Consider the following 57,228-nt stretch of genomic DNA (forward strand, 5'->3'; position numbering starts at 1 on the left):
AAGTCTATGTGTATAGTTATATTATATCAGACTATATACGTGTGCAGTTATTTTTTTATGTATAAATTTTTTTATTATTTTATTTAGTCTATGTGTACATTTAATTTTTGTTTAATTTATTTATAATTTTAAATTTCACTTAAGTTATTTTCTGTTATTTCTTAATTCATGATTTTTAATATTTAAAAAATAAGTGATTAAAAAGGACTAGGTAGCCATTTAATGGCATTAATGGGAGGGAAATTGAAGTTTTTAGGTAGAGGTAAAAATTTAAATATGGCTATTAACCATCAAAAATATACCTGTTTTTCATTTGAGGATTACAAAAATAAAAATAATTATATCAATAACTTAAAATTTAGTATAAAACCAGTTTTTGTTAACTATACACTGTTTTATGGATATTATAAGTATATACAATAAAGATATTTTAAAAATTTATTATATAAAGTCATTTTATTTTTATTGAGGTAAATTTAAAAATTGAAATGTAAAATTTACTAATAAATCGAAATTTAGAAATTCATTACAGAGATAGAATTAAAATTAAAATGTTATTTAAAGTAACTTTTTTATCAAAATATGCCAGAATTCATTAACAAAAATTAAGTTTACCTAAGAAGGTAAAATTTATTTCTTGTTCTCATATTTTCTCACTTGTCTTCATGCTTGTACAATCACTTATCTCATAGGTTAAATATGTTTACCTGTGCGTTTTTGAGGGTGTAATTTCCATTATTTTTACTGTACACGAGTTTCGCACCAATAAAAAAACGCTCTATTTTTAAGTTTAATTCAGCATAATATGTAAATAGATAAAACCTTATAAATTAAATATAACTTATTGTAAATTAAGTGAATTTATGCATTTCAGTAACTTGCAGATTAATCATTACTTTTAAGCCATTTCTAGAATTTTATAGGCCTGTGCGAAACTCGTGCTGTAGTATTGATGATGTGCTAAACGTATTACGAGCACAAAAAAACCACTTAAACACGTTTGAAGTTTTGCGAACAGATAACGTGTAACAAGTGGCTCTATTGTACCCGTTGGAAAACGGGGATTAAATAATTTTGACTTCTAGGTTTTGGCGAACCTGTAGTTAATAGAATACGTAATTTACGAATTTTGATCAAGATTTTATAGCTGTCTATAGATGACTATAGCTGTCTATAGTCATATTTCGTAAGTTTATAGTGTTTTATTCAACTACTCGTTTGATTCCTAGAAGTCACTTAAAATAAGGTGATTTCAATGAAATCTATCGATAAAGATACTCCTCAATTTACCCTACCTTCAATGATCCCTACTGATGTAGCTATTACACTTTCAGGAAAATCAAAAGCATTGTTCTATTACGCAAAAAGATTTGACCCTCACTTTCCGCAAGGCGTGTTGATGCAACACAACGGACGAAGCAGAGTAATGTATCCGACTGCTGAAATATGCCAATACTTCAAAGTGGAGGCGTAAGAGATGGATCTCACTACACAATCAGAAGTTATAAAATCAATCGAAGAAAACGGAGCGACATTAGATAACACATCTAACATTATTAAATTGGAAAAGGAGAAATCAAAACCAAGAAAAAACAAAGAAAAAACAAAGAAAAATCAAAAGAAAAACCGTTTAGAGCCATTGGCTATAATGCTGGATCACTCTATCTCATATCTAAAGAACAACTACAAGTATTAATGTTTAAAGCGAGAGATTTAAAAGAGTCAAATCTGCTGTTACTCGCCCCTTTATCGTGGTGGCGAAATAATTACCCTCAATACAACGATAATGGAGATGCAAAAAAAACGCCTGACTGGTCAAAGGCTGCCGATGACATCATAAGAGAATGCAGTAAGGCAGGTGTTTATTCATCAGATTCTATACGTGGCTTAGGCTTCTGGCGAGATGGCGATAGAACCATACAACATCTAGGCAACGTGCTTTACGATGTAACAAATGACAAAAAAGTATCAATGTTAGATCCATCACTGAAAGGTATTTATCAGCGTGAATCAGCACAGCCTAAGCGAACGACGAAATTAGCTGGCGAAGAACTCGTAGACCTGTTCATCAAGGCAATCAATAGTATTTACTGGAAAGATCCCACTCACGCTCAATTATTCTTAGGCTGGATAGTCTTAGCGAGGTTTTGTGGTTTGCTAGATTGGCGATCTCACATATGGGTTACAGGTGAGCATGGAGCAGGTAAATCTGACACCGTTCTAGACGCTTTTCGTATCGCATTAGGATCAGGAAATTATATTAGTGCAAAAGGGAGTACTACCGAAGCTGGAGCAAGGCAACGTCTTGCTTTTAATGCGATTCCCTTGTATGACTGCCCAGGCGCATAACAGCCCCCACAAAAAACACAGAAAATAAAATCCGATTGTCAGCATTAGTATAAAAGGGGCATTAATTTGCCCCTCTCCTTGTTACGCACCCCGTACCATACGTAAAACCCACTTAACACCCGCCATGCCTGCATAAACGGCAATAAGACCGCCTGCAACGGCTAAAATACCCGTCATGACAGAATTAAAATTAAGGGAGTTCGTTAATTGCGTGTAATCAATAGCCGTACTTGTCCCTGTTGCTGCTTCGGCAAATGACATTGCAGAACTAAAAGCACCGAATAAACCAATACCTACACTTAAATATAAAGTGCGGAGATTAAGTTTGTTAAAAAACGTATTTAAACCTAATTTAATCAACATAATTAAACACCTTTAAACATATTAATTACTGCACCAAGACCTTTGGAAAATAACCAAAGTCCGATTACCGAGGTAAAAGGAATCCCCCAAAATTGTGCCGCGACTGAATAATCAATATTAAGGAGTTCCTGATATGGCAACTCTTTTATCGTCAATGCCATTGTCTGGCAGTCATTTGTGACTTTCGAACAAATCTCACCGACAATATTATTTTCCTGAGTAGCCATAGCGATCACCTATTCCACTAAATCAAGAAACATTTCAACGTTATGCCCCGTTAAGGGTTGCCCTGTCTGCTTATCGTGATATCTAAACGAACGTTCAAACCCGGAAATTCGGCAAACCAGTTCATTCACTTCTGAATCAATCGCACCCACACGTCGTTTAGACCGAATTTTAACTATAGGCGGTTTAGAATAAGGGTCAGGCGCGGGTAAAATAACAGTGGTATAAACATGTCCATCATTAGACGTACTGACACGGGTCACTTTTTCACTAATCACCGTTTGATATAAGGGCAATACAGCCATAATGGTTCACCTTTGTTGATTTAAGCGTTTGCAACTTGTTTAAATGGATAAATATTATCTTGACGTTCAAAAACACTCACTGGCTCGACATACCAGTTAGGCCGTTGTTGAGAAAAATCGATATGGATAACTTTATAAAAAGGAATGACGTTAGATTTGTCGCCAGTGAGATTTTGTAATTGTGATTTGCTGAGGCCAATATTCGTTAATAAAGTTAAATTATCATAAAATGTTCTTCTTGCCAGAGAATTAAAAACATTTAAATAACCTTCATTAACTAAACGACGATAAAAACCAAATATCCGTTGCGCTTTAGCATAGGAGATATTACCTTTTGGCGTAGTAGAATAATAATGAGATTTTAATTGTTCAAAAATATGTTCGTCATCATAAATATTCATTTCCATTCCCCTCAGTGCCGTCAGCAAATCATCAAAACTTTTCATCCACAGATCGTAAATTAAATTAGCCCCATCACGTTCATAGTGTTGTTGATAAAGACAAAGCGCCGAAAAATTAACCGGAATCTGATTATCTTTTAAAAACCGTTTTTTCAATCGCCCTTCTAACCTCAACAGGTTATTGGCAAAATCCGTCAGGCGTTTATCATTTAAAATGGCAAACTGATTAAGCAACACCTCATCATTGGGATTAACGCGTAATTTTCTTTGTATTTCACCCAAACGTTTTGCCAGTTCAAGCGCTTTGTAATAAATGCACAGTTCCCTGAGTTTAGAGCCACGGTTAAAATAAACGGTGGATTCATGATCGTTTGATTTCGTGGCTTTGGTTTGTCCATGACTGATATTCTTAAAATAAGCAATGACCTGTTTACAAATACTTTCCGTCGGTAATCTCACTGATAACGTTGTATGAAGTTCAGAAACTTCAGTATTTGCCACATCTAACAAATTAAAAAGATGTGGCATGGAAACCGCTAAATTAGTCATTAACTCCAAGCCACATAATGCAATATTGGTTGAACCAAATACATTATGCCCCTGTAAGAGCTTGGCAGGTGAAGCCTTAAGATTGACACGGGGGAAGATCAAATGGGTTCCCTGATAAATCTTCATTCCCAGACTGGCAAAATGGGTTGGTAATGATTCAAAAGGATGGGTTAATCCCTGAACAGATAAATCCCCTTTTATCTCAAATTCCACATCACGAGCAGACAACCGAACCCCACTTAATTTAGCAATCTGCATAAAATCGATAGAGCCTCCTCCATGCTCCCTATCACGAGATGTTCTCATCACATACTCATCTTTAAATGGAATCTGAAGCTCAAGAAGATCAATCATAATAACCACTCTATGAATACTAATAGTGATTATATATAGTCAAATATCTTTAAATAGTCAACTTACTATTCATAAATAAGTTATTATTTCTATAAATGACTCCCAAGAGAGAATTTTTATGGCTATAGGTGATAATATACGAACAAGGAGAGAAGCTTTAGGAATGACTAGAGAAGAGTTAGCCGAAAAAACACAAATATCATTCTCTCAATTATCAAAGATAGAAAGAAATGAACAAAAAAATCCAACTATTCAGTCAATTATCGCAATCAGCACCGCTTTAAATTGTTCAGTTGATGAGCTTATCTATAATAAAAAATCAACTGACACTAATTATTTAATAAAAGTAATAAATAACTTGCCATTAGAAGATCAAGAAGTAATCAAAAAAATAAGTAAAGGTATGAGTCTGATAAATCAAGCTGAAGAAATGTTAAATAAAAGTCAATAAAAATAATAAAATATGTAAAATAATGCGGGTTCCGCATAAGAGTACATAATTAGTACATAATTAAGAGTCATGTACTCTTGATTATGTAACATTTAATTAACAATGAAAAACAGTAAGGTAGGAAATAAAAAATGAGAATATCAATAAACATACCCAGACAATCACATCAACATAACGACGTTGCACATTATAGGAAATTTTAAGACGCAAACTAACAAAAGTTATAACCATACTCAAAATACTTCAAGATACAGTCACGTATTCTGCTGATAGAACAAGCAGTAAGGTCATTGGTCTTACTGCCCTACATTTTCAAGTTAATTCTGCATCTACTGGAATACTGGATTGGTTGTTTTTAGTAAATTGATAAAACGGTCTCTTTTCTTTGACCATCAATTACTGTTTGGTCTATTGAACTCTGCAAGGGATAACTATAGCTAGTCCCATCCATATAAAAACAACGATACGTACCCGTTGTAACTTTATAGTCATAGTCGATGATTATAGATAAAATTTCATCTCCATTTTTGTCCTTAATATAGAAACTATTATCCTCAAAATATTTCACTCTGTTCAGAAAATTACCTTCCCATTTGGGATGGGCTAATTCACTAAGCCTTTTAAAAATATTTTCTACATCATCCGGTGTTGTTCCGATTGGAGGATGGCAAAGTTTATAAATGCATTCTTGTGCTTCAGCCTGATGTGTTGAACAAAAAAATCCTTTATTTTCTCCCATAAACTCATGTGAGGAGGCGTATTTTTCTCTAACACGAGTTTCGCAATCTCCAAAAAAGAAGTATAAATTTAAAAACAAGAAAAAATCAGGGTGTTCATATTTTGTCGGGTTATCCATGTATTAAAGATATCTATAAAACATTCTTACAAGTAAGCAGTTTAAGATACTCTGGTTTAGCGTTATCAGAAGTAAGCCCATCGCCTTTATCTCATGACACTGTTAGCCGATGGCTAAAAAGTAGATGTTTTAGACCTAAAGACCTATGGCGATTAGTTGAACCTTCTATAGACAAAAAAAGCCCTTGCGTACTAATTGCCGATGATACATTGATTGCCAAAACACGTAGTAAAAAAATAGAGATGGTCCATTATCAATATTCAGGTAATGAACATGAGGTTATTGCTGGCATAGGTTTAGTTAATTTGCTTTGGCATGATCTGACGAAGGTTGAATCAATTCCTATCAATTATCGTATTTATGATAAAGATTCTGATGGAAAAACAAAAAACACGCACTTTTCCGAAATGCTCACTCTTGCTAAAAAAAGAGGGATCATGCCAGAAGCGGTAGTGATGGATGCTTGGTATTCTAGCCTGGATAACCTGAAATCAATTCGCTCTCATGGTTGGATCTGGGTAACCACGCTGAGGAAAAATAGGATTGTTAACCATAACAAACAACTGAACAAGTTAGACATCTCAGAAGAAGGAACGTCAATACACTTGCGAGGATATGGTTGGGTAACCGTTTTCAAATTTACAACCAAAAACGGCCGTATTGATTACATAGTAACAAACAAAGAGAATCCCACCCGTCAATACCTCAAATCTATCATGGATGCCCGTTGGTCTGTTGAAGTTTATCATCGAGAAGTTAAACAAAACTGTGGTATTGAACGCTGTCAGGCTCGCACGAGCCGAGCGCAAAGAAATCATATTTTTCTCGCTATTTCTGCGTGGTTTGAACAACATAAACGTCGTATATCTGAAAAAATAACCCTTTATCAACAAAATTGGGACGTAATCAAAAGTGCTATTACTGAGCAAATCCGTGTTTTATTAGCTTACCCAAATTAGTTTTGTGCGAAACTCGTGGAACCGTCACGATCGCGCGGAGTGCGTAGTTCCAGAGGACCATCGCCGGTGGTAACGGTCTTTGTGGAATAGCTGTTGCGGGAGTTGGCACCCGGTTTGGGCTGATTTTTATCGTAGCCCAGATGGTGGGACATTTCGGCGTTGAGAGTCGCCTCAACGCTGATTTTCTTCAGCAGACGATCGAACTGGCTGAGATCGTCAGGGGTTTTGAGATTTTTGGCCAATTTATTAGCCAGAGCCTGCAATTGTTTTTCGTCCATAAATTAACCTTCATTTGATGCTGGATTGAACATATCAAAATCAGGCAATTACACAAATTTATGTACAGGCTCTTGTGCGAACCTTAATGGTATATTATGGAATATTAATCTAGGAATAATCATTTTATTGATTTGGTGTGAAATTAAAAAACAAACAAAATATCGCTAAACGATTCGCTTTTCTTCGACCCTCAAACTACTCAGTCGCTTTATTTATCGTAAAAAGATGGCTTAGCAGGAGCGCTAACGCGGGGGTTCCTTGCTACCCGATAAGTCCCCCCTGGCTTCGGCGGTTTTGCAGTCGGTTATCTTTGCGATTTCAATCTGCCGCCTTCCATGTCCTGACGGACATTTTAAAAATATTTGTTACTAAGAAAACTAAATTACTAAACAATCGAGCTAGCAATACGTGCCTGTAACATCCCTGTCTCACTTATGTTTTTACTAGCGCCTTCCAAACTATCGGCTTGCTTATCTACAAGATTTTTAAGCGTTTTTTGTTGCTGTTCTTTCATTTTATCATACCAGTCAAAACAAAATTCAAAGAAATTCTGCTCAAGCATTAACTCTTCAATCTCTTTTTGAAGTCCAGCTTTATCTAAATAAATACTCCCTTTAGCAATAGCTAGACCACCATTAGTCACGTCATTCAAAATGGTAGCACCTGCTTCTATAGCGTTTTTAGGTGATTTAAGTTTTGTAATATAAGGCATTATTTCACGAACAAACATCTCATAAAATTTCTCAGCGAGTGCCTTCATTGCTTTAAAACCTTCCTTTATTGAGTTCTTTAAAACTGCTTGAGTTAATTGGGGGATCATCTCTGTTAAAATAATTTGTGTTCCTTTCATGATCCCTCTACCCAACGTTACTAATGCTCCAGCTTTGCAAACATCTAAAATAACTGCACCAACTTCAAGTACTGTTTGCACGTAAAATGCTGCATCAGCAACTTTTTGCCACATTTCTTTATCACCTATACCAAAATATATTGCTGTTTCAGCAATAGCTTTGACTATACCTGCCACACCAGCGGCGATATAAACTGGACCTGCGGGTTGTCCAAGAAAAGTCAACACCGCGCCATAAGCTATTTCAGCCACACCAACTACCCAATCGAAAAGAACTAACCATTTATTTTTTTCGGATTGCTCAATTTTTTTTACCAATTCTTCTTGAAACGCCTTAACGTTTTGATCACGTAAAAACGCTTGAGTATCCGTCATCAATTTACTGGCCTTAGCGACTGAATTTGCCGTATCACCGAATATCTCTAAACTAAGGGTTGATGAGAGTAAAAATAAATCGTTAATTGACACTTTCTCGATATTTTTTAGAGTCAGATTCTCTGTGTTGTGGAAAACAGTTAACACCCTTCCTAAAGCCTCGTCTGCCTGCTGATAGGTGATTTTCCCGGTTTTTTTCTCACCTACCATATTTAATAATATTTCATGCGGTATAGGAGATTGCGGTAACGGTGATTTAATAACAGGAGCATTATTAATAATATTGAGATCTTGTCTTTCTGATGAGGGAATAGGTGAAAAAACATTTATATTATTCATGAAATAATATTCCTATTAATTTAAGTTAATTTTTATTTTAATTGTACTTATTGATATTTAATATCAGGTATTATACTCAAAACTTACGATCGGTATAATCACAACCCCCGATTTACGTACTGCAACACCATTGTATATATACCAACTGATAATAACCTATACCTGTTCTGGGATTTTTTAATTGTGGGGAAGCAGAAATAAAAAAATCCCGCCATGAAGAAGCGGGTTTCCCTGATGTTGGTGTGATGCGACTCAAAATCAGAAGTGGCGGTATTTCATAATTGATTTTAGAAGTTATGACCTAATACCGCATTGATATTATCTCATCGAATAAAATACCCTAGGTGCGTTTAACGCACCTATATTGACCGCCTTTTTTATGTCTTCCGAATACCTTGCTGGCAATCATACAAAGCAAATAACATCAATCAAACATGAAATACCGTTAATAATCCGGTTAATGACGCTGGCTCAAATTTCATTCTGGCTTCCGTTATCGTCTGTCTCACCACTTTATAAGCTACTGAACGCAATACGGAGATTTCCTTTTGCGGAATACCAAAAGCAAATAACAATGCCATTTCAAACTGCACTGGGGTTAATTCAGGAAAAAGATTGCGTAATTCCGGATATTGAGTAGGATCGAACACAGTCATATAGACCTCCAAGTTAGGTTTATGTGATAGCTGTATAGTCAGATCGGAATTCTGGCTATACAGCGCTAAAAAACAACTTAACGCTTAACAAACAACATGTAATACACCAAAACCGACATTTTATTCTCTTATCGGCTACGTCGGTTCGCCTCTTCAGACAGACCGCGTTCCTTGCTAACGCTGTGGTACGATATCGGTTTTATTATTTTCTGCCGACGCCCCCGTAAACCAGCCCTTCGGCAAAAATGAAAATCCGGTATCGGCTTCGGTCACTTTATTTTCAGCCAAACCACCTAATAAGATAATATCACCATCAGCAACGCTCACTTGCGTATTGACCTGACGTTTAATCAAGGTTGGACTGTTATTCACGCCCGTCTCAGTTTTGACAAAATTTGATAATTGCTGGTCAATGGTTAAATCAACACCCTGTTGCCGGATTTGCGGACTTACATTTAAGATAACCCCACTGGAACGATATTCTATCGACTGAACAGGCTTATTATCGGCATAACTTACCTTACCTAACACAGGTACATCAGAGCCGACAGAAAATGATGCTTGCGCCCCATTTTTCACCCGTAGTCTGGGCGAACTCACCACATGAAAACGGCTATCAGTCCGGAACAATTCATATAACGCATCTAATGAACCTAAATTAAAGCGAATAAAATTATCAAATCCTGTCTCTTTACCGATACCAACATTAAATTTACCGGAAACCAATTTGGCAGCCAATGCCAAACCTGACCCATTACGTTCAGCGGTTTGCACTTCAAAAACATAGGCAGGAACGACAACCTCATCCGTCACGGTATCGATTTTAGGTAACAATACTTTTAATCAGGCAATATCGGCTTTAGTACCATAATAAACCAGTACATCGCCTGTCCGGTTCAGGAAATCCGAAGCCGTCCCCGCCACGGCTTTTTCTGGTGCGGTTTGCCCCACTGAAATACCACTACGAGGCGAATTAAAATTACCGTCAAACTGGCTGCGTAATAAATCCGATAAATACTCTACTGAGCGATAACGGGGCTGATAGACATAGGTTTCCCTGAGTACTATGGGTGTTTTTGGCGTAAAAGAAACTAAATAATCAATCCCATTACGTTCATGAATGGCAATCTGTAAATTATTCAAATAACGCTTAATGAAAGCCCGTTCATCAATTTCTGGCGTAATACGAAAAGTCACTTTACGAGGGTCATTGATTAATTCTGGCGATAACATAAACGGACGTTCAAAAACCTGTCGATAAATCACATTCAACGCTTGCGGTAAGGGCACATTATCCAGTTCCATCATCACGCCTTTAGCCATTAACAAGGGACTTACCGTTAACAACACCCCTATCCATGCCCTTTTCATTTCATGCCTCCCGAATAGGTTGTGACAACGTCACCGTCAATGTTGCCCGTCATCCGCAAACCATAAAAACGAAACTGCGATAACGGCTCAAGCCGAATTTGCCCCTGCTGATTAAGTAACACCACCCATGCTTGCCCTCGCTGACTAATCTTGCCAGCAATACGCCATTGAGCCGATAAATTTTGTGGCGACGGATTTTGATGTGATTTTTGGGTAGTCTTTGATTTATCAACTGATTCAGAGACAGGCTGATTTTTGGGCGTTATCCCGTTACCACCAAAAAATTGATAAAGAAAATAAACGGAGGCTATGACCAGCAACAACAGTCCTAATGTTAATAACCAGAATTTAGATTGATTAAAAATACTCTGGCGCTTATCCACCACCTGCTCTTGTCCTTGCCCCCCTTCATAAGAATGATAAAGTGGAAAAATCGCCTTGTCATAACTTCACTGATAAGATGAAGTACGGTTGTTTTTAAACAGTTTAATTCCTGAATAAACATCGACCCGATAGCGATTTCGTAACCCTAACGCCACCAGTTTGGTCATTCTGTAAGTCGTCTCAATCCTATCTTTGATAAAACGCGGTAAATTGGCCACCGATTGATTTAATACCACTAAATCACAGGTAATACCTTCTTCATTCACAAAATGACCATGCTCAGCTATAAATGAGCGGTGTTGTTGCGGTATCCTGTCGTTTTCCCAAATGCGCCACGCTTCATCAATGCAAATCAAATCGCCAGCCTGACAAAAAGGGTCTTCTGCTATACCTGTTTCTGTTTTAAATGGACACGAGTTTCGCAATCTCCAAAAAAGAAGTATAAATCACGAGTTTCGCACCAATAAAAAAACGCTCTATTTTTAAGTTTAATTCAGCATAATATATAAATAGAAAAAAGCTCATAAATTAAAAATAACTTATTGTAATTTAAGTAAATTTATACGTCTTAGCAAGTTACAGATTAATTATTGTTCTGAAGCCATTTCTAGAATTTTATATGCCCGTGCGAAACTCGTGTAAATTTAAAAACAAGAAAAAATCAGGGTGTTCATATTTTGTCGGGTTATCCATGTATTAAAGATATCTATAAAACATTCTTACAAGTAAGCAGTTTAAGATACTCTGGTTTAGCGTTATCAGAAGTAAGCCCATCGCCTTTATCTCATGACACTGTTAGCCGATGGCTAAAAAGTAGATGTTTTAGACCTAAAGACCTATGGCGATTAGTTGAACCTTCTATAGACAAAAAAAGCCCTTGCGTACTAATTGCCGATGATACATTGATTGCCAAAACACGTAGTAAAAAAATAGTGATGGTCCATTATCAATATTCAGGTAATGAACATGAGGTTATTGCTGGCATAGGTTTAGTTAATTTGCTTTGGCATGATCTGACGAAGGTTGAATCAATTCCTATCAATTATCGGATTTATGATAAAGATTCTGATGGAAAAACAAAAAACACGCACTTTTCCGAAATGCTCACTCTTGCTAAAAAAAGAGGGATCATGCCAGAAGCCGTAGTGATGGATGCTTGGTATTCTAGCCTGGATAACCTGAAATCAATTCGCTCTCATGGTTGGATCTGGGTAACCACGCTGAGGAAAAATAGGATTGTTAACCATAACAAACAACTGAACAAGTTAGACATCTCAGAAGAAGGAACGTCAATACACTTGCGAGGATATGGTTGGGTAACCGTTTTCAAATTTACAGCCAAAAACGGCCGTATTGATTACATAGTAACAAACAAAGAGAATCCCACCCGTCAATACGTCCAATCTATCATGGATGCCCGTTGGTCTGTTGAAGTTTATCATCGAGAAGTTAAACAAAACTGTGGTATTAAACGCTGTCAGGCTCGCACGAGCCGAGCGCAAAGAAATCATATTTTTCTCGCTATTTCTGCGTGGTTTGAACAACATAAACGTCGTATATCTGAAAAAATAACCCTTTATCAACAAAATTGGGACGTAATCAAAAGTGCTATTACTGAGCAAATCCGTGTTTTATTAGCGTACCCAAATTAGTTTTGTGCGAAACTCGTGATGGAAAAAAATTAGCCTCTTTAACCTGTTCATTATCAACGCAGATAATCTCACCGAATTGATACTCATCGGCTTTCTTTTTATCAAGACAATAAACCCTGATTTTTTCTGCTGAAATGCCATAGATATTCGTGACAATCCGGCGACCTTTCATAAAAGCCGGAATAATAACATGGCAACCCACTTCATAGGATTTACCGCTTCTTGGGATACCTACATAAGCTGAAATTGCCATACATCACCCTATCACCGGAATACGTCGCACAATAAAACGGGTCAGATAAGCCGAAATCACAATCTTCATCCCCGTTATCACCGCAAACAGATTCATGAAATACCAGACACTATCAGGAAGTTGACCAATCAACTCCGGTAAATTGGTTGACGTGGGTAGTAAAGCTAATAAAACAGGGACAAATTCGGTGACCACTAAAAACAGCGCTGAAAACACAATAAATTTAATCGTCAGTGTTCTAAAGACAAACCCCTAATAAAAAATTAAATGCGGACACAATCAAGGCATACATCACTTAATCCCCTTAAGAAGACAATACAATCCGTAATCCCATAAATGACCAAATAATCATTGAAAACAGGGTTAACAAACCACGAATGCTTTCAAACAAGGTACAATGAGCGTCAATGACAAAACGCTGCTCAAACACCTCAAAAATCGCTACTGGACATGACGCTGCCCGTTCCGGCAAATTGAAATTTTCCAAAAATGGAAAAAGATGCTGTAATGGCGATAATATTGATTCTACCGTCGGTGAATCTAAATCCGGCTCATTATTATCAGGATGCGATAAATCGGTTCCTTGCCCGTTACCTGTTGAGCCAGAAGATTGCCCAAAATTTGAAGCAGCGCCCGAATATGAACTGACACCCGATTGACGGGTTCCTGATGAAGGAAAAATATTAGCAGCACTGCCTAAACTACTGGCGCTAGATTTACTATTAGCGTTGCCTTCATTAGAAGGAATTGCATCATTTATACCCGTACTACCCGAAGATTTAATTGAATCTGTCTGTATTTTTGGACGTTCCCCACGATAAGAACAATTATGAACCTCCATAAAACCACTTTTCCAAGTACAGTCATTTAATTTACCTGTATCAAAAGCCTCATAAACTGCACGAGATGTACTCGACTTATATTCCTCTGATGTGCGTACATATAAACAGCCATATTTTTGAAGATAATTATTCCCCATAAAATTAAAGGTATTATAATATTTGGTTGGCTCTTTACGAACAACAGGATTGCCCGAATCATCATAACTCGTCACATTTTCATACGTCGGATAGACAATATCAGCGCATTCTCTTTCACTGGGTGAAATAAAATCAGATTGACCCGAAACCGGATTATAAACGCGCTGAATAGGTGGAAAATTTGAAGATGATTCTAAAACCTTATTGACACTTGGCAATTGACCTGAAATTTTATTATCACTTTTTTGTTTTTCATCATCTTCGCCATTTCCATCTTCTACCGTTTTTCCTGTTGGATTCCATTTAGCATGACAAGTGCCCTCCTTTTCACTACAAAGCAATAAATCATCATCAGCAATATATTCACAACCATCAACATTAGCATAATAATTACTACCCACTTTTTTTGTATGAAACGAACCCGATAGCGAACTTTTATTCATACAAACTTCTTCCAGCGTTTGTAAGTCCTTATTATTATTTTCAGTACCAGAAACAGTCCTTTTAATCTCACCGATAACCGATGCTTTTAACCAAAAACTATCACCGTAAGAATTAACAATTTTCTCAGTCGGAGAACCATCATAAAAACACTCGCTAACCTCAAATTTAAATTGTGAAGCAGGGTAAATTTCAGCATAAGTAGATTTCATAGTATCAAAAAGATTATGAGCAGATTGTTTAGCTTCACTACAAGCCTGCTGCTGCATAGTTGAATCAATATAATCAACACGTTTAAATGTTCCGTCTTCACCCTTAACATCTTTTGATTTAGAAATAACAGAGTGATCAAACGTACCTTTATACTCAGTTTTCCACGTTTCAGCATAAGAATAAGACGCTAAAAACAACAATATCAATCCAACCCTTGTATGACTGCCCAGGCGCATAACAGCCCCCACAAAAAACACAGAAAATAAAATCCGATTGTCAGCATTAGTATAAAAGGGGCATTAATTTGCCCCTCTCCTTGTTACGCACCCCGTACCATACGTAAAACCCACTTAACACCCGCCATGCCTGCATAAACGGCAATAAGACCGCCTGCAACGGCTAAAATACCCGTCATGACAGAATTAAAATTAAGGGAGTTCGTTAATTGCGTGTAATCAATAGCCGTACTTGTCCCTGTTGCTGCTTCGGCAAATGACATTGCAGAACTAAAAGCACCGAATAAACCAATACCTACACTTAAATATAAAGTGCGGAGATTAAGTTTGTTAAAAAACGTATTTAAACCTAATTTAATCAACATAATTAAACACCTTTAAACATATTAATTACTGCACCAAGACCTTTGGAAAATAACCAAAGTCCGATTACCGAGGTAAAAGGAATCCCCCAAAATTGTGCCGCGACTGAATAATCAATATTAAGGAGTTCCTGATATGGCAACTCTTTTATCGTCAATGCCATTGTCTGGCAGTCATTTGTGACTTTCGAACAAATCTCACCGACAATATTATTTTCCTGAGTAGCCATAGCGATCACCTATTCCACTAAATCAAGAAACATTTCAACGTTATGCCCCGTTAAGGGTTGCCCTGTCTGCTTATCGTGATATCTAAACGAACGTTCAAACCCGGAAATTCGGCAAACCAGTTCATTCACTTCTGAATCAATCGCACCCACACGTCGTTTAGACCGAATTTTAACTATAGGCGGTTTAGAATAAGGGTCAGGCGCGGGTAAAATAACAGTGGTATAAACATGTCCATCATTAGACGTACTGACACGGGTCACTTTTTCACTAATCACCGTTTGATATAAGGGCAATACAGCCATAATGGTTCACCTTTGTTGATTTAAGCGTTTGCAACTTGTTTAAATGGATAAATATTATCTTGACGTTCAAAAACACTCACTGGCTCGACATACCAGTTAGGCCGTTGTTGAGAAAAATCGATATGGATAACTTTATAAAAAGGAATGACGTTAGATTTGTCGCCAGTGAGATTTTGTAATTGTGATTTGCTGAGGCCAATATTCGTTAATAAAGTTAAATTATCATAAAATGTTCTTCTTGCCAGAGAATTAAAAACATTTAAATAACCTTCATTAACTAAACGACGATAAAAACCAAATATCCGTTGCGCTTTAGCATAGGAGATATTACCTTTTGGCGTAGTAGAATAATACACGAGTTTCGCAATCTCCAAAAAAGAAGTATAAATTTAAAAACAAGAAAAAATCAGGGTGTTCATATTTTGTCGGGTTATCCATGTATTAAAGATATCTATAAAACATTCTTACAAGTAAGCAGTTTAAGATACTCTGGTTTAGCATTATCAGAAGTAAGCCCATCGCCTTTATCTCATGACACTGTTAGCCGATGGCTAAAAAGTAGATGTTTTAGACCTAAAGACCTATGGCGATTAGTTGAACCTTCTATAGACAAAAAAAGCCCTTGCGTACTAATTGCCGATGATACATTGATTGCCAAAACACGTAGTCACGAGTTTCGCACAGGCATATAAAGTTCTAGAAATGGCTTAAAAGCAATGGTTAATCTGTAAGTTACTAAAACACATAAATTTTATTAAATTACAATAATTTGTATTTAATTTATAAGGTTTTGTCTATTTATATATCATGCTGAATTAAACTTAAAAATAGCGCGTTTTTTTATTGGTGCGAAACTCGTGGTAGTAAAAAAATAGAGATGGTCCATTATCAATATTCAGGTAATGAACATGAGGTTATTGCTGGCATAGGTTTAGTTAATTTGCTTTGGCATGATCTGACGAAGGTTGAATCAATTCCTATCAATTATCGGATTTATGATAAAGATTCTGATGGAAAAACAAAAAACACGCACTTTTCCGAAATGCTCACTCTTGCTAAAAAAAGAGGGATCATGCCAGAAGCCGTAGTGATGGATGCTTGGTATTCTAGCCTGGATAACCTGAAATCAATTCGCTCTCATGGTTGGATCTGGGTAACCACGCTGAGGAAAAATAGGATTGTTAACCATAACAAACAACTGAACAAGTTAGACATCTCAGAAGAAGGAACGTCAATACACTTGCGAGGATATGGTTGGGTAACCGTTTTCAAATTTACAGCCAAAAACGGCCGTATTGATTACATAGTAACAAACAAAGAGAATCACACCCGTCAATACCTCAAATCTATCATGGATGCCCGTTGGTCTGTTGAAGTTTATCATCGAGAAGTTAAACAAAACTGTGGTATTGAACGCTGTCAGGCTCGCACGAGCCGAGCGCAAAGAAATCATATTTTTCTCGCTATTTCTGCGTGGTTTGAACAACATAAACGTCGTATATCTGAAAAAATAACCCTTTATCAACAAAATTGGGACGTAATCAAAAGTGCTATTACTGAGCAAATCCGTGTTTTATTAGCGTACCCAAATTAGTTTTGTGCGAAACTCGTGTAATAATGAGATTTTAATTGTTCAAAAATATGTTCGTCATCATAAATATTCATTTCCATTCCCCTCAGTGCCGTCAGCAAATCATCAAAACTTTTCATCCACAGATCGTAAATTAAATTAGCCCCATCACGTTCATAGTGTTGTTGATAAAGACAAAGCGCCGAAAAATTAACCGGAATCTGATTATCTTTTAAAAACCGTTTTTTCAATCGCCCTTCTAACCTCAACAGGTTATTGGCAAAATCCGTCAGGCGTTTATCATTTAAAATGGCAAACTGATTAAGCAACACCTCATCATTGGGATTAACGCGTAATTTTCTTTGTATTTCACCCAAACGTTTTGCCAGTTCAAGCGCTTTGTAATAAATGCACAGTTCCCTGAGTTTAGAGCCACGGTTAAAATAAACGGTGGATTCATGATCGTTTGATTTCGTGGCTTTGGTTTGTCCATGACTGATATTCTTAAAATAAGCAATGACCTGTTTACAAATACTTTCCGTCGGTAATCTCACTGATAACGTTGTATGAAGTTCAGAAACTTCAGTATTTGCCACATCTAACAAATTAAAAAGATGTGGCATGGAAACCGCTAAATTAGTCATTAACTCCAAGCCACATAATGCAATATTGGTTGAACCAAATACATTATGCCCCTGTAAGAGCTTGGCAGGTGAAGCCTTAAGATTGACACGGGGGAAGATCAAATGGGTTCCCTGATAAATCTTCATTCCCAGACTGGCAAAATGGGTTGGTAATGATTCAAAAGGATGGGTTAATCCCTGAACAGATAAATCCCCTTTTATCTCAAATTCCACATCACGAGCAGACAACCGAACCCCACTTAATTTAGCAATCTGCATAAAATCGATAGAGCCTCCTCCATGCTCCCTATCACGAGATGTTCTCATCACATACTCATCTTTAAATGGAATCTGAAGCTCAAGAAGATCAATCATAATAACCACTCTATGAATACTAATAGTGATTATATATAGTCAAATATCTTTAAATAGTCAACTTACTATTCATAAATAAGTTATTATTTCTATAAATGACTCCCAAGAGAGAATTTTTATGGCTATAGGTGATAATATACGAACAAGGAGAGAAGCTTTAGGAATGACTAGAGAAGAGTTAGCCGAAAAAACACAAATATCATTCTCTCAATTATCAAAGATAGAAAGAAATGAACAAAAAAATCCAACTATTCAGTCAATTATCGCAATCAGCACCGCTTTAAATTGTTCAGTTGATGAGCTTATCTATAATAAAAAATCAACTGACACTAATTATTTAATAAAAGTAATAAATAACTTGCCATTAGAAGATCAAGAAGTAATCAAAAAAATAAGTAAAGGTATGAGTCTGATAAATCAAGCTGAAGAAATGTTAAATAAAAATAATAAAATATGTAAAATAATGCGGGTTCCGCATAAGAGTACATAATTAGTACATAATTAAGAGTCATGTACTCTTGATTATGTAACATTTAATTAACAAATAGCTGATGTAAATGGAAAAGAAAAAAACAACTAAAAGAACTAGAAATTGAATTTAGAAAAAATAACCCTGACGTCATCGGTTATACCCTGTTTAATACCGTTAATCGAAAATCCCTTATTTGGGCTTACCGTCAAGTCAGGCTATCTAGATTAATAAAGAATGTTTACAACAAACAACTCCAGTATTTAACTGATTGATCGCTTTTGAATATTGGAAGATAAAGGAGTTTAGGTTAACCATGTATACGCAAAATTATCCTATATTTTGCTTCAATGCTTCTTATGAAAAAGGAAAAAATGATGAATGATATTCAATCAACTTTACCGGCTACAAATTCAGTAACTCAATATAATACATCATCATATAGTGATGGTATGGAGAGCATTTCTCAAATCAACGAACTGATGATGATGCTAACTGAAATGCTAAAAAAACTCCGTAATACCTTGCAAGAATTTAACCAGAAACAACAAGAACTCGGATGGAATATCCAGGTTGCTTCAATGGATAAAAAACGTGAAGGCATAGATAACGCAAATTCTGCGGCAAAATGGGCAGCATGGGGACAAATAGCTGCAGGCGGGATTGGCCTAGCTGGAACAGGGGCTGGAGCATTATATGGTCGTTCCACCGCGGTAGCTGCAAATACAGTTGATAAAGCCAATCAGGCAATGCAAACAAGTTTAACAGTCGGAGGACAGATTGGAACAGGTTTAGGTCACGGCACACAAGGCATTACTCAAATACAATCGGCTAACGACACAAAATTAGCAGAACTAGATAAATTGACAGGAGAACTTCAAACAACTAATTCGCAAAATTACGCAAAAAATACTAATGATTTAGCAGACAAAATTCGGCAAGTTTCTGAGCAAATGAGAGCTTTTACGAAAGATTTAGTTGAGTTACATAGTCGAATAAATTCGGCCATTCGCCATTAAAATTCGTTTTAACAATTAAAGTTAATAAACTCACTGTATGTATTTTTTAAGATATGAAAAAAACAAAAGAACCATCATAAATTTAAGAGGATAAATTATGATTACTTCATCAGTGGATTCATTCAGCAGTAATGCTATTTCAGGATCCTATAGTGTTACACGTGGCTATAAAGAAGATCCTATATTATCTCAAGGTATAGAAATATTATATATTTTCATGAACTTACTCTCAGATTTAGCCAATGCAAAATATCTTGAAATGAGAAAAAGAGTCGATTTTTCAAGAGATTCTCAAGAAATGGCTAATCGAGTTGATGAAATCATCGCTAAGGTAGCGAAGGAAGGCGATAAAGCAAAAGCAGAAATTCCTGACGATGTCAGAATATTTATGGAAAAAAATAATATCACTGTTGACGGAAAAAACATCAACGATTACGCGCCAAAAGGTCAAGCTTTAGATCAAGGTCAATTACAGGCAGTAAAAGCCGCAATCAAAACCGTATCAGACAGAGCTTCTGATTTTGTTTCTCAATCACAATTACAAATTCAAAAAGTCATGCAAACTTACAATGTTACCGTTAGTTTACTCAATAGTATGCAAACTATGTTAGGAGAAATGAACAAATCAATCGCGCAAAATATCCGCTAAAAATGAGAATGATATCAAATACAAAAGGTAAATAACCGCAGGTTCGCACAATGGCGTTATGTGTAAATGACCGCCGTCTGCGAGGAGCTATTTTCGCAGACGGCTATTCAACATAACGGCGTTGTATATTGTGCGAACCTTAATGGTAAATGAGTGATTTCAAATTCGAATCGTCTATATTGGTACGGAAGCTAAACGTTCTTTGAGGAATTGTGATAGAGAAGTGAATAGCATAAAGAAATAAATTATACTTAAATTTTAAGCTATCAACCTACAGAAATACTCAAAATATAAGGAGCCTACCTATGTCTATCAAAATAAATGATGCAACCAACATATTCATCAATAATAACGTTATTAATTTAAAAGAAAATGATAAAAATAGTAAGTTACTCTATATAAAAAACTTTTTCTATCAAATAATAACCCTTGGATTAAAAAGGTCTTTGTTTGAAGTAAGAGCAGAAGAAAAAAAAGAATTATTTAATATGGCCTTTTCTATATTTAAAGCGATGCACCTTTCTTTTAGTGATATAAAAAAAGATTATCAGAGAGACATGTATTTTTCTCCTTGTAGAAAATATAAGATATATCAATGTGAGTATAATATATATATTAGTAAGTTAGACAGAAACGGTGATGAAATTATTGATTCACGTATCGAACTGGCTAACCTTAGTAAAAGAGAATATTTTGAAAACTTCAAAAAAAAATTCTCAGAAATTAAAGAACATGATAGCTATAAAAAAATAGTAGATACCCATTACAAAATCATAAGTGAATTAAAATATTTTAATATCAATATATTAGATAATCTCAAAGAAGTAGCTATTCGTTATACGATAGAAAATAACTCTAACTATTTGAATAATCCAGACAACTTTGAATTAAAGAAAAAACTAGAAAAAACATCACGTTCTTTTAAAGAATACATAGAAAATAAAATAGAAACACGTAATTTTGGAATGGATGATTTAATTCCCATGATTCATTTTTTCCTTGAAAGTGATCAAGAATTACAAAGAATTTTATTAAACACAGATATTCACGAAAGTTATATGTTTGACGTTATGGATAAAAAACTCGATAGCAACAATAAGATTCTTTCCAATCAAGATGAGTTAAAAATTCAAAATTGGCAAAATATATCACGTGTTCTCAAAATGATTAGTAATAGTAAAGCATTAAGTAACGGAACAAATGAAATAGTAAATAATAAATATAGTGAAAAATTTAATTTAATAGAAGAAATAGATAATCATATACTACAAAATAGCGAAAAATATCCATCAACTTCGGAATATATCAGAAAATATATTAAAAATAGCTAAACGACTTTTTGTCTTCGACCCTCAGCCACTCAGTCGCTTTATTTATCATAAAAAGATAGCTTGGCAGGATGGGCAAGCGCGTGGTTTTCTGCTACCCGATAAGTCCCCCCCTGGCTTCGGCGGTTTTCCATTCGGTTATCTTTGTGATTTCAATCTGCCGCCTTCCATGTCCTGACGGACATTTTAAAAATATCCGCTATAATTTTAAGGCTGGATGCCCCAATATCTAACCTTGCCATATTTAGGGGAACACACATCCAGCCTCTCCAAGCATAAAAAAAGCCCGCCAAGAAGAAGCGGGTTTCCCTGATGTTGGTGTGATGCGACTCAAAATCAGAATTGGCGGTATTTAACCTGAGTTCGGGATAAGCATTATCAATTATACTTGAAGATACGTACCTGCAACAGGTATCTTTGGTTTAGATGGCATTAAACAATATGCAACCAGTCCGCCTAATAAATTCACTACAAAGTTAGCCGGAGAGCGATGTCGCGTATGCTCTATTTGACAAAGATTTTTTAACTCATCAAATACCGTTTCAATGACAGAACGATGACGCAAGATGGCTTTGTCGAAACAAGTCTGTTTAATAGGCTTCATTTTCTTCTTGATATTCGTTATAAGGCTAATTCCCATCGTTTTGAGTTGCTGTTTCAGTGAAGCCGATAAATACCCTTTATCTGCGTACAAACAACCAGAAAGATCCTTTGTCAGCTCAGGCAATGGTTTCCGATCATCGGTGTTTCCTGGTGTGAGTCGAAAACTGAGTATTTCCCCCAAATGATTGATAATTACATGAAGCTTGAAACCAAAGAACCAACCTGTTGAATATTTTCCCCGTTCAGCTATCCCATTGAAGACTTTATGTCTGCGGATCCGTAAGTTATCACACACCGCTATCGGAGTAGAATCGGCAACCGATAGCCCCGTGCATTTTCCCTTAATTGACTCAAACAGTGCCGTTAACGCTAAGGCACTACGCGGAAGTAACTCTACACAGCGTGAATAGGATGGCAAGTTAGGAAATTCCTTCCGGAGATATAAGCGGACATAATAGAGATAAAATACCTTGAATTGCCTGAATCGGAGTTGATGAAACAACACAACCAGTGTCATCATTTCCGCCAACGAAAGCTGAGTAGACCGTCTACGACGCTTAGTACCGTTAGTCAGCAAATATTCATGCATTTTTGGCTCGAAGTCTTTGCAAAAATCATCCATCAGGCAATAAAGTTCAGTAAGATTTTCCATAATTGTTTAACAATGCTCTACTCTTTAACCAGACTGTTAGAGTATTTTAACAAAACAGGCTCATTCAACTATTTGAATATCAAGACTTTCTCTTTATTTCTTATCCCGAACTCAGGTTATTTACGATTAATTTTAGAAGTTATGACCTAATACCCAGTCAATATAAAAAATGACAATCAAAGATTGTACCCTACAAAATGTAGGGCACTTTATAGAGAAAAACGGCTATTTTCTATTTGGCAAGGTACATTGATAAAACGCGAACAAGACCAAACGGATATGAAACGTCGAAATAAGGTTACTCAATGAATAAAATTGAAATTTATTCTTAATGTCTTGTAACGTATCTCTTACCACCGGATAAGAAACATCACGCGCCCAGGCAATCTCTTTTTTGGTTAATCCTAAAGCATATAACATTGCCGTTTCAAACTGCACAGGGGTTAATTCAGGACACGAGTTTCGCACAAAACTAATTTGGGTAGGCTAATAAAACACGGATTTGCTCAGTAATAGCACTTTTGATTACGTCCCAATTTTGTTGATAAAGGGTTATTTTTTCAGATATACGACGTTTATGTTGTTCAAACCACGCAGAAATAGCGAGAAAAATATGATTTCTTTGCGCTCGGCTCGTGCGAGCCTGACAGCGTTCAATACCACAGTTTTGTTTAACTTCTCGATGATAAACTTCAACAGACCAACGGGCATCCATGATAGATTTGAGGTATTGACGGGTGGGATTCTCTTTGTTTGTTACTATGTAATCAATACGGCCGTTTTTGGCTGTAAATTTGAAAACGGTTACCCAACCATATCCTCGCAAGTGTATTGACGTTCCTTCTTCTGAGATGTCTAACTTGTTCAGTTGTTTGTTATGGTTAACAATCCTATTTTTCCTCAGCGTGGTTACCCAGATCCAACCATGAGAGCGAATTGATTTCAGGTTATCCAGGCTAGAATACCAAGCATCCATCACTACGGCTTCTGGCATGATCCCTCTTTTTTTAGCAAGAGTGAGCATTTCGGAAAAGTGCGTGTTTTTTGTTTTTCCATCATAATCTTTATCATAAATACGATAATTGATAGGAATTGATTCAACCTTCGTCAGATCATGCCAAAGCAAATTAACTAAACCTATGCCAGCAATAACCTCATGTTCATTACCTGAATATTGATAATGGACCATCTCTATTTTTTTACTACGTGTTTTGGCAATCAATGTATCATCGGCAATTAGTACGCAAGGGCTTTTTTTGTTTATAGAAGGTTCAACTAATCGCCATAGGTCTTTAGGTCTAAAACATCTACTTTTTAGCCATCGGCTAACAGTGTCATGAGATAAAGGCGATGGGCTTACTTCTGATAACGCTAAACCAGAGTATCTTAAACTGCTTACTTGTAAGAATGTTTTATAGATATCTTTAATACATGGATAACCCGACAAAATATGAACACCCTGATTTTTTCTTGTTTTTAAATTTACACGAGTTTCGCACCAATAAAAAAACGCTCTATTTTTAAGTTTAATTCAGCATAATATGTAAATAGATAAAACCTTATAAATTAAATATAACTTATTGTAAATTAAGTAAATTTTTGCATTTCAGTAACTGGCAGATTAATCATTACTTTTAAGCCATTTCTAGAATTTTATAGGCCTGTGCGAAACTCGTGATTTATACTTCTTTTTTGGAGATTGCGAAACTCGTGCGTTAGTGAAATACGCCGAAAAACATCCGGAGCTTAGAATGCTCTACATTGCCTTTAATCGCTCAGTGGAGAAGAGGCGGACGAAAAATTTCCCGCTAATGTGCTTTGTAAAACATCCCATCAACTGGCATGGCCTGGTTTTGGTAGAAATTATGCTAATCGATTAACCCATTCTCTGCGGCTTTTGGATATTGCTAATGCCACTCAGAGTGATGACTGGCTATACGTAAAAGCGATTCAGGACACTTTAAAGAATTTTATGTGCAGTGTGGATAGTCAGATTATGTTACGCCACTGTCCCTCAATATTGATGGGTGAAGTTAAAAAATCATTTACCGCTAATGAGGTGGTCAGCCAGAGTGAACAACTCTGGCATCGAAGGATTGACCTTTCTGATAATTTCCCCGTTATTCATGATATGTATTTGAAGCTGTACCAACTTTCACAACCTAACCTTTCTCACCGTTTTGACGTTATTTTGTTTGATGAAGCGCAGGACGCTAATCCGGTTACTCACGATATTGTGTTTCGTCAAAACACAAACACGAGTTTCGCACAGGCCTATAAAATTCTAGAAATGGCTTAAAAGTAATGATTAATCTGCAAGTTACTGAAATGCATAAATTCACTTAATTTACAATAAGTTATATTTAATTTATAAGGTTTTATCTATTTACATATTATGCTGAATTAAACTTAAAAATAGAGCGTTTTTTTATTGGTGCGAAACTCGTGACAAAGTTAGTGATGGTGGGTGATGCCCATCAACAGATTTATCGTTTTCGAGGCGCGGTAGATGCCTTAAATGCGCCTTCGCTTAGTGATGCTGACCGGCTCTGGTTAACCCATAGCTTTCGCTTTGGTGCCTGTGTTGCTGATATGGCTAATGCATTACTAGCAATGAACGGTGAAACGCATCAAGTGGTTGGCAGAGGCGAAAAAGATGACATTCTCATTGATATCCCTAAGCAAGGTTTTCCTCACCGCGCCATCCTCAGTCGAACGGTAGCAGGCGTAATTGGTTCAGCGCTGGAAGCCAGTAGCAAAAAAGCGACCATCTATTGGGTCAATGGAATTGATGCTTATCGTATCGATGAATTAATTAACCTTCACTGGTTTTCACTCGGTAAACGAAAGAAGATGAGTAACCAACGGCTTTACACGGAATATCGTAATTATGCGAATTATAAACAGATGGCGAATGCCAGTGGTGACCAGGAAATGTTGCAATCTATCAAAATCATTGAAAAATTTACGCCATTACCAAAGAAAGTGGAGGTTTTACGTAAACGAACGGTAGATACTGAAGAGGAAGCCAGTATTACCGTTACCACTGCCCACCGAGCAAGAGATAATCGAAGGTAAGGTCTTTTTATCTTGTTCAAACGCTCTTCATTGAGATTTTTCTAAGTTAAAAGTGAATATTACAAGATGACTAAAAAATTCACCCCAACGCCCCACGATGGGGTATTTCGTCAGTTTTTAAGTGAGAAAGAGACGGCAAAAGATTTTTTCGATATCTGGCTAACGGATGAGATTAAAGCACTATGCGACTTAGAGAGCCTCAAAGTGGAATCTGGCTCATTTATCGATAGTGAGATGAAAAATTACCAGAGTGATATTTTGTATTCAGTCAGAACCTCAAAGGGAAGTGGTTGTATCTATGTTTTAATTGAAGCCCAATCCACTCCAGATAAACTTATCGCTTGGCGATTGATGCGCTATAGCATGGCTGCTATGCAGAAGCATTTAGATAATGGACACAAGCAATTACCTTTGGTTTTCCCTATCCTGTTTTACTCTGGTGAACAAAGCCCTCACCCCTATAGCACGAATTGGTTGGACTGTTTTCATGACAGAAAACTCGCCGAGCGTATCTACACCAATCCCTTTAAGTTAGCCGATGTCACCACACTTGAAGACGGTGATATTATGAAACATAAGCGAATGGCGCTACTAGAACTCGTCCAGAAGCACACATTCGAAGACGAGATATGACAGAGCTTATGAATGAAATTGTCACGCTGTTGTCGTATAATTATTATACCGATAATCAAGTCATCACCCTGTTTAATTATCTCATTCAGGAAGGTAACGCCAAAAAGCCAATGGAATTTATCACCGAGATAGCCAAACAGTCAGAAAAACACGAAGGGGCACTTATGACTATTGCTCAACAAATTGAAGAAATGGGTATTCAAATTGGTGAACAAAATGGGATGCAAAAGGGCGAAAAACAGGCTTCGATAAAGATAGCGCGCCAACTTATTGAAAAAGGCGTAGAAAGAGATATCGTGAAACTATCAACTGGTCTTACTGATACTGAAATGAGCAACCTGTTTAAAGATTAAGTCATGACTGAACGCCAGAAATTAACCCTCAATCGCCCTATAAAGGCTTCACAAGAAGAACAGACCCAAAGTAACCCTGTTTACGGTAAAAAGGTCTGGGTGAATGCGACACCTAAAAAACAGGCAAAAAAGCCTCATCCTCACAAAGTAGCAAAACAGCAGCCCAAGAAATCGGTTGAAAAACCTAAAAAGGAAGTGAAGGTTAAAACACCAAAACCGCCTAAAAAGCGATTGCCGTTAGAAGAAGCCATCTCACAGATGACCACGTTTTGGCCTAATTTATTTCCTGAAAATCAATTACGTCCAATGAAAGTAAGTATACAGCAATATATGGGCAGGAAGTGAAAGAAAAGGTTTTACCGATAGCCAGAAGGCGTTTAAGAGCCTGTTTAGGGAGTATTGGTTATCATGTTGATTATCGCGTACTTATCCAGTTAGGTGCGTTTCGTTATGATAAAGATGGTCAGGTAGCCGGAGAGGTCACTCAAGCTGATGTTGCGGATAATTTGCAACGTTTAGTACGGCGAAATAAATCAACTCCATAACCCTAATGATATTTCTTAAATTCTCTTCATATATTAACTATTTTCGTTATAAGATTTCTTATTATCTCTTTAATTTCAATAAATGAGAATTAAAAATAACAATTAATTAAATATTAGGTGATATATTTATACTTATATCTTTTTTATGAGATTATAATATTTCTATTTTTATAAATTAATTTAAATAAGTGAGATTTATTATGCTCAGTATAATGTGCGATGATGGTTCTACCTGTGTGAAATTAGCTTGGCTAGAAAATGGGAATATTAAAACTCATATTTCACCTAATGCTTTTAAAGAAGGATGGAAATCAGAGGCATTTAATCAAGTGTTGAACTTTGACATCGATGGGAAAAAGTACGCTTTTGATAAGGGACATAATGCAATTCTTTCTACAACAAATATAGCATTTCAATACAGCGATCTTGATTTGTTGGCGATTCATAAAGCGTTATTAACATCTACTCTATCTCCACAGGAAATAGAAATAACTGTCACATTGCCTATTAATGAATTTTTTCATCAGGATGGGCAAAAGAACATGGCTAACATTGAACGAAAAAGAAATAATGTTTTAAGGAAAGTAAAAGTAAATAATAATTAATCATTTGAAATAAAAAGTGTTTTTGTAATGCCAGAGTCAGTTCCTGCCGTTGCAGAAGAATTGAAAAAAGATGATGTTTCTCCATTGGAAAAAAGCATCATCGTCGATCTGGGTGGCACTACTATGGATTGTGGTATCATAACAGGTGGTGAACTGGACGTATCTGAGGTTTATGGTAATCCTTCAATTGGTACTCGTAGTGTTGCTATTGCCATTATTAAAGCGATGGGGATCGCTGATAGTGATATTAATGAATATGAAGCAAATGCTATTTTAAGTTCTGAAGATAAGAGAAAAGAGATAAGTGCAATTATTAATAACCGTAGCATGATTGATAATGTCATGACCGAAATTAATAATGCGATTGAGAACTACCCTAAAAGGGTGATTAGTCAAATAGAACAACTTCAAAAAGTCAATCGTATTTATTTAGCAGGGGGTGGTGCTGAATTGATTGATAATTATGTAACTGCTCATTTTCGTAATAAAAAAGTTAGAAAATTGGATGATGCTCAACTTGCTCTCGTTAAAACCCTCGTTTACGTATAAGGCAGATGTATGAAAGATAGACGAAAAATACAATCTTATCTGCGTCCTGACATATATCCTCAAGATGATGAGGCGTGTAATTTCATGGATAAATTACCATTAAAAATGCGAGGGGAATTTATTAGGCAAGCAGTGGTTTGTGGTGTTGCTTTAGCTGAAGTAGATACACGTTTACCCGCAATTATTTCTAGCCTTTATCGACAAGGAATAACAGGAGATGAACTTATCGCATTGATAAAACAGGTTGCGGGCGTTTTTGAAAAGACTCCTAACGAAAAAAAGGAGCAAGAATTAACGCCCATTAAAGATAACCAGGTTAATAATAATAAAATCATAGATAATTTAAAAGGCATGAAGTCTTAACAATAAGGATGTCGCCGCTAATGGCGGCTCCGCTTATGTTTCCCTACGGGATGTTAGAAGCATAGAAATAAGATTTATCCATCGCATTAATTTGAAATTTGAAGGATTTCCCTTACTGCCCGATGCCAGCTTGCCATTCGCCCATTTTTAGGGGACGGCAAGCCTTCAAGTGGCTTTCGCGGCATATCCTCGCCACATGTGGCTCCGGTATTCCACGTTCCACTTGACCCCCAATGGTCAATGGCTTCGTGACATCGGGCAGTAAGGGAATGGTGACATGGGGTCACCTCCTGCTGTCCCACTAAATAGGAGACACTCCCATGTCCCGATTTATACAGGGTGACAGCCAGAAAATTATGTCAACTTTTCCTGATAATGCAATCGATTTTATCCTCACTGATCCGCCTTATTTGGTTGATTACACCGACAGGTCAGGGCGCTCAATTGCCAACGATAAAAATGACGAATGGCTATTGCCAGCCTGTCAACAAATGTTTCGCATATTGAAGCCCAATAGTCTGATGGTTAGTTTTTACGGCTGGAATCGGGTTGAAAAATTTGTTGATGCGTGGAAAAAATCCGGCTTTCGGATTGTTGGTCATCTCGTTTTCAAGAAACGCTATGCGTCAAAAACTGCTTTTTTAGGGCATATCACGAAAATGCTTATCTGTTGGCGAAAGGCCGTCCGGTGATGCCCGTAAAGCCAATGAAAGACCTACAGTCATGGCAATATACAGGTAATCTTTATCATCCAACTCAGAAGCCTGTCAGTAGTTTACAGCCACTCATAGAATCTTTTACGCAACCTAACGCTATTGTACTCGATCCGTTTGCGGGTTCTGGCTCTACCTGTATCGCTGCTGCGCTTTCAGGACGGCGTTATATTGGCATTGAGCTTCTTGCTGAATATCATGCTATTGGTCAACAACGTATTGCCGCTTTTCGTACTAGTCATGTTGCTTAAAGAGGAAATAAAAAAATGAATTATTCCGGTCATGAAGTGCTACGAAAAGAGGTGGCTTTACTCCTTGAGAAAATGGATATGTTTTATATGCAGCTTTTTGAATTTGAGCGGAAATATTTATATAACTCTGATTAACTTACCGAGCGTTTAGCGGCGCAACTGATGAAGCCGATTAAAAATCAAATGCAAGATATTTATCAACAAATCATTGCGTTGGACGGTGCTTTTAAAGATTAATCAAACGGGCGGTATATCCGCCCAGTTTTTTATTATTTATCTTTTCGCGGGTTATTTCTTTTAAAATAAGCAAGGTTAATAACGGGTGCTTTTCTTTTTTCGTGGTTTTATAACCGGAATATTATTATCATAAATAAACATAACAGGGGTATCGTTTTCGTTCTTAATTTCAATTTTTTCAAAATTAATATTTTCCCCATGAAAATAAAGATTCACGCCGGAGAGAAATTCAATGTCATAAAATTGTAATTCCTCAATCGCTTCACAAATTGCCTTCTTAAGAGTTTGTTTATTCCAGCGACCCGTAAATTTTATTCTCATTTATTATTCCTTAATTTAATGTTTATTTACTGGTGCTGATTATTTTTTATTTTACGATAAACTTTGTTAATTTTTCTGGCGTAAATTAATCTTCGTTTATTCTGTATTTCATTATTTTTAAATCCGGCATTATAAGCGCCTATTGCTTGCCAGGTTACACCCCATTTATTAATGCCAGCGCTAAAAAATAAGCGCCAGTATAAATATTCATACAAGCATCATTTCTTAATTGATAAGGGGTAATACCTAACGATTTAAGATAATTAATGTGCTGTGAGTTAATTTGCATGAGGCCAATATCAATACTGTTATTATTATTTTTTCCGATAGCATTCGGATTATATTTTGATTCTACCCAAGCGATAGCCCGTAATAAATCAGGGTCTATTTTATAATCTCTGCCCGCCAAATAAAAACAATCGGCAAAACTGGAATGGGTGAAAAATCCAAACAGAAAAATTACGATTAAAAGTTTTAAAAATTTCATCAAACCGCCTCGATTTTCTCCCCCAAAAGTCCCTAGTCCATCTCTCTTACAACACTTCTTATCGCCCACTCCTTAGCATAGAATATGTTCACAAGGCATGCAAATTAAAAATTTGCAATAAATAAATTTAAAATCAATAAGTTATGTTTTTTTTAAATATTTAATTAGTTATTTTACATCTAAAAACTAGAATCGTTAACAACTTAAAAATAGAGTCTTATTAGAGTTATTATTATTTTTCATACGGATAATTAGACTCAACTCTAGAGTCAAGTCCTGAAAAGACTCGTCTAACGACTCGTGTTTTTCTATTTCTAAGTCGTATAAGACTCGTTAAGCAAGTCGTTAGCGACTCGTATTTTTGAGCGATGAGTCGTCTTACAAGTCCTTATGTAAGTCGTTTACGACTTGCATTTTTGTAATGCGAGTTGTATAAAGAGTTGTATGCAACTCGCTTTGATGTGGTTGATTTTTAACCTAATCATAGTCTATTCGTCAAGGATAAAATTTCATGGCAAGATTACAAATTTATACGTCAAATGATGTTTTTAATCGGATTGTTAGTATCGTAAATCAACAAAAAAATGAGGGTGCGAATGAAACTGAAATTAGCTTATCCAGTGTAGGGACAATGTTACTTGAACTTGGCCTAAGGGTTTATGAAGCTCAACAAAATAATGAAGATAATTCTTTTGATCAGGAAGCCTTTAATAAAGTTGTACTTGAAAGTTTAATAAAGACAAAAAAAGCCGTGTCGTTAATTTTAGGTATGCAGTCTTTTTCTCCTTATTTAGAAGGAAAAGAAAATTATGAATATCATAAAATGGTTAATGAGATTAGAGATGTTGCTAAAGAAGAGCTTAAGAAATTTTTCCCAGATGATTAATTTAATTATGTTAATTGAACACCGTGACTTTGACGATTTTTCTTAATTTATTTGTAATTATCAATATTAAAGTAAAAATTAACCCAGGAAAAATCAAAAAGTTCCATACAGAAATTTTTTAATGGTAAATATTTTTATTATCATTTAGGTGATTTTTATAAATGTTAAATATTAGTTTAAATAAGATGTATTTGATTTTATCAATCAATCAATTTTATATAACGATTTTTAATTATTTATTAAATATTATTACGAAAAAGAATAAAACCAAAAATATAAAAAACATTATGGTGATTAATTTTTAAAATATGGGAATATATATTTAATGTTAAAGTAAATTAATGTAAATTTTTTGTTAATTAAAAAAGGGGGGCTAAAATGTAATTTACAGGTATCTATTTTTAATGGAACATCCGATGAAAACAATCTTAATAACCGGGTCAAGCGGTTTAATCGGTCAAGCTCTTTGTAAAAAAATTGATAAATTCTATTGGATAGAAAGATTTGATCGCAAATTGCCTGAAGATTCTTCTGAATACGGTGACATTCTTCTTCCTCAGATATTACAACAACGGCTAAAACATTGTGATGGCGTTATCCATTTAGCCGCTATTTCTCGGGTTATTTGGGGTGAAAAACAACCGGACATTTGTTGGGAAACTAATGTCACGGGAACAAATAATGTCCTTGATTTAGCATACCAATCCCCTAAAAAACCCTGGGTATTATATGCAAGCAGCCGAGAGGTTTATGGTCAGCAACAGTTATTCCCTGTTAAAGAATCGGCACCCTTGCAACCATTAAACATTTATGCCAATTCGAAAGTCGCAGCGGAAGGATTGGTTGCAAAATACAAATTAAAGGGATTAAAAACCGCAATTTTACGTTTTTCGAGTGTATACGGAAGTATTGATGATCATCATGATCGCGTTGTACCCGCTTTTTGTCAAGCTGCTGTCACAGGAAAACCCATTCATATTGAGGGACCCACTAATATGTTTGATTTTACACATGTTACCGATGTGGTTGAAGCAATATTTAAAGTTATAAAGCGTCTAGAACAAGGACAAGAATTACCTACGATGCATATTACATCGGGTCAACCTGTTTCCTTAGAAACACTGGCAAAATTGGTCAATGGCTTTGCCGAGCATCCACTCAAGCTCATTATCGATCCCCCTCGATGTTTCGATGTTTCAACATTTTATGGTGATAACAGCTTAATACGTTGTTTATTGAATTGGGTGCCTAAAATAGATATTGAAACAGGCATTTCCCTGTTAATAAACGATTTTTATCAAAAAAAATCGGCATAATTTTGGCGAGTATTGAAGATGAGAATACTAAAAATCATTCATGGATATCCCCCTGAGTATAATGCAGGCTCTGAGGTTTATAGCCAAATGTTATGTCATGGTTTAGCGAAAAATAATGAAGTTCATGTTCTCACTCGAGAAGAAAACCCGTTTGCCGAAGATTTCACTTGGAACATAACACAAGATAATCATCACCCGTCTATTACATTACACAAAATCAATATCCCCCTCGAAAAATACCGCTACCGTTATCAGCACCCATACTTAGATAAGCGAGTAGAATCATTTATTGATAGGATAAAACCTCAGATAGTTCACATTGGACACCTCAATCACCTATCGACTTCATTAGTCGATATTATCGCGAAAAAAAATATTCCGATGGTTTATACGCTACATGACTATTGGCTAATGTGCCCACGTGGGCAATTTATACAACGTAATCCTGATGTTGACTCTCCCCTATGGTCACTTTGTGACGGACAAAAAAATAAAAAGTGCGCAACATACTGTTATTCTGGTTATTTCTCAGGAAATAAAAATGAAAATAGTATTGATATTGCGTATTGGACTAATTGGGTAAAGCGGCGTATGCATCAGATGTATCAGGTTGCAGAAAAAATAAAATACTTTATTGCCCCTTCCTTCTATTTATACCATCGATATATAACCGATTTTGGACTGCCGCCTCATAAAATGATTTATTTAGATTATGGTTTTGATTTAGATAGACTTAGCCGTCGTCAACGTCTCTCTAAAGAGGATTTTACTTTTGGTTATATCGGCACCCATATTCCAGCTAAAGGGATCCAGCTATTAATTCAAGCGTTTTCTAGATTGGGAGATAACTGTCGATTACGCATTTGGGGAAGGCCTAGACCGCAAAATACAGCAGGATTACAGGTAATCGCCGCAAAACTGCCTTCTCAAGTTCAATCTCGTATTGAGTGGTTACCCGAATACTCTAACGAAAAAATCATTAAGACCGTTTTTAATCATGTAGATTGTATCGTTGTTCCTTCGATATGGGTAGAAAATTCACCCTTGGTGATCCACGAAGCATTGCAAGCCCGAATTCCTGTCATTACCGCCAACATAGGCGGCATGGCTGAATATGTCTATCACGAGATTAACGGACTCTTGTTCGAACATCGAAATGAAAAAAGCTTATCTGAGCAAATGCAACGTTTAGTTAATCATCCCTCATGGGCAAAAAAGTTAGGCCTACGGGGTTATATACAATCGCCGGACGGTAATATTCCGAGTCAAAAAGATCACGTTGCAGAAATAGAGAAAATCTACAAATCACTACTTTAAAATAGTGACATCTATCGAGGAAATTAAAATGAAACTCGGCCCATGGCGTATTACCTTCGATACTAACCCTGATGATTGTAATTTAAAATGCATCATGTGTGAAGATCATTCCCCTTATAGTCTCACTCAGCCTAATAGGATAAAGGCAGGTATACCTAAAAGGCGGATGGATATTGATTTAATCAGAAAGATTCTTGCTGATTCCCAAGGAACTCCATTACGAGAAATAATCCCTTCAACCATGGGAGAACCCTTAATTTATCAACACTTTGATGAAATTATTGCATTGTGCCATAAATATAAAATTAAACTCAACTTAACAACTAATGGAACGTTTCCACGAAAGGGCGTTGAAACCTGGGCTAGGGAACTTATTCCTGTTACATCGGATGTAAAAATATCCTGGAATGGCGCAAGTAAAAACGTACAAGAAAAAATTATGTTAGGAAGCCGATGGGAAAAAGTCTTAAATAATTTAAAGAAATTTATCATTATCCGCAATGATTATGCAGAAAAGGGCGGAAATTATTGTCAAATCACTTTACAGATGACTTTTCTCGAAACCAATGTACAAGAATTAGCGAACATCGTGCAACTAGGTATCGATATGGGTGTTGATCGTATTAAAGGTCATCATTTATGGGCGCATTTTAAAGAAATTAAATCGTTGTCAATGCGACGAAATGAAGAGGCTATTTCTCGCTGGAATCAAGCGGTTATTCACGCCAGAACACTCGCTAATACTCATCGATTACCGAATGGTAATTTTATCAAATTAGTGAATATGGACTTACTCGATAAATCGGCTCACCAGGATTTATCGCCTGGTGGGGTATGCCCTTTTTTGGGACAAGAAGCTTGGGTCGCAACTGATGGACAATTTAATCCCTGTTGTGCGCCCGATAAAGAACGGCGTCAATTAGGTAACTTTGGGAATCTGAAAAATCAAACCCTTACGAATATTTGGCAAAGTCAATCATATGAATATCTTAAGAAAAACTATATGCAATACCCGGTATGTAAAGGATGTAACATGAGGAAACCGATCAATTTTTGATGACAAAAATACCCTAAGGAACGTTTATGGACTTGATAAATTGGCAAAAAACGCAAATTTCTCCGTGCGGAACATTCCATTTGTTGGGGAATATCCCCATCTATTCGTCTCGCTTTAATAAAATTATGAAATACCATGAACCAGGGTTAGCCGCTGTTGAAGATGAATCAGGCGCTTATCATATCAATATTCATGGCTTGCCTAACTATACTCGCCGTTTTTTAGAAACATATGGTTTTTATGAGCGACTTGCTGCCGTTAGAGATAAATCCGGCTGGTTTCATATTAAACCTGATGGGAAGGAATGTTATCCCGCTCGTTATTTATGGTGTGGTAATTTTCAAGAAGGCTTATGTCCAGTCAGAGATAAAAAAAATCATTATTTTCATATTAATCATCACGGAGAAAAAGCTTATAAAGAAATGTACACTTATGTCGGTGATTTTAAAGATGGCGTGGCTGTTATCTGTAACAAAGCGGGATTACATACTCATATCGATAAGCAAGGAAAATTACTTCATCGAAACTGGTTTTTAGGATTAGATATCTTTCATAAGGGCCAAGCTAGAACAAAAGATAAACAAGGGTGGTATCACGTCGATAAATCAGGCCAGTCACTTTATCCGCAGCGATATGCTCAAGTCGAACCATTCTACAATGGTGTGGCTCATGTGGAAACTTTTTTAGGCGAGTTATTAACCATTGATACTCGCGGTCAAAAAATTATTCAATTACGGCCGGCCAGTCAAAAAATTTGGCAAAAAATTTCAGGGAAAATGGTAGGATTTTGGCAGACAGAGACACTGGCTCTCACCGCTCGTTTGCAAGTATTGGATGGTTTACCGGGCACAACAGAAGAGATAGCTAAAAAAATAGGATTACCGTCTAAACATCTCGGACGATTATTACGCGCCTTATGGGAATTAGATTTTGTAAAAAATGAAACAGGGTTATGGCAATTAACAGAAAATGGAAAAGATTTTGTTCCACATAAAGATAATTTTTTATCATCTGCTGCAATTATGTGGTCTGATGTTTATAGGATAGCTTGGAAAAATTTAGGTAAAATTATTAGTGAGGGGGGAGACAACCCTCATACTTTATTTAAAGTCAGCGCATCAAATGAAAATAGAGAAAGGTATCATCATGCAATTGATGGATACGCCAGAGAAGATTTTTCAGTTTTACTAACGTTGATTGATTGGCAGCAACATCAACAAGTTATTGGTATAGGCAGAAGTGCAAAGGGATTGCTAGAACGAGCCTTAACGACGTACAAACACTTACAGGCATTATTATTAGGCGAGGATTATATTTTTCACCCTATTTCTATCAATTCTTCGCTTAAGTTTCGATATCATTTACAATCACATGTGTTATCTCATCCCTGGCCAAAAATGGCAGATGCTATTTTACTGCCTAGAGTCCTACATTATTGGCCTGACAAACAGGCTATTTCTATTTTACAGAAAGCCCACGATGCCTTATTACCTAATGGGAAAATTTATTTAACAGAGATGCTTATTGACGAAAAAAGACCTGACGGGGCTTTGCTTGATCTCAATATGCTAGCGGAAAGTGGCGGAAAATTAAGGACGTTAAGTCAGTGGAAAATATTATTAGAGAAATCCTCATTATCTATGCTGCAACACCTAAAAATTAGCGATACGGCGGACCTCTTAGTGTTAAAAAAACAACCTTAAAGGAAAATCCCGCAATGCAATCAAAAAGAAGCATTTTTGAAGAGACAGGCATCGTTGTATTAAATAATGCGGTAAATCGTGAGTTAGTTTTATTAATAAATAAAACCGTGACCTTTTGGATAAACACCTATGCAAAGGAATTAGCCTGCGATATTGGAGACTATTTAAAGTCAGTTAGTCGATGGGCACATCCTTGTCTAATGACAGAACAATTCTATCCGTCGATAGAAACTCCGTTGATGGATATTGCAAGGGCATTTATCGGGGGCTCAGTTAGACTACATAAAATAAATATTATCAGTAAATCCGCTTACGCAGATTTACCCGTACCTTGCCATCAGGATATTTCTTATTCCCGAGAAGATCCTTATGAGTTTTCTTTATGGTTGGCTTTACAGGATGTCAATCTTTCTGACGGGGTCCTTGAATTTTTACCATATAGTCAAAAAGATAAAATTGAACCAGCAGTGGATTTTTGGTCTCCTGAGTTTATAGATCACAAACACCAATCCGCTAAATGGCAAAAAAACTTAATCAAGGTACCTGTAAAAATGGGGGATGTGATTGCATTTGATTCAAGAATTTGGCACCGTAGTGCGAAAAACACCTCAGGCCAAAATCGATTTGCATTGGTTACACGTTGGAGTCGAAGTAATCATCCATTATCCCTTGATATACCGGAAAGAATCCCCGCCTATTTTGGGATGTGGACATGTGCAAAAGTGACAGAATCACTGTTAAAAAAAGGACTAGAAAAATTGTCACAGCAAGCTGTAGATGCTGATTTTGCGACGATTATTAAATTGTGGCAAAAACAATTAACTTACCAGAAAAAGCTCCCATTTAATATCGATACCGAAAAAACCACAAAAGCCCTAGCAGGGGTATCTATTCTTCATTACGCTGCCACCTATCACAACGGAGGAGATGCTCAAGGTAAAGTCTATGCACATTTATGGTATAGCCTTTTAAGATTAATAAATCAATGGCTTAATACGGACGGATAAAAGATCCTATTTTAGGATAGGAGGATAAAGGTAAAACCATGCATTTAAGTAAAGAATTAACATTCTTGTTAAACCAAGAAGCGGATTGGCGTAATAGTACGATAAACTTAAACGCCTCAGAAAATTATACCAGCCCAATGATTAAAAAACTCATCGGCTTACATCCGAGTTATGATTTTTATGATTTCCCCCCTTCTGGAGGGATCATTGTGGGACCATGGTCCTTTTCTAATACGATTTACCTTCAAAATATCATAAATCATATTAATCAATTAAGTGAGAGTTTATTATGCTGTCCTACTTTAGATACTCGTGCTAAAGGAGGACAGGCAGCCGAAATAGCGGTATTAACCGGATTGGGAGATAGTAACGACCGAATCTTTTATGTACAAGAAAAAGATGGGGGACATTTTGGATTAAATTTTATCTGTAAAAAAATAGGGATTGTATTAACGCCAATTTGCTTTGATAACCAAAAATATCAAATAGATGTCGATAATACAATAAAAATAATGCGGAAAGTTTGGAAAAAGAAGCCTTCCAAAAAATTAATTATCCTAAGTCAAAGCTTTATTTTATGCCAACAACCCCTCAAGTATTTCGTGGAAAGGGTGAAAAACAGCTTTCCTGATACCGTGATCACTTATGATATTTCCCACACCTTAGGCCTTATTGTTGGTAAACAATTAATCAATCCAGTCACACAAGGTGTGGATATCATCCATGGAAGTACGCATAAGACTTTTCCTGGTCCACAAAAAGGCATCATAGGATTTCCTATCTCATGCAATGAAAATATCAAAAAAAATATAAACCACGCCTTATCCCCTGGGTTGCAATCTAACTGCGGGACATCAGAGGTATTAGCATTAGCTGCCACTTTAGAAGAGATGAAACTATATGGAAAAGACTATGCTCAAACAACTTGCCTACATGCAAAATATTTAGCGAATCTATTAGATTCATCCGGTTTAAGTGTTGCAGGAAAACAATTTGGGTTTACAGAAACCCATCAAGTATGGGTTACCATTGGTACTGAACAACAGGCATGGCAAGCCTGTGCTAAGCTGCACAATGCAGGAATACGTGTCTACCCTGCCAGTTTACCTTTTGTTAATAGTTGGGGGCTAAGATTAGGAACAAATGCAATGACGCGTTTAGGTTTTTCAAAAAATGAAATTAAAAAAGTGGGTCAATGGATGGTAGATATTCTACTTAATAACGTGGAGCCGGAAAAGGTATTCAAAGACGTTCAAAGTCTTATGCAAGAGTTTTCTATAAAAGATGTTCACTTTACCTTTAAAAGTTAACTGGGTATGCAGTATAGGGGTCAGTTTGGATATCGAAAATTATTGTACGTTAAGGCTATTTTTTAACCTTTTTCCTTTGACATGCCTCAGTCGACGAAACTTTCCTGATGCAGGTATTCGATTGCTTTTCCAGATATAATCACCAGTCAGATTGATGTGTTCCCAACCTAATGGTGACAAATGTGATAGTAATTGCTCGTTGAACTTAAGGCCTTTACGCTTCAGAGCATCGACCGCTCTTTCCATATAAACAGTATTCCACAGCGAAATAGCCGCTGTTAGCAGCGTTAGTCCACTCGCTCGATAGCTTTGATTTTCCGGTTTTCGATCCCTGATTTTGCCCAACCGATGCATGAATACTGCACGTGCCAGTGCGTTACGAGCTTCGCCTTTATTCAGTCCTGCCTATTCAGCATTCGCTCATGCAGCTCAATCACTTCGTCTGTCAGTGTGGCTCTGGCTTTTTCTATGACGCACAGGAGGATCGCATGACGACGGGCCTCTGAAAATCGGGTTAAATCCCGACTGCTCATTTTTCGACCTTCCCGTGCCAGTTTCAGCAAACGGTTCTGGTGAATGGTACGCTCGAGTCCCTCCATTGATTTTACATGGCGGCTGCAGTAGCCATGTAAGGCGGGAAGGTTGGCTATCTGAAGACTCAAGTAAACGATCTAGAGTCTCCCTATGAACCGCTGTTAACGGGGCATTCAAGGTATGAAAAACAATTTTATCACCGCCAGTAATAGCCTCTGCACAGGTGCGCTCCACGACATCAATCGCGGGAATTATCACGTTGTTTTTCCGGAGATAGACCAATAATTCTTCAGCCAGAAGAATACCTTTATCAGTTCGCGTCGCCATTGGCAGTAAATATGTAATGCAGTCCTGCTGTATTTTGTTGGTAAACGGTTTGACGCTAAGATAGAGGTATAGCTCGGTTAGATGCTCGCGTCGAGTTGTATACCTGCCTGAAAGATAAGCAGGCCAGAGATCTCCTGTGATTTTTAATTTGTTCGCGATTTGCTTCAGTAAGAAGTCCGACGGTGGAATTTTTTTATCTGGAGCAAAACCGACACTTTTCAGGTAGCAAAGAAGGACGGCAAACCCAAAACGATTAGCTGACTTACGGTGAGCATTGATAAGAGCCAGATCGTGCTCATTGAAATACGCCATTCGGGTCAGCATTAACTCATCGTCAGGTAATGCCAATAATGATTCTCTTTCCAATAGAGAAAGAATCTGCCTCCTTGCCCTAAAATTTCCTCGTTAATTATTTACCACTGTTATTTTTAACAAAATGTTATCGCATAAGGGTACACCCTGACACCATAATCAAAACGTGACGGCAAACGATGAATGACATAACCTATATGCGATAGATTAAATGCAACAACCTAAATGCGATAATACGGGATGAAAATGTTTATTCGAGCTTATTTAAGGGCATCAACGGAAGATCAATTTGCTGATCGGGCAAAAGAAATGTTGGAGCAGTTTGTTCAGGAACGAGGGCATCAAATAGCCAGCTACTACCGTGAAAATATCAGCGGTACAAAACTCGACCGCACAGAACTGGGACGCTTACTGATGGAGAGTCACCGTAATGATATTTTACTGGTTGAGCAAATAGACCGATTGACACGATTGAGCAATAGTGACTGGATAACGTTGAAAAAACAAATTGAACAACATGAGTTGCGAATCGTCAGTCTGGATGTTGTCAATGCCAACTTAATTCTGATCCACTTTGCTAAAGTAAAACTGATCCACCCCCTTTAATTTACTCGCTAAGTTCCGGTTTCAATTTTTTATGTAGCTGACCGCTTTTTAGCTTGTCTTTTAACCGATAACTTTGTCCACTAATCTGTACAATATGTGCATGGTGCAGCAATCTATCCAGCATAGCCGCTGTTAGCGTCTCATCGTCACCAAATGTACTTGACCACTGAGCAAAAGACAGATTACTAGTTAAGAGCACACTACCCGCTTCATATCGCTTTGCCACCACCTGGAAGAACAGGTTTGCTTCTTCCTTGCCAAAAGGTAAATAGCCAACTTCATCGATAATCAATAGTCTAGGTTTACTGATAACTCGGGTAAGATATCCTTTAAGCACGAGTTTCGCACAAAACTAATTTGGGTACGCTAATAAAACACGGATTTGCTCAGTAATAGCACTTTTGATTACGTCCCAATTTTGTTGATAAAGGGTTATTTTTTCAGATATACGACGTTTATGTTGTTCAAACCACGCAGAAATAGCGAGAAAAATATGATTTCTTTGCGCTCGGCTCGTGCGAGCCTGACAGCGTTCAATACCACAGTTTTGTTTAACTTCTCGATGATAAACTTCAACAGACCAACGGGCATCCATGATAGATTTGAGGTATTGACGGGTGGGATTCTCTTTGTTTGTTACTATGTAATCAATACGGCCGTTTTTGGCTGTAAATTTGAAAACGGTTACCCAACCATATCCTCGCAAGTGTATTGACGTTCCTTCTTCTGAGATGTCTAACTTGTTCAGTTGTTTGTTATGGTTAACAATCCTATTTTTCCTCAGCGTGGTTACCCAGATCCAACCATGAGAGCGAATTGATTTCAGGTTATCCAGGCTAGAATACCAAGCATCCATCACTACCGCTTCTGGCATGATCCCTCTTTTTTTAGCAAGAGTGAGCATTTCGGAAAAGTGCGTGTTTTTTGTTTTTCCATCAGAATCTTTATCATAAATACGATAATTGATAGGAATTGATTCAACCTTCGTCAGATCATGCCAAAGCAAATTAACTAAACCTATGCCAGCAATAACATCATGTTCATTACCTGAATATTGATAATGGACCATCTCTATCACGAGTTTCGCACCAATAAAAAAACGCTCTATTTTTAAGTTTAATTCAGCATAATATGTAAATAGATAAAACCTTATAAATTAAATATAACTTATTGTAAATTAAGTGAATTTATGCATTTCAGTAACTTGCAGATTAATCATTACTTTTAAGCCATTTCTAGAATTTTATAGGCCTGTGCGAAACTCGTGTCTATTTTTTTACTACATGTTTTGGCAATCAATGTATCATCGGCAATTAGTACGCAAGGGCTTTTTTTGTCTATAGAAGGTTCAACTAATCGCCATAGGTCTTTAGGTCTAAAACATCTACTTTTTAGCCATCGGCTAACAGTGTCATGAGATAAAGGCGATGGGCTTACTTCTGATAACGCTAAACCAGAGTATCTTAAACTGCTTACTTGTAAGAATGTTTTATAGATATCTTTAATACATGGATAACCCGACAAAATATGAACACCCTGATTTTTTCTTGTTTTTAAATTTATACTTCTTTTTTGGAGATTGCGAAACTCGTGACCAACAGGGGAAGTAGCAGAAGGTAAAGGTTATGGTAAAACGAATAATAACGATGAGACGACGTTAGCCCATTCCTTTTGTGCATCTCAGTATGGCACTTATGGCTCTGTTGGCTTTTCAGATGAGTTTGTTGTGACGGATAGATGTAAACCCGTTTTTAAAGAGGATAAATTTTTAGGTTGGGTGGGTAGCGGCGCTTATTCTGACATGAATAATCCACCTGATTTTCCTGATACGGGAATATTTAGTGTTGTACCTAATCCCGATTATGCCACTTCAGATTCGGTTTCTGCTAAAGATAAGGTCGAATATAATCTTAATTATTTAGCGCTTCATCCGGATTTGGATTTAGCCAGATATCCGTTACCTGTTTATTCTAATTTACCGCTTTCTTCACCGTCAGGGAGTGATTCAATAAATTTAGGGAGTACAATCCATTCCGTTGATACAGGTTCGCGTATTGCAGGAAGTTCAGTGAATACCGAGAGTGCCACGCATTCATTATCTTCATCAGGAACCCGTCAATCGGGTGTCAGTTCATATTCGGGCGCTGCTTCAAATTTTGGGCAATCTTCTGGCTCAACAGGTAACGGGCAAGGAACCGATTTATCGCATCCTGATAATAATGAGCCGGATTTAGATTCACCGACGGTAGAATCAATATTATCGCCATTACAGCATCTTTTTCCATTTTTGGAAAATTTCAATTTGCCGGAACGGGCAGCGTCATGTCCAGTAGCGACTTTTGAGGTGTTTGAGCAGCGTTTTGTCATTGACGCTCATTGTACCTTGTTTGAAAGCATTCGTGGTTTGTTAACCCTGTTTTCAATGATTCACGAGTTTCGCACAGGCCTATAAAATTCTAGAAATGGCTTAAAAGTAATGATTAATCTGCAAGTTACTGAAATGCAAAAATTTACTTAATTTACAATAAGTTATATTTAATTTATAAGGTTTTATCTATTTACATATTATGCTGAATTAAACTTAAAAATAGAGCGTTTTTTTATTGGTGCGAAACTCGTGTGATTATCTGGTCATTTATGGGATTACGGATTGTATTGTCTTCTTAAGGGGATTAAGTGATGTATGCCTTGATTGTGTCCGCATTTAATTTTTTATTAGGGGTTTGTCTTTAGAACACTGACGATTAAATTTATTGTGTTTTCAGCGCTGTTTTTAGTGGTCACCGAATTTGTCCCTGTTTTATTAGCTTTACTACCCACGTCAACCAATTTACCGGAGTTGATTGGTCAACTTCCTGATAGTGTCTGGTATTTCATGAATCTGTTTGCGGTGATAACGGGGATGAAGATTGTGATTTCGGCTTATCTGACCCGTTTTATTGTGCGACGTATTCCGGTGATAGGGTGATGTATGGCAATTTCAGCTTATGTAGGTATCCCAAGAAGCGGTAAATCCTATGAAGTGGGTTGCCATGTTATTATTCCGGCTTTTATGAAAGGTCGCCGGATTGTCACGAATATCTATGGCATTTCAGCAGAAAAAATCAGGGTTTATTGTCTTGATAAAAAGAAAGCCGATGAGTATCAATTCGGTGAGATTATCTGCGTTGATAATGAACAGGTTAAAGAGGCTAATTTTTTTCCATTTAAAACAGAAACAGGTATAGCAGAAGACCCTTTTTGTCAGGCTGGCGATTTGATTTGCATTGATGAAGCGTGGCGCATTTGGGAAAACGACAGGATACCGCAACAACACCGCTCATTTATAGCTGAGCATGGTCATTTTGTGAATGAAGAAGGTATTACCTGTGATTTAGTGGTATTAAATCAATCGGTGGCCAATTTACCGCGTTTTATCAAAGATAGGATTGAGACGACTTACAGAATGACCAAACTGGTGGCGTTAGGGTTACGAAATCGCTATCGGGTCGATGTTTATTCAGGAATTAAACTGTTTAAAAACAACCGTACTTCATCTTATCAGTGAAGTTATGACAAGGCGATTTTTCCACTTTATCATTCTTATGAAGGGGGGCAAGGACAAGAGCAGGTGGTGGATAAGCGCCAGAGTATTTTTAATCAATCTAAATTCTGGTTATTAACATTAGGACTGTTGTTGCTGGTCATAGCCTCCGTTTATTTTCTTTATCAATTTTTTGGTGGTAACGGGATAACGCCCAAAAATCAGCCTGTCTCTGAATCAGTTGATAAATCAAAGACTACCCAAAAATCACATCAAAATCCGTCGCCACAAAATTTATCGGCTCAATGGCGTATTGCTGGCAAGATTAGTCAGCGAGGGCAAGCATGGGTGGTGTTACTTAATCAGCAGGGGCAAATTCGGCTTGAGCCGTTATCGCAGTTTCGTTTTTATGGTTTGCGGATGACGGGCAACATTGACGGTGACGTTGTCACAACCTATTCGGGAGGCATGAAATGAAAAGGGCATGGATAGGGGTGTTGTTAACGGTAAGTCCCTTGTTAATGGCTAAAGGCGTGATGATGGAACTGGATAATGTGCCCTTACCGCAAGCGTTGAATGTGATTTATCGACAGGTTTTTGAACGTCCGTTTATGTTATCGCCAGAATTAATCAATGACCCTCGTAAAGTGACTTTTCGTATTACGCCAGAAATTGATGAACGGGCTTTCATTAAGCGTTATTTGAATAATTTACAGATTGCCATTCATGAACGTAATGGGATTGATTATTTAGTTTCTTTTACGCCAAAAACACCCATAGTACTCAGGGAAACCTATGTCTATCAGCCCCGTTATCGCTCAGTAGAGTATTTATCGGATTTATTACGCAGCCAGTTTGACGGTAATTTTAATTCGCCTCGTAGTGGTATTTCAGTGGGGCAAACCGCACCAGAAAAAGCCGTGGCGGGGACGGCTTCGGATTTCCTGAACCGGACAGGCGATGTACTGGTTTATTATGGTACTAAAGCCGATATTGCCTGATTAAAAGTATTGTTACCTAAAATCGATACCGTGACGGATGAGGTTGTCGTTCCTGCCTATGTTTTTGAAGTGCAAACCGCTGAACGTAATGGGTCAGGTTTGGCATTGGCTGCCAAATTGGTTTCCGGTAAATTTAATGTTGGTATCGGTAAAGAGACAGGATTTGATAATTTTATTCGCTTTAATTTAGGTTCATTAGATGCGTTATATGAATTGTTCCGGACTGATAGCCGTTTTCATGTGGTGAGTTCGCCCAGACTACGGGTGAAAAATGGGGCGCAAGCATCATTTTCTGTCGGCTCTGATGTACCTGTGTTAGGTAAGGTAAGTTATGCCGATAATAAGCCTGTTCAGTCGATAGAATATCGTTCCAGTGGGGTTATCTTAAATGTAAGTCCGCAAATCCGGCAACAGGGTGTTGATTTAACCATTGACCAGCAATTATCAAATTTTGTCAAAACTGAGACGGGCGTGAATAACAGTCCAACCTTGATTAAACGTCAGGTCAATACGCAAGTGAGCGTTGCTGATGGTGATATTATCTTATTAGGTGGTTTGGCTGAAAATAAAGTGACCGAAGCCGATACCGGATTTTCATTTTTGCCGAAGGGCTGGTTTACGGGGGCGTCGGCAGAAAATAATAAAACCGATATCGTACCACAGCGTTAGCAAGGAACGCGGTCTGTCTGAAGAGGCGAACCGACGTAGCCGATAAGAGAATAAAATGTCGGTTTTGGTGTATTACATGTTGTTTGTTAAGCGTTAAGTTGTTTTTTAGCGCTGTATAGCCAGAATTCCGATCTGACTATACAGCTATCACATAAACCTAACTTGGAGGTCTATATGACTGTGTTCGATCCTACTCAATATCCGGAATTACGCAATCTTTTTCCTGAATTAACCCCAGTGCAGTTTGAAATGGCATTGTTATTTGCTTTTGGTATTCCGCAAAAGGAAATCTCCGTATTGCGTTCAGTAGCTTATAAAGTGGTGAGACAGACGATAACGGAAGCCAGAATGAAATTTGAGCCAGCGTCATTAACCGGATTATTAACGGTATTTCATGTTTGATTGATGTTATTTGCTTTGTATGATTGCCAGCAAGGTATTCGGAAGACATAAAAAAGGCGGTCAATATAGGTGCGTTAAACGCACCTAGGGTATTTTATTCGATGAGATAATATCAATGCGGTATTAGGTCATAACTTCTAAAATCAATTATGAAATACCGCCACTTCTGATTTTGAGTCGCATCACACCAACATCAGGGAAACCCGCTTCTTCATGGCGGGATTTTTTTATTTCTGCTTCCCCACAATTAAAAAATCCCAGAACAGGTATAGGTTATTATCAGTTGGTATATATACAATGGTGTTGCAGTACGTAAATCGGGGGTTGTGATTATACCGATCGTAAGTTTTGAGTATAATACCTGATATTAAATATCAATAAGTACAATTAAAATAAAAATTAACTTAAATTAATAGGAATATTATTTCATGAATAATATAAATGTTTTTTCACCTATTCCCTCATCAGAAAGACAAGATCTCAATATTATTAATAATGCTCCTGTTATTAAATCACCGTTACCGCAATCTCCTATACCGCATGAAATATTATTAAATATGGTAGGTGAGAAAAAAACCGGGAAAATCACCTATCAGCAGGCAGACGAGGCTTTAGGAAGGGTGTTAACTGTTTTCCACAACACAGAGAATCTGACTCTAAAAAATATCGAGAAAGTGTCAATTAACGATTTATTTTTACTCTCATCAACCCTTAGTTTAGAGATATTCGGTGATACGGCAAATTCAGTCGCTAAGGCCAGTAAATTGATGACGGATACTCAAGCGTTTTTACGTGATCAAAACGTTAAGGCGTTTCAAGAAGAATTGGTAAAAAAAATTGAGCAATCCGAAAAAAATAAATGGTTAGTTCTTTTCGATTGGGTAGTTGGTGTGGCTGAAATAGCTTATGGCGCGGTGTTGACTTTTCTTGGACAACCCGCAGGTCCAGTTTATATCGCCGCTGGTGTGGCAGGTATAGTCAAAGCTATTGCTGAAACAGCAATATATTTTGGTATAGGTGATAAAGAAATGTGGCAAAAAGTTGCTGATGCAGCATTTTACGTGCAAACAGTACTTGAAGTTGGTGCAGTTATTTTAGATGTTTGCAAAGCTGGAGCATTAGTAACGTTGGGTAGAGGGATCATGAAAGGAACACAAATTATTTTAACAGAGATGATCCCCCAATTAACTCAAGCAGTTTTAAAGAACTCAATAAAGGAAGGTTTTAAAGCAATGAAGGCACTCGCTGAGAAATTTTATGAGATGTTTGTTCGTGAAATAATGCCTTATATTACAAAACTTAAATCACCTAAAAACGCTATAGAAGCAGGTGCTACCATTTTGAATGACGTGACTAATGGTGGTCTAGCTATTGCTAAAGGGAGTATTTATTTAGATAAAGCTGGACTTCAAAAAGAGATTGAAGAGTTAATGCTTGAGCAGAATTTCTTTGAATTTTGTTTTGACTGGTATGATAAAATGAAAGAACAGCAACAAAAAACGCTTAAAAATCTTGTAGATAAGCAAGCCGATAGTTTGGAAGGCGCTAGTAAAAACATAAGTGAGACAGGGATGTTACAGGCACGTATTGCTAGCTCGATTGTTTAGTAATTTAGTTTTCTTAGTAACAAATATTTTTAAAATGTCCGTCAGGACATGGAAGGCGGCAGATTGAAATCGCAAAGATAACCGACTGCAAAACCGCCGAAGCCAGGGGGGACTTATCGGGTAGCAAGGAACCCCCGCGTTAGCGCTCCTGCTAAGCCATCTTTTTACGATAAATAAAGCGACTGAGTAGTTTGAGGGTCGAAGAAAAGCGAATCGTTTAGCGATATTTTGTTTGTTTTTTAATTTCACACCAAATCAATAAAATGATTATTCCTAGATTAATATTCCATAATATACCATTAAGGTTCGCACAAGAGCCTGTACATAAATTTGTGTAATTGCCTGATTTTGATATGTTCAATCCAGCATCAAATGAAGGTTAATTTATGGACGAAAAACAATTGCAGGCTCTGGCTAATAAATTGGCCAAAAATCTCAAAACCCCTGACGATCTCAGCCAGTTCGATCGTCTGCTGAAGAAAATCAGCGTTGAGGCGACTCTCAACGCCGAAATGTCCCACCATCTGGGCTACGATAAAAATCAGCCCAAACCGGGTGCCAACTCCCGCAACAGCTATTCCACAAAGACCGTTACCACCGGCGATGGTCCTCTGGAACTACGCACTCCGCGCGATCGTGACGGTTCCACGAGTTTCGCACAAAACTAATTTGGGTAAGCTAATAAAACACGGATTTGCTCAGTAATAGCACTTTTGATTACGTCCCAATTTTGTTGATAAAGGGTTATTTTTTCAGATATACGACGTTTATGTTGTTCAAACCACGCAGAAATAGCGAGAAAAATATGATTTCTTTGCGCTCGGCTCGTGCGAGCCTGACAGCGTTCAATACCACAGTTTTGTTTAACTTCTCGATGATAAACTTCAACAGACCAACGGGCATCCATGATAGATTTGAGGTATTGACGGGTGGGATTCTCTTTGTTTGTTACTATGTAATCAATACGGCCGTTTTTGGTTGTAAATTTGAAAACGGTTACCCAACCATATCCTCGCAAGTGTATTGACGTTCCTTCTTCTGAGATGTCTAACTTGTTCAGTTGTTTGTTATGGTTAACAATCCTATTTTTCCTCAGCGTGGTTACCCAGATCCAACCATGAGAGCGAATTGATTTCAGGTTATCCAGGCTAGAATACCAAGCATCCATCACTACCGCTTCTGGCATGATCCCTCTTTTTTTAGCAAGAGTGAGCATTTCGGAAAAGTGCGTGTTTTTTGTTTTTCCATCAGAATCTTTATCATAAATACGATAATTGATAGGAATTGATTCAACCTTCGTCAGATCATGCCAAAGCAAATTAACTAAACCTATGCCAGCAATAACCTCATGTTCATTACCTGAATATTGATAATGGACCATCTCTATTTTTTTACTACGTGTTTTGGCAATCAATGTATCATCGGCAATTAGTACGCAAGGGCTTTTTTTGTCTATAGAAGGTTCAACTAATCGCCATAGGTCTTTAGGTCTAAAACATCTACTTTTTAGCCATCGGCTAACAGTGTCATGAGATAAAGGCGATGGGCTTACTTCTGATAACGCTAAACCAGAGTATCTTAAACTGCTTACTTGTAAGAATGTTTTATAGATATCTTTAATACATGGATAACCCGACAAAATATGAACACCCTGATTTTTTCTTGTTTTTAAATTTATACTTCTTTTTTGGAGATTGCGAAACTCGTGTTATTCTGTCTGTCGTTAAAGTCAATGACATTAACTTGTATACATCATCACTAGGATTAGCTAACTCACTAGAGATTCTTACTGGTAAAAAATGGGATTATTTTAAACTAACCATTTATATAGGACTAACGGGCACTTTGTTATCTATGATGGGTATATTAAATCATTTCGTTGATTTCCTTTCCATGATGGGCGTAATTTTCCCACCAATAGCTGGTGTGATGTTGGTTGATTATTATATTTTGAAGACAAGTAGAAAGTTGTTAGATAAAACCAGAGAACAAGGATTATTACCTGACGATTCATCGACGCCTATCATTGCCTGTATTCTAGGCACTATTGTTGGTGTAGTATTAAAATTTGGCATCCCCTCCTTAAACTCTATTTTCGTGGCTGCAATAGCTTATTGTATTTTAATGAAAATACAGGACTACAATATAACACGAGTTTCGCACAGGCATATAAAGTTCTAGAAATGGCTTAAAAGCAATGGTTAATCTGCAAGTTACTAAAACACATAAATTTTATTAAATTACAATAATTTGTATTTAATTTATAAGGTTTTGTCTATTTATATATCATGCTGAATTAAACTTAAAAATAGCGCGTTTTTTTATTGGTGCGAAACTCGTGTATAAAACAAAAAACCACTTAACGTGGGTGTACACCTGTGTCGGCATACGTCCATCCAGAAAGCGTTATAAGCTCCGCCTTGATGGCAAAAATCAAGGCTACCGGCGATCAACCCGTTATTCCGTCGCTAATTTTTAGCAGCGAAATAACGAGTCATGCAGCATGACTACATCGTTTTCCGCCATACTACGGATCGCCGATACCGATTTGTTAAAGAGCAGGCGCAACCATTCAGATAACAGGCAGCTCTACCAACACTGGATGTTTTCAGAATCAGGTCACCCGGAAAACGTGGGTAAGGAAAGATGATGACAGAAAATTTTGGGGTCGGGCATCGGCCAAAGGATGATTTTTTGGTTAAGTTTTAACCAAACACGAGTTTCGCACCAATAAAAAAACGCGCTATTTTTAAGTTTAATTCAGCATGATATATAAATAGACAAAACCTTATAAATTAAATACAAATTATTGTAATTTAATAAAATTTATGTGTTTTAGTAACTTACAGATTAACCATTGCTTTTAAGCCATTTCTAGAACTTTATATGCCTGTGCGAAACTCGTGCCAAAAAGAAAAGCTACCAAAGCAATTTATGCGTTGATAGCTTATATCTAGTTAACGGTTAATTTATTTATAGCAATGAAAACGGCGACAATGACAACAGCAGCATGAACAGCTTTTATGTCCATTGACGATAAAGAAAAACATTGGCTTCAATTCTGAATTACTATCAACATTAATTTTTTCCATAGCATTACTTAAATGTGATTTAACTGTGCTAACTGATATATTTAAGTACAATGCAACTTTATTTCTATTCCACCCATTACAGTAAAGAGAAAGCACCTTAACTTCTTTCCATGATAGATATGGGAATATCTCAGCATAAAATGCAAAATCGGCATCACTTAATTTTCTCATTACTTCCTCCTGTCGAGTTAGCGTAACCGTCAGAGCACATCTCTCTGACGACGAGTCTTAAACGCTAATGACCTGACAACCCGAAGGCAGTAGTTGGGAAGGAATATAATCACGAGTTTCGCACCAATAAAAAAACGCTCTATTTTTAAGTTTAATTCAGCATAATATATAAATAGAAAAAATCTCATAAATTAAAAACAACTTATTGTAATTTAAATAAATTTATATGTTTTAGTAAGTTACAGGTTAATCATAGTTTTGAAGCCATTTCTAGAATTTTATATTCCCGTGCGAAACTCGTGCTTCTTTTTTCCCTTTTTCTCGCTTCCTCGAAGCTTCTGCTTGTGGGGTATTTTGATTCCTACTCTTGAAGATCACTTTATCGGTTGATGTGTCTAAAAATATTTCATAATCAGGAAGATCATTAACCTTAATGAGTTGCTTTATATCAAATCTAAACTTCCTGAGTTCTCTCGAAGAACCGGTTTTTCGGTGAAGCTTATCAAGACAAATAGTAAATTCATGCTGATTACCACAATGTTTACGGGCAATTTCATACAAACGTCTATCGATTGCTTTACGAATACGGAAGTAGTCGGGACTAATTTGTAACACTTTAGTTTTTGTTATGGCCTGATAAAGCCAATCTGGTAAAGTTACTTCAACCATTCCAATTTCAAGTTTACCTTTTTGTTTTTCAACAATCCTCCAACTATCTATTAGTCCAAATTCAATTGTTTCCTGTTCTTCTTCCGAATAAATAATATTGGTTTTAATTGTTGTTCCTTTAAGGCGTGATAATGATTTTTCTAACTCTTTATAAGTTCTTCCGCCTATTTCTCGATTAGTCATGACAAAAAAATCATACGGAGTAAAAGCAATAGTTCGGCTTATTGGTTGATTATTATTAATCGCTTCTTGCAATTTTGAAATAGCATAGATCCAAATATCTTTATCAAAAATAGTAGCTAATCCAAGTGAATTAGATCTTACTATTACAGTGACATTCCCATTTCTATATTCCCTATCTTTCGTATCGCCGCCTTTCAAAGCAAAAAATGGATGATCCATGCTGGCAATTTCATCCCGAAAGGTTGAAATATTAAACTCATCGGCAATAAAAAACTCCAGTTGCTTATGTTTATAAGGGCGTAATGTTTTCAAATTGCGTTTTCCTATTTTCTTTGTATGATCAGCCATAGCCTATTTCCTAGAGTGTTTAGGATTGTTGGTTAGAGCGGTTGAAGTACCCAAATATTTCAACCGCTTGGATTTTGGGATTTACGGACACCATAAAATAATGGGATTTACGGACAAAGGCGATTTTTTTCTTAGTATAATCAAATCGTTACACCATGTTTTTTGGCCTTTAACTATTAACTACGCGCGCGAGGCTGACCTGTGGATAACTTTTTATCCAATAAAACTCTAACCGAAAAATATGTTACTACTGAGTGACCGTATTTCTTTTTTGCAATTGTGATATTCCGCTTCCTCGTCTGCTCACTCGCTTCGCTCGGTCACAGACTTTCGGCGAGCGTAGAAGATTTAATTAAAAAGATTTTTTGGGTTAATTAACACTGAAACATTGCACTATTCAATTACTACCGCTAGCATCACTAGGATTAACGTATTTATTAATTCAGGTACATAATGAACAAAACAGAACTCATTAATCAAATTGCTGAAAAAGCCGACTTAACCAAAAAGGATTCGGAAAAGGCACTGAACGCTTTCATCGAAACTGTGACAGAAGCGCTAAAGGCAGGAGATGAAATTCAACTTGTTGGTTTTGGTAGCTTTCAAGTTAAGCCAAGAGCAGCAAGGGAAGGATGCAATCCACAAACAGGCAAGGTCATACAGATTGCTGCTGCAAACGTACCCAGTTTTAAAGCGGGTAAAACGTTGAAAGAAGTGGTCAAATAAAATGACCGAAATTGATGTACGAATTAAAACACCTGTACGGAACATAATTTCCCTATTTTTGTACAGGTGTTTTGTGGCGTGCCCGAAACCGAACGTTTTTGTACAGCAAAATCACCTATCAGAAACTGAAAATCGTTAAATCTAATCATTTTTGAAAATTAAAACAGAAACACCCGTCATAACCATCACTAAAACGCGCTGTAATCGATTCTGAGCAACTTTCTCGATAAAAACGTAATATTCGTACAACAAAGATTTTATCGGTTCTTAAAATGTGTTATCGGGCGTTTTAACTTTAATGCTAACGTCAAACGCAGTATCAAAACTGCACAAATTTCCCTAAAACACCTATTCAATCAATTTCTGGTAAACTCATAGCATTGAGTTATGCAGGAGAAGATTTTGATAAATCCAACGCCAGAACAACAAGCCGTCATTGACTGGCAGGGCGAGAAGCTCGTTGTTAATGCTTTTGCCGGAACAGGAAAAACTTCAACCTTAGTGAAATATGCCGAAAAGCATCCCGAACTCCGGATGCTCTACATCGCGTTTAATTGCTCAGTGAGGGAAGAAGCAGACGAAAAATTTCCCGCTAATGTGCTTTGTAAAACATCCCATCAACTGGCATGGCCTGGTTTTGGTAGAAATTATGCTAATCGATTAACCCATTCTCTGCGGCTTTTGGATATTGCTAATGCTACTCAGAGTGATGACTGGGTATACGTAAAAGCGATTCAGGACGCCTTAAAGAATTTTATGTGCAGTGTGGATAGTCAGATTATGTTACGCCACTGTCCATCAATATTGATGGGGGAAGTTAAAAAATCATTTACCGCTCATGATGTCGTCAGACAAAGTGAACAACTCTGGCATCGGATGATTCACCTTGCTGATAATTTCCCCGTTATTCATGATATGTATTTGAAGCTGTACCAGCTCTCCCAACCTAACCTTTCTCATCGTTTTGATGTTATTTTGTTTGATGAAGCGCAGGACGCCAATCCGGTTACTCACGATATTGTGTTTCGTCAAACCACGAAGTTAATGATGGTGGGTGATGCCCATCAACAGATTTATCGTTTTCGAGGGGCGGTCGATGCATTAAATGCCCCTTCGCTTAGTGATGCTGACCGGCTCTGGTTAACCCATAGCTTTCGCTTTGGTGCCTGTATTGCCGATATGGCGAATGCATTACTGACAATGAACGGTGAAACGCATCAGGTGGTTGGCAGAGGTGAAAAAGATGAAATCCTAATTGATATCCCTAAGCAAGGTTTTCCTCACCGCGGCATCCTCAGTCGAACGGTAGCAGGCGTAATTGGTTCAGCGCTGGAAGCCAGTAGCAAAAAAGCGACCATCTATTGGGTCAATGGAATTGATGCTTATCGTATCGATGAATTAATTAACCTTCACTGGTTTTCACTCGGTAAACGAAAGAAGATGAGTAACCAACGGCTTTACACGGAATATCGTAATTATGCGAATTATAAACAGATGGCGAATGCCAGTGGTGACCAGGAAATGTTGCAATCTATCAAAATCATTGAAAAATTTACGCCATTACCAAAGAAAGTGGAGGTTTTACGTAAACGAACGGTAGACACTGAAGATGAAGCCAGTATTACCGTTACCACTGCCCACCGAGCAAGGGATTGGAATGGGACATTGTCGAAATCAATAATGACTTTCCGAATAATCTCTTTGACCCTAATATGGACAAAGCAGCCTTTAGAGATGAAATCAATTTGCTGTATGTCTCAGCGACCCGAGCGAAGAAAACACTTATCATCAACAAATTGTTGGTAAATATTCTGGCCAACGTTGCTGAGAATGAAAAAACGGCACAAGTTTAATTCAGAAATACCTCTAGAAACGCTTGTAATCGATTGTGAGCCATTTTCCTGTGATTAGCCAGATATGCCAGTAACAAAAAATAGACGCACCTGAGAAGATAGGGTGCGTTTTTGTATGGCTGGATTATGATGTATGAAATGTAATGAATAAATAGCGTATTTAATATAGCGGGTTTGTTTGTAATAATAAAAATAAATTTAAGACAAAAAGGAGCGATTATGCCACTCTCTATTCAAGGTAATTCTCCATTCCTATTCAATAGGACACTAAGCCATGAATCTGTTCAACGCGCTATTAATAGTTCATCAAAGGAAGAAGCTGCATATGTTGGAATATGGGAAAAAATTAAAGATTGGTTTTGTGGAACCAACACAAGTGAAGCATTGAAGCACATTTACGAGTTAACTCACAATAATGATAATTTAAGTAATCAAGAAATTTTTAAAAAAATAGTTTCTTTTTATAAGCTTAGTGAAATGGTATGTCCCGCTTATAAAGATAAATTCCAATTGTTTATAAAACAAGAAGAAAAAGAAAACTGGATTTTTACCTTTTCTATAACTGGAGTAATTGATGAACATCAATTGGTGTATGGAGAAAAAAATATAAAAAAAGATATTTGTGCTATCAAAGAATCAGCCTTAACCAATGAAAATGGATTCTTAGAGACCAACAATATTAAGAATGGTGAAAATGTTTTTAATGCTTTAGATAAAATACGTTATATGCCTAATGGTGAAATGAAAGGTATTTTAGCTCCAACTAAAGAAATTTATTTTTTAAATAAAAGAAATTTGCACTTGAATTTATTAAACGATTTTACAAAAGAAAAAATGGTACAAGAACAACGCATTATTCAGGAATGGGTTTCGTTACAAATGAAATGCTTCGATTATTACAATAACTCAGCCCAAAAATATATAGATGTGAATGAAGTTTTTGACACACGCCGGACACCTAAAGAATGGCTTTATGAAGCCTATATCCACTTACATGAAATTGAGAAAAAAGCAAAAAAAGAGGTAATAAAATTTTTAGCGGAGGAATTTAATAGTCTAGTTATTCGATTATATCAAAATCCTTTTAAAGAAAGATTTCTTAATTCTGATGAACTCCATAATCAACATCTTTATTCAGAACCAAACGAACCTATTTATGAAGATATGCAATTTAATTCATCAGAAACCTCATCTAATAAATATTATAAAGGACCAATAAATGGTGATATTTACGCAAAAGTAGATAAAAAAAATATTGATAAATCAGAATTACTCAAAGAAATAGATAATTTTATTTTAGAGAATAGTAAAAACTATCCATTAGGATATCGGCATGTTAGAAAGTACGCTTAAATCTTAAATGACTAGAAAATTTACCCCAACACCCCATGATGCTGTATTTCGCCAGTTTTTAAGTGAAAAAGAGACTGCGAAAGATTTTTTCGACATT

62 protein-coding genes and 17 pseudogenes (1 of these 79 only partly in view) are annotated in these 57,228 nt (G+C 36.8%); 46 read left to right on the forward strand and 33 right to left on the reverse strand.

Going from position 1 to position 57,228, the window contains the following annotated elements; translation table 11 throughout:
• The first annotated feature begins 222 nt into the window (after positions 1-222).
• The 4 genes from V3224_RS22425 (at position 223) to V3224_RS22440 (ending at position 2,349) form a co-directional block, all read left to right on the forward strand.
• Positions 223-423, forward strand: a complete 201-nt coding sequence (locus V3224_RS22425; RefSeq protein WP_334472795.1) for a hypothetical protein — start codon at positions 223-225, stop codon at positions 421-423.
• Positions 424-1,255: 832 nt separating this feature from the next.
• Complete coding sequence (locus tag V3224_RS22430; RefSeq protein ID WP_334472797.1) at positions 1,256-1,474, forward strand: hypothetical protein; 219 nt, start codon at positions 1,256-1,258, stop codon at positions 1,472-1,474.
• 3 nt (positions 1,475-1,477) lie between these two features.
• On the forward strand, positions 1,478-1,696 hold the full coding sequence (locus V3224_RS22435; protein WP_334472799.1) for a hypothetical protein: 219 nt from the start codon (positions 1,478-1,480) through the stop codon (positions 1,694-1,696).
• Positions 1,696-2,349: a hypothetical protein gene (locus tag V3224_RS22440; RefSeq protein WP_334472801.1), complete on the forward strand. Its 654-nt coding sequence runs from the start codon at positions 1,696-1,698 to the stop codon at positions 2,347-2,349. Before V3224_RS22435 ends, V3224_RS22440 begins: the two co-directional genes overlap by 1 nt.
• An 81-nt stretch (positions 2,350-2,430) precedes the next feature.
• On the opposite strand, the gene V3224_RS22445 is transcribed toward V3224_RS22440, so the two are convergent.
• The 4 genes from V3224_RS22445 to V3224_RS22460 are packed head-to-tail and all read right to left on the reverse strand — an operon-like array spanning position 2,431 to position 4,546.
• Complete coding sequence (locus tag V3224_RS22445) at positions 2,431-2,712, reverse strand: major capsid protein (RefSeq protein WP_334472803.1); 282 nt, start codon at positions 2,710-2,712, stop codon at positions 2,431-2,433.
• Between the two features lie 2 nt (positions 2,713-2,714).
• On the reverse strand, positions 2,715-2,939 hold the full coding sequence (locus V3224_RS22450; protein WP_334472804.1) for a hypothetical protein: 225 nt from the start codon (positions 2,937-2,939) through the stop codon (positions 2,715-2,717).
• Between the two features lie 9 nt (positions 2,940-2,948).
• A complete protein-coding gene (locus V3224_RS22455) occupies positions 2,949-3,242 on the reverse strand; it encodes a DNA-binding protein G5P (RefSeq protein ID WP_334472805.1) in 294 nt (97 codons plus the stop codon).
• 20 nt (positions 3,243-3,262) lie between these two features.
• Complete coding sequence (locus tag V3224_RS22460; RefSeq protein WP_334472807.1) at positions 3,263-4,546, reverse strand: phage/plasmid replication protein, II/X family; 1,284 nt, start codon at positions 4,544-4,546, stop codon at positions 3,263-3,265.
• Positions 4,547-4,664: 118 nt separating this feature from the next.
• Between V3224_RS22460 and V3224_RS22465 the strand changes: the two genes are divergently transcribed.
• Positions 4,665-4,997 (forward strand): helix-turn-helix domain-containing protein, encoded by a 333-nt coding sequence (locus tag V3224_RS22465; RefSeq protein ID WP_334472809.1) that lies wholly within the window; start codon positions 4,665-4,667, stop codon positions 4,995-4,997.
• Positions 4,998-5,352: 355 nt separating this feature from the next.
• On the opposite strand, the gene V3224_RS22470 is transcribed toward V3224_RS22465, so the two are convergent.
• Positions 5,353-5,853 (reverse strand): hypothetical protein, encoded by a 501-nt coding sequence (locus V3224_RS22470; protein WP_334472811.1) that lies wholly within the window; start codon positions 5,851-5,853, stop codon positions 5,353-5,355.
• Here V3224_RS22470 and V3224_RS22475 point away from each other — a divergent pair.
• The gene (locus V3224_RS22475) at positions 5,838-6,812 is read left to right on the forward strand and encodes an IS701 family transposase (RefSeq protein WP_334472813.1); all 975 of its coding nucleotides are present in this window, start codon (positions 5,838-5,840) and stop codon (positions 6,810-6,812) included. The two genes, V3224_RS22470 and V3224_RS22475, sit on opposite strands and share 16 nt — an antisense overlap.
• Before the next feature lie 17 nt (positions 6,813-6,829).
• Here the strand turns inward: V3224_RS22475 and V3224_RS22480 are convergent.
• From V3224_RS22480 to V3224_RS22510, 7 genes and pseudogenes are all read right to left on the reverse strand, one after another.
• Positions 6,830-7,090: pseudogene (locus tag V3224_RS22480) on the reverse strand (transposase); the annotation flags it as partial.
• Between the two features lie 386 nt (positions 7,091-7,476).
• Entirely contained in the window at positions 7,477-8,655 is a 1,179-nt protein-coding gene (sctE, locus tag V3224_RS22485) for a type III secretion system translocon subunit SctE (RefSeq protein ID WP_334472814.1), read from the reverse strand.
• Positions 8,656-9,083: 428 nt separating this feature from the next.
• Positions 9,084-9,311: a transcriptional regulator gene (locus V3224_RS22490; protein ID WP_334472815.1), complete on the reverse strand. Its 228-nt coding sequence runs from the start codon at positions 9,309-9,311 to the stop codon at positions 9,084-9,086.
• Positions 9,312-9,485: 174 nt separating this feature from the next.
• Positions 9,486-10,145 carry a type II secretion system protein GspD gene (locus V3224_RS22495; RefSeq protein ID WP_334472817.1) on the reverse strand — a complete coding sequence of 220 codons (660 nt, stop codon included), beginning with the start codon at positions 10,143-10,145 and terminating at the stop codon, positions 9,486-9,488.
• A gap of 9 nt (positions 10,146-10,154) precedes the next feature.
• The gene (locus V3224_RS22500; RefSeq protein ID WP_334472818.1) at positions 10,155-10,682 is read right to left on the reverse strand and encodes a hypothetical protein; all 528 of its coding nucleotides are present in this window, start codon (positions 10,680-10,682) and stop codon (positions 10,155-10,157) included.
• A complete protein-coding gene (locus tag V3224_RS22505; RefSeq protein ID WP_334472820.1) occupies positions 10,679-11,065 on the reverse strand; it encodes a hypothetical protein in 387 nt (128 codons plus the stop codon). Before V3224_RS22505 ends, V3224_RS22500 begins: the two co-directional genes overlap by 4 nt.
• Before the next feature lie 66 nt (positions 11,066-11,131).
• Entirely contained in the window at positions 11,132-11,491 is a 360-nt protein-coding gene (locus V3224_RS22510) for a zonular occludens toxin domain-containing protein (RefSeq protein ID WP_334472821.1), read from the reverse strand.
• Between the two features lie 252 nt (positions 11,492-11,743).
• On the opposite strand from V3224_RS22510, the gene V3224_RS22515 reads away from it, so the two are divergent.
• Positions 11,744-12,718, forward strand: a complete 975-nt coding sequence (locus V3224_RS22515; protein ID WP_334472822.1) for an IS701 family transposase — start codon at positions 11,744-11,746, stop codon at positions 12,716-12,718.
• Between the two features lie 19 nt (positions 12,719-12,737).
• Here the strand turns inward: V3224_RS22515 and V3224_RS22520 are convergent.
• The 7 genes and pseudogenes from V3224_RS22520 to V3224_RS22550 form a co-directional block, all read right to left on the reverse strand.
• Positions 12,738-12,971: pseudogene (locus V3224_RS22520) on the reverse strand (zonular occludens toxin domain-containing protein); the annotation flags it as partial.
• Positions 12,972-12,974: 3 nt separating this feature from the next.
• Positions 12,975-13,263, reverse strand: a pseudogene (locus V3224_RS22525) (DUF2523 family protein).
• A gap of 12 nt (positions 13,264-13,275) precedes the next feature.
• A complete protein-coding gene (locus V3224_RS22530; protein WP_334472823.1) occupies positions 13,276-14,841 on the reverse strand; it encodes a hypothetical protein in 1,566 nt (521 codons plus the stop codon).
• 83 nt (positions 14,842-14,924) lie between these two features.
• A complete protein-coding gene (locus V3224_RS22535) occupies positions 14,925-15,206 on the reverse strand; it encodes a major capsid protein (RefSeq protein WP_334472803.1) in 282 nt (93 codons plus the stop codon).
• A gap of 2 nt (positions 15,207-15,208) precedes the next feature.
• Positions 15,209-15,433 carry a hypothetical protein gene (locus tag V3224_RS22540; RefSeq protein WP_334472804.1) on the reverse strand — a complete coding sequence of 75 codons (225 nt, stop codon included), beginning with the start codon at positions 15,431-15,433 and terminating at the stop codon, positions 15,209-15,211.
• A gap of 9 nt (positions 15,434-15,442) precedes the next feature.
• Complete coding sequence (locus V3224_RS22545) at positions 15,443-15,736, reverse strand: DNA-binding protein G5P (protein WP_334472805.1); 294 nt, start codon at positions 15,734-15,736, stop codon at positions 15,443-15,445.
• 20 nt (positions 15,737-15,756) lie between these two features.
• The gene (locus V3224_RS22550; RefSeq protein WP_334472824.1) at positions 15,757-16,092 is read right to left on the reverse strand and encodes a phage/plasmid replication protein, II/X family; all 336 of its coding nucleotides are present in this window, start codon (positions 16,090-16,092) and stop codon (positions 15,757-15,759) included.
• 66 nt (positions 16,093-16,158) lie between these two features.
• On the opposite strand from V3224_RS22550, the pseudogene V3224_RS22555 reads away from it, so the two are divergent.
• Together V3224_RS22555 and V3224_RS22560 are read left to right on the forward strand one after the other, a co-directional pair.
• Positions 16,159-16,401, forward strand: a pseudogene (locus V3224_RS22555) (IS701 family transposase); the annotation flags it as partial.
• 197 nt (positions 16,402-16,598) lie between these two features.
• Positions 16,599-17,330, forward strand: a pseudogene (locus tag V3224_RS22560) (IS701 family transposase); the annotation flags it as partial.
• Here the strand turns inward: V3224_RS22560 and V3224_RS22565 are convergent.
• On the reverse strand, positions 17,327-18,304 hold the full coding sequence (locus tag V3224_RS22565) for a phage/plasmid replication protein, II/X family (RefSeq protein WP_334472826.1): 978 nt from the start codon (positions 18,302-18,304) through the stop codon (positions 17,327-17,329). The pseudogene V3224_RS22560 and the gene V3224_RS22565 sit on opposite strands and share 4 nt — an antisense overlap.
• A gap of 118 nt (positions 18,305-18,422) precedes the next feature.
• On the opposite strand from V3224_RS22565, the gene V3224_RS22570 reads away from it, so the two are divergent.
• The 4 genes from V3224_RS22570 (at position 18,423) to V3224_RS22585 (ending at position 21,772) form a co-directional block, all read left to right on the forward strand.
• Positions 18,423-18,794, forward strand: coding sequence for a helix-turn-helix domain-containing protein (locus V3224_RS22570; protein ID WP_334472827.1), 372 nt, complete (start codon positions 18,423-18,425; stop codon positions 18,792-18,794).
• 353 nt (positions 18,795-19,147) lie between these two features.
• The gene (locus tag V3224_RS22575; RefSeq protein WP_334472829.1) at positions 19,148-19,792 is read left to right on the forward strand and encodes a hypothetical protein; all 645 of its coding nucleotides are present in this window, start codon (positions 19,148-19,150) and stop codon (positions 19,790-19,792) included.
• A 97-nt stretch (positions 19,793-19,889) separates the two neighbouring features.
• Positions 19,890-20,441, forward strand: coding sequence for a secretion protein EspA (locus tag V3224_RS22580; RefSeq protein WP_334472831.1), 552 nt, complete (start codon positions 19,890-19,892; stop codon positions 20,439-20,441).
• Positions 20,442-20,746: 305 nt separating this feature from the next.
• On the forward strand, positions 20,747-21,772 hold the full coding sequence (locus tag V3224_RS22585; RefSeq protein ID WP_334472833.1) for a hypothetical protein: 1,026 nt from the start codon (positions 20,747-20,749) through the stop codon (positions 21,770-21,772).
• Positions 21,773-22,151: 379 nt separating this feature from the next.
• On the opposite strand, the gene V3224_RS22590 is transcribed toward V3224_RS22585, so the two are convergent.
• The 3 genes from V3224_RS22590 to V3224_RS22600 all read right to left on the reverse strand — a co-directional run bounded on the left by V3224_RS22590 (position 22,152) and on the right by V3224_RS22600 (position 24,471).
• The gene (locus V3224_RS22590) at positions 22,152-23,024 is read right to left on the reverse strand and encodes an IS982 family transposase (RefSeq protein ID WP_334472834.1); all 873 of its coding nucleotides are present in this window, start codon (positions 23,022-23,024) and stop codon (positions 22,152-22,154) included.
• A 225-nt stretch (positions 23,025-23,249) separates the two neighbouring features.
• Positions 23,250-23,492, reverse strand: coding sequence for a helix-turn-helix transcriptional regulator (locus V3224_RS22595; protein WP_334472835.1), 243 nt, complete (start codon positions 23,490-23,492; stop codon positions 23,250-23,252).
• Between the two features lie 4 nt (positions 23,493-23,496).
• Entirely contained in the window at positions 23,497-24,471 is a 975-nt protein-coding gene (locus V3224_RS22600; RefSeq protein ID WP_334472836.1) for an IS701 family transposase, read from the reverse strand.
• A 366-nt stretch (positions 24,472-24,837) separates the two neighbouring features.
• On the opposite strand from V3224_RS22600, the gene V3224_RS22605 reads away from it, so the two are divergent.
• The 9 genes and pseudogenes from V3224_RS22605 to V3224_RS22645 all read left to right on the forward strand — a co-directional run bounded on the left by V3224_RS22605 (position 24,838) and on the right by V3224_RS22645 (position 30,114).
• Positions 24,838-25,323 carry a hypothetical protein gene (locus V3224_RS22605; RefSeq protein WP_334472837.1) on the forward strand — a complete coding sequence of 162 codons (486 nt, stop codon included), beginning with the start codon at positions 24,838-24,840 and terminating at the stop codon, positions 25,321-25,323.
• A 146-nt stretch (positions 25,324-25,469) separates the two neighbouring features.
• Positions 25,470-26,102, forward strand: coding sequence for a hypothetical protein (locus V3224_RS22610; protein ID WP_334472839.1), 633 nt, complete (start codon positions 25,470-25,472; stop codon positions 26,100-26,102).
• A 66-nt stretch (positions 26,103-26,168) separates the two neighbouring features.
• Positions 26,169-27,088: pseudogene (locus V3224_RS22615) on the forward strand (Rpn family recombination-promoting nuclease/putative transposase).
• A 3-nt stretch (positions 27,089-27,091) separates the two neighbouring features.
• Positions 27,092-27,433, forward strand: coding sequence for a hypothetical protein (locus V3224_RS22620; RefSeq protein WP_334472840.1), 342 nt, complete (start codon positions 27,092-27,094; stop codon positions 27,431-27,433).
• Complete coding sequence (locus V3224_RS22625) at positions 27,430-27,633, forward strand: ProQ/FINO family protein (RefSeq protein WP_334472841.1); 204 nt, start codon at positions 27,430-27,432, stop codon at positions 27,631-27,633. Before V3224_RS22620 ends, V3224_RS22625 begins: the two co-directional genes overlap by 4 nt.
• A 212-nt stretch (positions 27,634-27,845) precedes the next feature.
• The gene (gene parM / locus V3224_RS22630; RefSeq protein ID WP_334472843.1) at positions 27,846-28,238 is read left to right on the forward strand and encodes a plasmid segregation protein ParM domain-containing protein; all 393 of its coding nucleotides are present in this window, start codon (positions 27,846-27,848) and stop codon (positions 28,236-28,238) included.
• A gap of 27 nt (positions 28,239-28,265) precedes the next feature.
• Positions 28,266-28,787: a hypothetical protein gene (locus tag V3224_RS22635; protein ID WP_334472844.1), complete on the forward strand. Its 522-nt coding sequence runs from the start codon at positions 28,266-28,268 to the stop codon at positions 28,785-28,787.
• 9 nt (positions 28,788-28,796) lie between these two features.
• Positions 28,797-29,150, forward strand: coding sequence for a plasmid partitioning/stability family protein (locus tag V3224_RS22640; RefSeq protein WP_334472846.1), 354 nt, complete (start codon positions 28,797-28,799; stop codon positions 29,148-29,150).
• A 320-nt stretch (positions 29,151-29,470) separates the two neighbouring features.
• A pseudogene (locus tag V3224_RS22645) lies at positions 29,471-30,114 on the forward strand (DNA methyltransferase).
• A gap of 312 nt (positions 30,115-30,426) precedes the next feature.
• Here V3224_RS22645 and V3224_RS22650 read toward each other — a convergent pair.
• Both V3224_RS22650 and V3224_RS22655 read right to left on the reverse strand, forming a co-directional pair.
• Complete coding sequence (locus V3224_RS22650; RefSeq protein WP_334472848.1) at positions 30,427-30,672, reverse strand: hypothetical protein; 246 nt, start codon at positions 30,670-30,672, stop codon at positions 30,427-30,429.
• A gap of 26 nt (positions 30,673-30,698) precedes the next feature.
• Positions 30,699-31,159: pseudogene (locus tag V3224_RS22655) on the reverse strand (transglycosylase SLT domain-containing protein).
• A gap of 511 nt (positions 31,160-31,670) precedes the next feature.
• Here V3224_RS22655 and traM point away from each other — a divergent pair.
• The 7 genes from traM to V3224_RS22690 all read left to right on the forward strand — a co-directional run bounded on the left by traM (position 31,671) and on the right by V3224_RS22690 (position 39,755).
• The gene (gene traM, locus V3224_RS22660; protein WP_334472849.1) at positions 31,671-32,045 is read left to right on the forward strand and encodes a conjugal transfer relaxosome DNA-binding protein TraM; all 375 of its coding nucleotides are present in this window, start codon (positions 31,671-31,673) and stop codon (positions 32,043-32,045) included.
• A 416-nt stretch (positions 32,046-32,461) separates the two neighbouring features.
• A complete protein-coding gene (locus V3224_RS22665) occupies positions 32,462-33,361 on the forward strand; it encodes an NAD-dependent epimerase/dehydratase family protein (protein WP_334472850.1) in 900 nt (299 codons plus the stop codon).
• 18 nt (positions 33,362-33,379) lie between these two features.
• Positions 33,380-34,678 (forward strand): glycosyltransferase, encoded by a 1,299-nt coding sequence (locus V3224_RS22670; RefSeq protein ID WP_334472851.1) that lies wholly within the window; start codon positions 33,380-33,382, stop codon positions 34,676-34,678.
• A gap of 28 nt (positions 34,679-34,706) precedes the next feature.
• On the forward strand, positions 34,707-35,735 hold the full coding sequence (locus V3224_RS22675) for a radical SAM protein (protein WP_334472853.1): 1,029 nt from the start codon (positions 34,707-34,709) through the stop codon (positions 35,733-35,735).
• Positions 35,736-35,761: 26 nt separating this feature from the next.
• On the forward strand, positions 35,762-37,438 hold the full coding sequence (locus V3224_RS22680) for a methyltransferase (protein ID WP_334472855.1): 1,677 nt from the start codon (positions 35,762-35,764) through the stop codon (positions 37,436-37,438).
• A gap of 14 nt (positions 37,439-37,452) precedes the next feature.
• The gene (locus V3224_RS22685; RefSeq protein ID WP_334472857.1) at positions 37,453-38,445 is read left to right on the forward strand and encodes a phytanoyl-CoA dioxygenase family protein; all 993 of its coding nucleotides are present in this window, start codon (positions 37,453-37,455) and stop codon (positions 38,443-38,445) included.
• Positions 38,446-38,483: 38 nt separating this feature from the next.
• Positions 38,484-39,755, forward strand: a complete 1,272-nt coding sequence (locus tag V3224_RS22690) for a hypothetical protein (protein ID WP_334472859.1) — start codon at positions 38,484-38,486, stop codon at positions 39,753-39,755.
• Positions 39,756-39,794: 39 nt separating this feature from the next.
• On the opposite strand, the pseudogene V3224_RS22695 reads toward V3224_RS22690, so the two are convergent.
• Together V3224_RS22695 and V3224_RS22700 are read right to left on the reverse strand one after the other, a co-directional pair.
• Positions 39,795-40,160 (reverse strand): annotated as a pseudogene (locus tag V3224_RS22695) (Tn3 family transposase); the annotation flags it as partial.
• Between the two features lie 2 nt (positions 40,161-40,162).
• A pseudogene (locus tag V3224_RS22700) lies at positions 40,163-40,994 on the reverse strand (DUF4158 domain-containing protein); the annotation flags it as partial.
• Between the two features lie 180 nt (positions 40,995-41,174).
• Here V3224_RS22700 and V3224_RS22705 point away from each other — a divergent pair.
• Positions 41,175-41,474: pseudogene (locus V3224_RS22705) on the forward strand (recombinase family protein); the annotation flags it as partial.
• Between the two features lie 61 nt (positions 41,475-41,535).
• On the opposite strand, the pseudogene V3224_RS22710 reads toward V3224_RS22705, so the two are convergent.
• The 3 pseudogenes from V3224_RS22710 to V3224_RS22720 all read right to left on the reverse strand — a co-directional run.
• Positions 41,536-41,868 (reverse strand): annotated as a pseudogene (locus tag V3224_RS22710) (ATP-binding protein); the annotation flags it as partial.
• Positions 41,869-41,886: 18 nt separating this feature from the next.
• Positions 41,887-42,609, reverse strand: a pseudogene (locus tag V3224_RS22715) (IS701 family transposase); the annotation flags it as partial.
• Positions 42,610-42,756: 147 nt separating this feature from the next.
• A pseudogene (locus V3224_RS22720) lies at positions 42,757-43,058 on the reverse strand (hypothetical protein); the annotation flags it as partial.
• 202 nt (positions 43,059-43,260) lie between these two features.
• Between V3224_RS22720 and V3224_RS22725 the strand changes: the two are divergent.
• The 9 genes and pseudogenes from V3224_RS22725 to V3224_RS22760 form a co-directional block, all read left to right on the forward strand.
• On the forward strand, positions 43,261-43,986 hold the full coding sequence (locus V3224_RS22725; protein ID WP_334472861.1) for a hypothetical protein: 726 nt from the start codon (positions 43,261-43,263) through the stop codon (positions 43,984-43,986).
• 227 nt (positions 43,987-44,213) lie between these two features.
• A pseudogene (locus V3224_RS22730) lies at positions 44,214-44,502 on the forward strand (DUF2523 family protein).
• 3 nt (positions 44,503-44,505) lie between these two features.
• Positions 44,506-45,081 carry a zonular occludens toxin domain-containing protein gene (locus tag V3224_RS30260; protein ID WP_442890907.1) on the forward strand — a complete coding sequence of 192 codons (576 nt, stop codon included), beginning with the start codon at positions 44,506-44,508 and terminating at the stop codon, positions 45,079-45,081.
• A gap of 66 nt (positions 45,082-45,147) precedes the next feature.
• A complete protein-coding gene (locus tag V3224_RS30265; RefSeq protein ID WP_334472820.1) occupies positions 45,148-45,534 on the forward strand; it encodes a hypothetical protein in 387 nt (128 codons plus the stop codon).
• Entirely contained in the window at positions 45,531-46,058 is a 528-nt protein-coding gene (locus V3224_RS22740; protein ID WP_334472818.1) for a hypothetical protein, read from the forward strand. The genes V3224_RS30265 and V3224_RS22740 overlap by 4 nt, the downstream gene beginning before the upstream one ends.
• A gap of 9 nt (positions 46,059-46,067) precedes the next feature.
• Positions 46,068-46,727 carry a type II secretion system protein GspD gene (locus tag V3224_RS22745; protein ID WP_334472817.1) on the forward strand — a complete coding sequence of 220 codons (660 nt, stop codon included), beginning with the start codon at positions 46,068-46,070 and terminating at the stop codon, positions 46,725-46,727.
• 174 nt (positions 46,728-46,901) lie between these two features.
• Positions 46,902-47,129, forward strand: coding sequence for a transcriptional regulator (locus V3224_RS22750; protein ID WP_334472815.1), 228 nt, complete (start codon positions 46,902-46,904; stop codon positions 47,127-47,129).
• 428 nt (positions 47,130-47,557) lie between these two features.
• A complete protein-coding gene (gene sctE / locus V3224_RS22755) occupies positions 47,558-48,736 on the forward strand; it encodes a type III secretion system translocon subunit SctE (RefSeq protein WP_334472814.1) in 1,179 nt (392 codons plus the stop codon).
• A gap of 386 nt (positions 48,737-49,122) precedes the next feature.
• A pseudogene (locus tag V3224_RS22760) lies at positions 49,123-49,383 on the forward strand (transposase); the annotation flags it as partial.
• A 17-nt stretch (positions 49,384-49,400) separates the two neighbouring features.
• Here the strand turns inward: V3224_RS22760 and V3224_RS22765 are convergent.
• On the reverse strand, positions 49,401-50,375 hold the full coding sequence (locus V3224_RS22765; RefSeq protein ID WP_334472813.1) for an IS701 family transposase: 975 nt from the start codon (positions 50,373-50,375) through the stop codon (positions 49,401-49,403).
• Between V3224_RS22765 and V3224_RS22770 the strand changes: the two genes are divergently transcribed.
• Positions 50,360-50,917 carry a cytosine permease gene (locus tag V3224_RS22770; RefSeq protein ID WP_334472862.1) on the forward strand — a complete coding sequence of 186 codons (558 nt, stop codon included), beginning with the start codon at positions 50,360-50,362 and terminating at the stop codon, positions 50,915-50,917. The genes V3224_RS22765 and V3224_RS22770 overlap by 16 nt on opposite strands.
• Positions 50,918-51,114: 197 nt before the next feature.
• Positions 51,115-51,243 (forward strand): hypothetical protein, encoded by a 129-nt coding sequence (locus V3224_RS22775; protein WP_334472864.1) that lies wholly within the window; start codon positions 51,115-51,117, stop codon positions 51,241-51,243.
• 462 nt (positions 51,244-51,705) lie between these two features.
• On the opposite strand, the gene V3224_RS22780 is transcribed toward V3224_RS22775, so the two are convergent.
• Positions 51,706-51,999 (reverse strand): helix-turn-helix domain-containing protein, encoded by a 294-nt coding sequence (locus V3224_RS22780; RefSeq protein WP_334472866.1) that lies wholly within the window; start codon positions 51,997-51,999, stop codon positions 51,706-51,708.
• Between the two features lie 270 nt (positions 52,000-52,269).
• A complete protein-coding gene (locus V3224_RS22785) occupies positions 52,270-53,199 on the reverse strand; it encodes a replication initiator protein A (RefSeq protein WP_334472868.1) in 930 nt (309 codons plus the stop codon).
• A gap of 453 nt (positions 53,200-53,652) precedes the next feature.
• Between V3224_RS22785 and V3224_RS22790 the strand changes: the two genes are divergently transcribed.
• From V3224_RS22790 to V3224_RS22805, 5 genes and pseudogenes are all read left to right on the forward strand, one after another.
• Entirely contained in the window at positions 53,653-53,925 is a 273-nt protein-coding gene (locus V3224_RS22790) for an HU family DNA-binding protein (RefSeq protein WP_334472870.1), read from the forward strand.
• A 387-nt stretch (positions 53,926-54,312) separates the two neighbouring features.
• Positions 54,313-54,960: pseudogene (locus V3224_RS30270) on the forward strand (DNA helicase); the annotation flags it as partial.
• 617 nt (positions 54,961-55,577) lie between these two features.
• Positions 55,578-55,778: a hypothetical protein gene (locus V3224_RS30275; protein WP_442890910.1), complete on the forward strand. Its 201-nt coding sequence runs from the start codon at positions 55,578-55,580 to the stop codon at positions 55,776-55,778.
• Between the two features lie 219 nt (positions 55,779-55,997).
• Entirely contained in the window at positions 55,998-57,131 is a 1,134-nt protein-coding gene (locus V3224_RS22800; protein ID WP_334472873.1) for a hypothetical protein, read from the forward strand.
• Positions 57,132-57,138: 7 nt separating this feature from the next.
• Positions 57,139-57,228, forward strand: the beginning of a protein-coding gene (locus V3224_RS22805; protein ID WP_334472874.1) for an Rpn family recombination-promoting nuclease/putative transposase. It continues 840 nt past the right edge of the window; only the first 90 of its 930 coding nucleotides appear in the window; the start codon lies at positions 57,139-57,141; the stop codon falls past the right edge of the window.

The organism is Arsenophonus sp. PmNCSU2021_1 (genome assembly GCF_036919435.1).
GTDB classification, from domain to species: domain Bacteria; phylum Pseudomonadota; class Gammaproteobacteria; order Enterobacterales; family Enterobacteriaceae; genus Arsenophonus; species Arsenophonus nilaparvatae.

Coding starts and splice junctions, on each gene's coding strand:
- V3224_RS22425 (WP_334472795.1), top strand. CDS start 223: ATGGCATTAATGGGAGGGAAATTGAAGTTTTTAGGTAGAGGTAAAAAT.
- V3224_RS22430 (WP_334472797.1), top strand. CDS start 1,256: ATGAAATCTATCGATAAAGATACTCCTCAATTTACCCTACCTTCAATG.
- V3224_RS22435 (WP_334472799.1), top strand. CDS start 1,478: ATGGATCTCACTACACAATCAGAAGTTATAAAATCAATCGAAGAAAAC.
- V3224_RS22440 (WP_334472801.1), top strand. CDS start 1,696: ATGTTTAAAGCGAGAGATTTAAAAGAGTCAAATCTGCTGTTACTCGCC.
- V3224_RS22445 (WP_334472803.1), bottom strand. CDS start 2,712: ATGTTGATTAAATTAGGTTTAAATACGTTTTTTAACAAACTTAATCTC.
- V3224_RS22450 (WP_334472804.1), bottom strand. CDS start 2,939: ATGGCTACTCAGGAAAATAATATTGTCGGTGAGATTTGTTCGAAAGTC.
- V3224_RS22455 (WP_334472805.1), bottom strand. CDS start 3,242: ATGGCTGTATTGCCCTTATATCAAACGGTGATTAGTGAAAAAGTGACC.
- V3224_RS22460 (WP_334472807.1), bottom strand. CDS start 4,546: ATGATTGATCTTCTTGAGCTTCAGATTCCATTTAAAGATGAGTATGTG.
- V3224_RS22465 (WP_334472809.1), top strand. CDS start 4,665: ATGGCTATAGGTGATAATATACGAACAAGGAGAGAAGCTTTAGGAATG.
- V3224_RS22470 (WP_334472811.1), bottom strand. CDS start 5,853: ATGGATAACCCGACAAAATATGAACACCCTGATTTTTTCTTGTTTTTA.
- sctE (WP_334472814.1), bottom strand. CDS start 8,655: ATGAATAATATAAATGTTTTTTCACCTATTCCCTCATCAGAAAGACAA.
- V3224_RS22490 (WP_334472815.1), bottom strand. CDS start 9,311: ATGACTGTGTTCGATCCTACTCAATATCCGGAATTACGCAATCTTTTT.
- V3224_RS22500 (WP_334472818.1), bottom strand. CDS start 10,682: ATGAAAAGGGCATGGATAGGGGTGTTGTTAACGGTAAGTCCCTTGTTA.
- V3224_RS22530 (WP_334472823.1), bottom strand. CDS start 14,841: ATGCGCCTGGGCAGTCATACAAGGGTTGGATTGATATTGTTGTTTTTA.
- V3224_RS22535 (WP_334472803.1), bottom strand. CDS start 15,206: ATGTTGATTAAATTAGGTTTAAATACGTTTTTTAACAAACTTAATCTC.
- V3224_RS22540 (WP_334472804.1), bottom strand. CDS start 15,433: ATGGCTACTCAGGAAAATAATATTGTCGGTGAGATTTGTTCGAAAGTC.
- V3224_RS22545 (WP_334472805.1), bottom strand. CDS start 15,736: ATGGCTGTATTGCCCTTATATCAAACGGTGATTAGTGAAAAAGTGACC.
- V3224_RS22565 (WP_334472826.1), bottom strand. CDS start 18,304: ATGATTGATCTTCTTGAGCTTCAGATTCCATTTAAAGATGAGTATGTG.
- V3224_RS22570 (WP_334472827.1), top strand. CDS start 18,423: ATGGCTATAGGTGATAATATACGAACAAGGAGAGAAGCTTTAGGAATG.
- V3224_RS22575 (WP_334472829.1), top strand. CDS start 19,148: ATGATGAATGATATTCAATCAACTTTACCGGCTACAAATTCAGTAACT.
- V3224_RS22580 (WP_334472831.1), top strand. CDS start 19,890: ATGATTACTTCATCAGTGGATTCATTCAGCAGTAATGCTATTTCAGGA.
- V3224_RS22585 (WP_334472833.1), top strand. CDS start 20,747: ATGTCTATCAAAATAAATGATGCAACCAACATATTCATCAATAATAAC.
- V3224_RS22590 (WP_334472834.1), bottom strand. CDS start 23,024: ATGGAAAATCTTACTGAACTTTATTGCCTGATGGATGATTTTTGCAAA.
- V3224_RS22620 (WP_334472840.1), top strand. CDS start 27,092: ATGACTGAACGCCAGAAATTAACCCTCAATCGCCCTATAAAGGCTTCA.
- parM (WP_334472843.1), top strand. CDS start 27,846: ATGTGCGATGATGGTTCTACCTGTGTGAAATTAGCTTGGCTAGAAAAT.
- V3224_RS22635 (WP_334472844.1), top strand. CDS start 28,266: ATGCCAGAGTCAGTTCCTGCCGTTGCAGAAGAATTGAAAAAAGATGAT.
- V3224_RS22640 (WP_334472846.1), top strand. CDS start 28,797: ATGAAAGATAGACGAAAAATACAATCTTATCTGCGTCCTGACATATAT.
- V3224_RS22650 (WP_334472848.1), bottom strand. CDS start 30,672: ATGAGAATAAAATTTACGGGTCGCTGGAATAAACAAACTCTTAAGAAG.
- traM (WP_334472849.1), top strand. CDS start 31,671: ATGGCAAGATTACAAATTTATACGTCAAATGATGTTTTTAATCGGATT.
- V3224_RS22665 (WP_334472850.1), top strand. CDS start 32,462: ATGAAAACAATCTTAATAACCGGGTCAAGCGGTTTAATCGGTCAAGCT.
- V3224_RS22670 (WP_334472851.1), top strand. CDS start 33,380: ATGAGAATACTAAAAATCATTCATGGATATCCCCCTGAGTATAATGCA.
- V3224_RS22675 (WP_334472853.1), top strand. CDS start 34,707: ATGAAACTCGGCCCATGGCGTATTACCTTCGATACTAACCCTGATGAT.
- V3224_RS22680 (WP_334472855.1), top strand. CDS start 35,762: ATGGACTTGATAAATTGGCAAAAAACGCAAATTTCTCCGTGCGGAACA.
- V3224_RS22685 (WP_334472857.1), top strand. CDS start 37,453: ATGCAATCAAAAAGAAGCATTTTTGAAGAGACAGGCATCGTTGTATTA.
- V3224_RS22690 (WP_334472859.1), top strand. CDS start 38,484: ATGCATTTAAGTAAAGAATTAACATTCTTGTTAAACCAAGAAGCGGAT.
- V3224_RS30260 (WP_442890907.1), top strand. CDS start 44,506: ATGGCAATTTCAGCTTATGTAGGTATCCCAAGAAGCGGTAAATCCTAT.
- V3224_RS22740 (WP_334472818.1), top strand. CDS start 45,531: ATGAAAAGGGCATGGATAGGGGTGTTGTTAACGGTAAGTCCCTTGTTA.
- V3224_RS22750 (WP_334472815.1), top strand. CDS start 46,902: ATGACTGTGTTCGATCCTACTCAATATCCGGAATTACGCAATCTTTTT.
- sctE (WP_334472814.1), top strand. CDS start 47,558: ATGAATAATATAAATGTTTTTTCACCTATTCCCTCATCAGAAAGACAA.
- V3224_RS22770 (WP_334472862.1), top strand. CDS start 50,360: ATGGATAACCCGACAAAATATGAACACCCTGATTTTTTCTTGTTTTTA.
- V3224_RS22780 (WP_334472866.1), bottom strand. CDS start 51,999: ATGAGAAAATTAAGTGATGCCGATTTTGCATTTTATGCTGAGATATTC.
- V3224_RS22785 (WP_334472868.1), bottom strand. CDS start 53,199: ATGGCTGATCATACAAAGAAAATAGGAAAACGCAATTTGAAAACATTA.
- V3224_RS22790 (WP_334472870.1), top strand. CDS start 53,653: ATGAACAAAACAGAACTCATTAATCAAATTGCTGAAAAAGCCGACTTA.
- V3224_RS22800 (WP_334472873.1), top strand. CDS start 55,998: ATGCCACTCTCTATTCAAGGTAATTCTCCATTCCTATTCAATAGGACA.